This is a genomic window from Enterococcus sp. C46 (genome assembly GCF_040887565.1).
Lineage (GTDB): Bacteria > Bacillota > Bacilli > Lactobacillales > Enterococcaceae > Enterococcus_B > Enterococcus_B lactis.
The window spans coordinates 1-56,228 of the sequence record NZ_JBFOGA010000005.1 but is presented as its reverse complement, the minus strand read 5'-3'; the positions used below and the strand labels follow the sequence as shown (position 1 = coordinate 56,228).

Sequence of the window (56,228 nt, the reverse complement as noted above, 5' to 3'; positions counted from 1 at the left end):
CAGGAGCAATACCACCATTTTCGATTTTTCGTGTCATTATCGGTTCTTCCTGTCCTTTTGAATGAACAGTTGCTTCAACGGTCACTCCCTTGATATTGATTGGTTGAGGATTTTCTAGCACAGCAACCACACCAGCATTGTTGGTGATCACTTCGGAACGTACCTCATTCAACTTCAGATCCGGCACAACTTCCTTGTCATTTGCGCTCATCATCAACCCAACCACATAAGCGTATTCGCTAAAAAAAGGCTGATTACTTTCTTCTTTTTCAGCTGAAAAATCTTTTTTCACTTGGATCCCGCCTAATAAGATTCCATCAAAGGAAGTATCAGGTGCTTGTACTTCTAAAGTAACGACTCCTGCTTTATTCCCTGGGATCACTGCTTCTTTTGGATAATCGACCAATGTGCAGATGGGTTGCTGAACGATTGACTCCTCTGGTAATTCATTTTGTCCGTAGTCAATCACTATGTTTCCGTTTGTCTGAGCTGTATTGACATTGATAAAATACGTTTGCTCCTGATCAGAAAAATTATTGATCTGGATCTGTAATGTCTGTTTTGTTCCAGGTTCTACTCGTAAATCAAAGAATGAACGTCCTTCTCGCTGATTGTCCGGTAAAATAGGATGGACACTATAGTCTGCTCCATGATTTTCATCAGCAAAAACGACGATTCCAGGAAAAACTAGCTGTATTAATAAAGTTATCAAAACCAATACTAAATGTCGTCTCACTTTTCATCCCTCCATTTTATGTAAAAAGGATGGAGTTAGCTTATCCGCTCCATCCTTTTGCGGTTGTTTACAAGTAAAACAAATTATTTTACTTGAAATACTGCTGTTAGATCGAATCCACTGCTGTGTAAGTAACTGTACCAGTATACTCTCCAACCGGTGTATTCGCTTTGACTGTTAGTGTTGGCGCTTCTGATGTGAGCTCATTTATATGATCAAATGTACCGGAAACATAAGATATCGGAAGAGTTGTTGCAGATTCTAATACATTTTCTCCATTGATCGTAAGAGCAGAAGCAATATCATCTGTTAAGTTTGTTGCACTGACTGTCAATACCCAGTCTCCCGCAACTACAGCATTCTCCCAAGCTGCTGTCAGCTCTGTTGTATCTTCAACACCAGTGTATTCGCTGATCAATTCTAAAGCTTCTGTTTTGCTGGCTTCTAGCGGACGAAAATCGGAAGCTTGCAATGCGCCATCAAAAGTACCATTGACAGTTGTATTTGCGCTGATTTGCGCCACCGTATGTTCACCAAAATCGATATCAGGAACATCATCGAGTGTAAAAATCCCTGGGTAAGTTGGAAGATCATCCACTACTAAAAAGTCAGTAATCTCCACTCTAGTCGTTCCATCCATTGGTTCACCAAATTCTGCTGCCATGACTGTTGGTGCAAAACATGTAAATAACATCGCACTTGTACTTAAAACCCCTACTAATTTTTTCATTTTTTGTCCTCCTTTTTTTCTCATCAAAATTCTGCATTCACAAATCGCCAATAATGTTTCGAGTAGTAATGACCACTAGATGTCCCCTCAGGAAAAGTGAGTGTTGACTGCTCGCCAGGAATCGTATATGTAACGATTCCACGTTCTTTGTTTCCTGTTGACTGGATGATCGTACGATACTCTTTTCCTGCATCTTGGTGATCATATTCGAAAGCTTCCAATCCTTTGACAGCTTCTTCGTTCTTTCCGCTGAACATTCCTCTGCCTAATTGATAATCGGCAGTCAAAAGATGGCCATCTTTTTTACAACGGAAGTCTTCTGTTTTCAGTTGTAGTTGCCATTCTGTGCTCTCTTTTCGAGAATCAAGAAAGGTAATCGATAAATCGTTGCTCTCTCGATGGATTTGATTGTGTTCATCTGTATAGCGCGATACGAACAGTAAATCATCAATGTATAACATCCGTGGAAATTGTTCATTCAAAGGAACGATTTTCAGAGAAGTCGCACCCTCGGTCTGTCCGTGAACAGCAGAAGAACAGCTAAACATTCCTATGAATAATGCACTCCATAACGCTAGCGAAAATCTATTTTTCATGTTTTTCGCCTCCACGTATTTGATGACGATAGACTAAAATAACGCCGATAATCAACAGCGTTCCAACAAATGAAATCAATCCTGCCTTTGCTTCATTTGCCTCTGGAAAACTGCTTTTCTGTTTTTCTTCTCCCTTTTCAGTCTGCTTTCCTATCTCCCGTTCATTGATTTCTATGACTGCATGCGTTTCACCAGCTTGGGTAGCAGCATTCACCACTGGCATCGATAACGAGAACAGGAGTAGAAGAAGAACAGAAATCATCCAGTATCGGTTTTTTGATTTCATTGTTTTCTCCTTTCCACTTTTTTTCTAGTATCTAGCCAGCCATACGATCCCCCCCTTTCAAAGCTAGCTTCTTGCTATAACACATCTTCAATTTTCCACGTGATCGTTCCAGAATATACTCCTGTTCTATCTTGACTGTTTAGGCGCAGTAACAAGCCTTCTTCTTGTGAAAATTCATAAACCTTATCAATTTCCAGTGTTAAAGCAGAAAGTGCGATTTCTCCCATTTCATTTTTGAACACAAGATACCCTTCACTAATCGCATGTTGCATATCCACATGATTTAGTTCTTCAGCAGATACGGTTACTTTATATGAATCCGATGTATTCAATGTGTTTCTAGTAACAACACGCATCCTTTCTTCACGTGCTTGTGCTTGTCTGTTCATTGGCAATTGTGATCGAGCATACTTCCAGCTGTATTCTTCTGTCACGAATTCAAATCCCAGATAACCTTCCACCTGAAAACTCTCTTCCAAAATAAGCGGTTCATCAATACGATTATCAGTGAGCGTTACAGTAATCGTATTTTCACCTCGTTGAAAGACCCCCTCTAGATCTTTTATGTCGATCGTGAATGCTGCTGATCTAAGTGTTTGAAGTTCTTCTCGTGCATTGAGGAGCATTTGATTTTCGGTAAGAACTTCTCCATTGATCCACACACTATAATACAAACGGTCCAAATCACCGTCACCATAATCAAAAGCAAAACGAAATCGCTCTTTGAAATCAGTAAACGTAGTTTTCTCAGCCATTTTTCTCAGCCATTTGTCCATCTACCGTTCTTAGATTCGCTAATTCCGGTGGGGTATTGGGCTCACGCTGGATCGCATATTGAACGGCTTGTTCCACCTGTGTATCATAGTAACTGCCTGTTGGAGAAAGACTTCTTCCCCTGAAGGATACTCGTTCATAGACATCATGATCCTCATACCCAGGGAATTCTGCTTTTACTTTTGTTTTATAATTCAACTTCAATACTGTACCTACTTCTATCTCGATAGTTTCTATTGGATAAAAGCGTTGTAGAGAGTCATCATACATCGCATTTACTCGATGCTCTATGATCTCGTCATTATTACTTATAGTTTGATAAGTAAAATAAGGCTGATACTCACTTATCGGGACCATATCCGTAAATTTGAAAGGGTTCGATTTACTTTCTTCCAGATCAGAAGTTAAAATCGAGAGACCATTATCATTACTAGGAGTAAGGAATATACTACCGTCTCCCTCTTCGTTGTAAAAAGTAACCGTATGTTCCAACTCTGTATCCGCAGCAACTGTCTGACCACTCACATTTTCTGCTCCCCCTTGTCCTTGCATCGTTATCTCATGGACTAGTTCACCTTGAATATCAAAATTTGGCTCTGTCATAAACAATGTCGTGTAATTATCTTTAGTATAAGTTGCCGTCGCAGTAAATCCCCAATAAAGATTTTTTGATTGGAGATTGGAAAAATAGTCATTGATATTGATCTCGCCTGTTGTTGTTCCATATCCGCCGTCTCGTAAATCTGTCATCAAAAAGCGAAGGATCCCTGTTGGAGTAATGTTGACATCCAATTGCCACCAACTACCTGTCACAAAGGCATTATTTGTTTCAAAATCTTTTATAAGAGTTTTGGTAGCAGGACTATCGGAAGGAGCCACTGCAATATGTGCACCAGAAAGACCTTGATCTCCAAATTTATCTCGATTTCCTAATGGACCTGTAGATACTTGATTATCGAACTCAAGGACCATTGCATTTGCCATGTGCCGATCAATGTCAAATAGACCAATAGGATCTTTATGTTTATAGGCACCCAGTGCTTTTGCGTCATGGTTCATAACCACAGTGGGATCATATTTGTTGTGGATTCCTCGTCGGCTGTATAACAAACTCGTAGGATTCCCATCATGTAAGAAAAAGGAGATCCCTTCTGTGTCCGTATCAAAATACATATAGCTAGTGAACCGGATATCTCTTGTCAAGTTTGAAAATCTGATCGTATTTTGACTCTTTGAAACCATATGTCCTCGATTGTAAAGTGCAGTTAAAATATGATTTGGCGTCATCTGGATACTTTTGTTATTGTCCACAAAATTTGGAACATTTCGTACAATCGTTAAATAGTCAGGGATCGTAAACAAACTATTTAGCGGAATCGCATCATCGTAGGCCCCATTTAGAGTAGGATCTGACATATTAGGAGCTGCATAGACTCCGACTTCTTCCGCTTCTGCTTTTGATTCTTCTATTGAATCGTCTATTGGGATTTCTGCTGATTCTACTTCTTTAGAAATCTCTGGAGAAGGCTCACTTGTTTCTTGTGTTTCAGATGCTGTGATATTTTCTGGTAAAGTTACCACGACAGTATATTCTTCTTGGTCTCCGATCAAGACTTCTACTAATTCATCCTCTGTTTGTTTCATTAGCCTTGGCGTGATTTTTAGATGATATTGATTATACTCTTCTACTATGTGGCTTTTAAAAACGATTTCAATTCTCTCATTCTCCGAAGAAAAATCACCTGCGTAGTACCATTCCTCATCAACTGGTCCTACTTTTCCAAAGGTACGTTCGATTTCCTGAATGCTTTCTCTAAGTAATAATCCTTCGTGTTCAACTATTTCCAGCTTAAATTGCATTTGATATTCAGCTTCATCTTTTGCATGCTTCTCATATGTCATACTCCATTGTATCTGCTTCAGTTCCTCATCCATTTCGTAATCGATCACAATATTCGCATGTTCATCAGCTACTACTTTTTCAGACTCAGTCTTGGCAAAAGTGATCTGCGACAGTCCCGCAAGTTGCGATAAAAATAGGACAGCAACCATAAAAACTACACTGCCATAATGCGAGACAGTTTTCGTTTTTTTCATTTCCTCTCTTCCCCTTCTTGAATATTAGTGAGATTTTTTCAAAAAGCTCCGATATAGTCGTTCTCATCTTTTATCCGATAACTAAAATTTAACTTAATTAAAATAAGATTGCAAAAACATTAGAAAGAGGGTGCTAAAAAATATAATAACAAAAAAAATACCGTAAACATCCATTAAATACATAATAAAAGGTAGCAATCAGCTTAATAAAAAAACATTAATCTATAAACAACGGAAGTGTTTTCTCAAATAAATTGTATTTATCGTTCAAATTCGAGACAATAAAAAGGAAATAAAACCAAAAAAAATGAGAAAAATATAATTTAAGCGGATATAAAGAAAAATGAAGAGGTATCTAGAAATGATCTGGAGTTGAATAATAGTTTATAAAATATTTGTATTTTTAATTAATTAAAGAAATAAGCAATCAAAAAGGAGGTCCTATGTTTTTCAATATTGTGTTTACCCAGAAAGAACGCCGCAAGTTAGCAATTTTTCATCTATTGGAGGAGCAACATGAATTAACTATCAAAGAAATCAGTAAAAAACTTGATTTATCTTCTAGTGTCGTAAAAAATATATTGAATGAAATGGAGAATGAATTTGATGACTTTTGCTTTTCTGGATTCAAATTATTGTCAAAAAACAAGATCAACCAGAACCTGCCAACTGATTTAAACTATGATTATTATTATTCCTATCTTATCCAGCAGAGCCTCCCTTATCGCGCAATCAAATCTTCTCTTTTCTATCCAGAGAAAAATCTGATGGAATTCTGCCAAGAAAATTTCATTAGTCGTGCTTCTGCTATGCGGCATCTGCAGTCATTATCCGATTATGTACAGGAATTCGATGTCATTTTTAATCGCAGTCAATTATCTTTCAAAGGAGACGAACGCTTGATTCGCTTGATATTATTCAATATTCTTTGGGCAGCTTCTCGTGGAAATGAAGATTATGCTTTTTACGTCTCAAAATCTGAGTTATTAAAAAAATTGGCTGAACTTACTAAGCATACATCTTTAAATTGGAGTTTCGTAGGAAAAAAAGAAGTTTGTCTTTTTGCTGGGATTACCACTCAGCGGATTGCACAAGGTCACTATGTAGAGGATGACCCTCGCTATAGCGAAGCAGTTTTTAGTAATGATCATCGAATAAAATGCCTTTTTGGTGAACATTTTTCTATTCCCTCCTCTCATCAAGATAGTGAATTTCGTTTTGCACAATTTATGGTGTTTTATGCACCGACCTTTCAATATGAGAATCCTACTCTTAATGAAGCTTTAGACATATTCGACAAAAAAGGACAGTTGCTTTCTTCATTATTGAAAGAACTTGACAATTATTGGCAAATTGAGATTTTTCCTGATGACCGTGTTTTTCAACACAATCAAATTGTTCACCTTCATTTATTTAATATTCTTTTTTGTTATTATTTTTTTCCAAAGCGTGTTCCGACACTCTTCTTTCTAATGAATTATTTTCATAAAAAGAAGTCATCAAGTTATTACTATTTAAAAGAGCATTTTACCTTCTTCTTGAATAAGATGGGGCGGCGACATAATTATCAATGGCTTTCTATTTGCTGCAACGATTTAGCTGAAATATTTGCATGGCTGACTTTGCAATGTTGCGAGGACAATGAAAATTCAACTAAGTTACAAGTTTCTTTAGTGATGGAAACGAATTATTTTTTTACCCAAGATATCAAGAATTTTTTAAAAGACTTGTCCTTTATCGAACTGAAGGAATTATCCTATGAAGAAAGACAACCCATTGATTTTCTGATTGTCTCTTCTGTACATCTTATGCCCAAAGAAACGGATAGAAGTTATTATGTAGTGAATTTTTTGGAAGGAAAGACAGATTATGTCAAGTTGTACCTTGAATTGAAAAAAGCTCATGAAAATAAGAAGTTTCACTTGCTTTTAAAAAAAACTGAAAGAAAAAAGCTGCCGTCAATTAAACCACAATTGTTCGTATAATTGGATTGCAAAAAAGGGCTGCGACAAAAGTCTGTCACAGTCCCTTTTCCCAAATAAACGGTGTTCTCCTGCCAACTCCTCGGTATTAGCTCAACAAACGGCACAATATGAGGAACTATTTTTCCGTTTGTTTCTCTAATACACAGGTCAAAACGCTGTTTTCACAACCTCTTCCTTAAACGGTGCTCAAAAGCTTGCATCTGTGGTAATAAGCCCAACCAAACAAAAAATATGACGAACTATTTTTGTTTGGCTGTTCTTATTACTTGATGCAGAACAGCTTTTTCGCAACCTCTTTTTTACTGTATACATCATAAAGATGGAGCGATTTAGCATAAAGATGATTAGTCGTTAGGACATCAATCCATCGTATTTTTTTGTTCAACAACTACAATATCTTTATTTGGACGTTTGAATTGTATTCCGGCACGTTCCAGCTCCTGTTTCACTCCTATATGGACTTTGACATCTTCCCGTGTCATTTTTAAAACGTGATGAATCGCATAGTCGATTTCTTGCCTTGTGATTTTTTTCTTCGTATTGATCATCACAACTTGCTTTTTGTCATATGTGTCCACTAGCAGCAACTGTGTCCGATCTAACGAAAATAATTTGTAATAATTAATGGCCGTATTCCCAAAAAAGAATTCTACTACTTTAGGATAAAATGTCTTAATATTTAAATTACTATTCACAGGTGTTTCGATTAGCTTCATCTCATTCCTCTTTTCTATATAGTCGATTTAGATTCAATCCCATATATTCCCCGTTGTTCCCAACATTAAGGAATCGGTTACAATTGAACCTTTAAAAACAAAAGGATTTACCTTTTATCACTTAATAGTATAACATAATTTTATGAGAAAAAAATACACTTTTTTCTTGACCTTCTCGTTACGTAAAGGATTATGCTTACATTTGTCAGGAGGAAAAATAATGGAATACACGATAAAGAAAATGTCAGAGATATCAGGAGTCAGTCCGAGAACCTTGCGCTTTTATGATGAGATTGGACTGCTAAAGCCAGCTAGGATCAATTCCTCAGGTTATCGGATTTATGGCAAAAAAGAAGTCGATCGTCTGCAACATATCTTATTTTATCGAATGTTGGCATTCAAGTTGGAGGATATTCAAGAAATCTTAGATAATCCGCATTTTGACCACCAGAAAGCTTTAATCGAACATCAGCAGATGCTTCTAGAAAAACGGGCACAAATCGACATCCTCTTGGCAACTGTCCAACAAACACTTGATAGATACGAAGGAGGAAGAAAAATGAGTGATAAAGAAAAATTTGAAGGGTTCAAACAACAAAAATTGAAAGAAAATGAAGAAACTTATGGACAAGAGATTCGACAAAAATACGGGGAAGAAAAGGTTACAGCATCCAACGAAAAATGGATGAATATGGATAAAGAAACGTATGAAGAAATGCAAACTGTTGAAAAGCAGATTTTAGCTGATCTCACTCTTTATTTACAAGCTCCTACAGATGAAAACTTAGCAGATCGCATCTTTCAAGCTCATAAGAAGTGGTTATCTTACAGCTGGTCTGAATATCAGCCGGAAGCGCATAAAGGATTAGGGATGATGTACGAAGCCGATGAACGATTCACTGCATATTATGACGAACGAAGTGGTCATGGTGCAGCAAAAGCATTAAATGAAATCATCCAAAAAAAGGCATAACAGTTTACATGATCCGACAAAAACGACCGAACAACAAAACATCAGACACCAAAGTTAGATTTTTTATACTAACATTTGGTGTCTGATTCATTTTTTACAAGTGTTTTGCCAAAATTCAGCGCTGAATAAACGTGTAAGGTATTTTCACTTTATCCTTTTTTTCTGTAAGAAACAATTGAAAAGCCATTTCTCCGCAAGCTTCCAGATGGTGATCAATCGTTGGAAAGCCAAGAAGCTCGCTGATCAGCAAATTATCGCGTCCAATCACCACTGGTACCTTATCTTGCAGATAGCTTTGCAAGATGCCTGCTGCGACCATATCCGAATTTGTAAAGACCCCATCAACTCTATGGTCTTTAAAAAAGATACCTGCTTGTTTTCCTTTCTCTGCATCTATGCAATCCCAAAAAACAAGTGACTCATCAAAAAACGGAAAAAGTCGACGACATAGTTGCAAAGTAATCTTTGAATTATAACTCAGCCTGCCACTTCGCCCCAATGTGATGCCCAATCGTTTTACCCCTTGCTGCTTCAAATAAGAAAGACCTTCTGTAATCGATTGTTCTCGATCAATAAAGACGCAACTTGCCTGTTTTTCCTTGATTTCTTCACAAAAAACTAGAGGACCATATTTTTGATAATCTAGCAAATCTTCTAGTGTATTGGCACGAGATGTGATGATCAATCCATCAAACGCTTTAGCTGCAAATTCTTCAAGATAGCTTCGCTCTTTTTCTTTCTGATAACCCGTCGGTAAAAGCGTCACTTTGTAATCATAGTCAAACGCCTCTTCAATGATCCCACTGATCAGCTGATCAAAGTACGGATGGTTGGTATAAGGCAAGATTACTCCGATACTTTTCGTTTTTCCATAACTCAACTGTCTGGCTTTTGCATTAGGGATATAATCGACTTCTTTCATGACCGCAAGTATTTCTTTCCTTTTTTCCTCATCTACATATGGATGTCCATTGATCACACGTGAAATAGTAGAAACTGAATAACCTGTGAGCTTTGCGATATCTCGAATATTTGCCACTGCTGCTTCGCCACCTATACAAAAAGATTTTCTTGTAAATAGTCTACCACAGCTGGACCGCATTCAAAAAACTGATACATTTTTCCATCATGAGAAAAACTGATCCGCTGTCCACCCCAATATATATCTTTTGTCAACGTTTCGATTTCATTCATTGGTATTTCTTTTACTATATTCTTATTCAGCCCTTGAAAACTGTACAACGTTAATATGGATCCCTTAAACTCGACAAACGCATAAAAATATTTGTTCGTTGTGCCATCTGTTATCTCTACATAGGTATTCATTGCAAGCCCTCCTTTTGATACTTTGAGTATAGTGTATGAAACGCGTCTCATATCAAGGAGTTTGTTTTGCAATAGAAAAATTCTATTCCTCTGGTTCACCTAAATTTGGATCTAAGCGGTTTGCTGCTAAAATAAATGGCGCCCAGATTAAAGCAGCTACTATTAAATTAACGATTGTTAAAACGATGGCTCGCCAATCTCCCGCAGTAGCTAAAAATCCACTGATAATCGTTGGCATGACCCAAATCACATTTACTACAACCGGACGAACAAGCCCGGCCATCGTGGCAAAATAGGCGATCGTTGCAGTCGCAAGAGGTGCCAAGATGAACGGAATCATCAACAGCGGATTCAACACAACAGGAAGACCAAACATCACTGGTTCATTGATATTGAAGATTCCTGGTGCAATCCCTAACTTTCCTACCGTTTTATAATCTGCCCGTTTAGATAAAAATAAAATCATAACTATCAACACCAGCGTGACTCCAGCTCCTCCCGGCCAGACAAAAGCTTCAAAAGAACCTGCCACCCATTTGAAAGGGATGGGCTCATTATTTTGAAAGGCATTCGTGTTTTCGACCATCGCGGTACCATATAAGGTCTGCAAAACAGGTGACATGATATTTGTGCCGTGAAGACCAAAAAACCAAAGAACATGCACAAGAAGAACAATGATAAAGACCGCTCCATAACCTTGTGACAAGTTCATCAAAGGAGATTGTATGGCTTCAGAAATCCAGTCAATCAGCGGCTCACCAGCTGTTTGTCTAAAGATATAATTAATCACACCAACGACGTATAAAGAAACTAATGCAGGAATAATCGCCGCAAAAGCTCTTGCTACAGCAGGTGGCACAGCATCCGGCATCCGTATGATGATCTTTTTCTTGATCAGAATCGCAAAAATAATGACAGAAATAAATCCAAAGATCATAGCAGTGAACAAACCAGACCCACCCATATATTTACCAAAATTAAAATAGCCCCATGCGCCTACTGATAACGTTTGTCCTCCGTCTGGCGTTCCAGCAATCACACCACCTGCAGAAGTAATCAAATCTGCTGCGTCTTGCGAAAGCTTCTCGGGCAATGTCAACACCGCTGTTGCTGCATCGGGTAAGCCAATAATAAACGCAACCAGAGAAACAATACTTCCTGAGACAGGATCGACCTCATAGGCTTTCGCTAGATTCGCTCCTAGTGATAAGGCAAAGACCACTGCCATAATAGCTAAAGTACCATTCCAGATCAATCCATTTACGCCAATGACTGGGGTAAAAAATGCCGTGATCGCATTCCCTTCACCTAGATACGTATTCGGAAAATCCCGCATAAATGCGTTCAGTAAAACAGCAATTGCTCCTGCCATCGTAGCTGGCATCGTACCAATAAAAGCATCCCTCAATGCAACCAAGTGTTTCTCCGACCCGATTTTCGTTGCAACTGGCAAAATATACTTCTCCATCCAACTCATTAATCCATTCATTTTTTCTCCTCCTGTTTTTATTGTTACCGAAGCCCCGTTTTGAATACGCATACATTATAATGATATTATAAATATAGCATAGTTATTCCTATCTGGCTATCTGTTTTTAGCAGATAAAATAAATAACTATGCAAATTCAAAAAATATGCATGATCCTTTATAAATAGTATAGTTTCCAACTACTCGCAAAAGCAAATGATACCCTTTAAATAACAATTATTATGAATGGATATACAAAAAAAGTAGAAAAGGAAATATTTTGCTTCCTTTTCTACTTTTTTATCTATCTTCCTCAAATAATGGGCTACGCTAGATAAGCAAGGTGCTTTTCTTACATCATACCGCCCATCATTGATGGATCCATTGCAGGAGCTGCTGGTGCTGCTGGTTCTGGTTTATCTGCAACGACTGCTTCTGTTGTTAATAACAAGGCAGAAACGGAAGCGGCATTTTGCAAGGCAGAACGTGTTACTTTAGTTGGGTCTACGATACCTGCTTCAACCATGTTTACCCATTCTCCAGTAGCAGCGTTGAATCCAGTACCTAGTTCTACGTTCTTCAATTTATCAACAATCACTGATCCTTCATAACCAGCGTTTTCAGCGATTTGACGAATTGGTTCTTCCAAGGCACGAACAACAATCTTGATACCTGTTGCCACGTCTCCTTCTGCTTCTACAGCAGAAACTTTGCTGATAACATTCACTAGAGCTGTACCACCGCCTGAGACCATTCCTTCTTCTACTGCGGCACGTGTAGCATTCAATGCATCTTCAATACGTAATTTCAATTCTTTTAATTCTGTTTCAGTAGCTGCACCGACTTTAACAACAGCTACACCGCCTGCTAATTTAGCTAAGCGTTCTTGTAATTTTTCGCGATCAAAATCAGAAGTTGTTTCAGCAATTTGGTTTTTGATTAATTGCACACGCGCTTCGATGGCTTCTTTTTCTCCTGAACCTTCTACGATCGTTGTATTGTCTTTATCTACAACAACTTTAGACGCATTTCCTAAGTTTTCGATTGTTGCATCTTTTAATTCTAGACCTAGATCGTCAGTAATTACTGTACCACCTGTCAAAATAGCGATATCTTCAAGCATTGCTTTACGACGATCACCGAAGCCAGGAGCTTTTACAGCTACTACATTGAATGTTCCGCGGATCTTGTTCAAAACAAGCGTTGGTAATGCTTCGCCATCTACATCGTCAGCAATGATCAATAATGGACGTGATTGTTGCAAGATTTGTTCTAACAATGGCAGAATGTCTTGGATGTTAGAGATTTTTTTGTCTGTAATCAAGATATATGGGTTTTCTAGAACAGCTTCCATTTTGTCGTTATCTGTTACCATATATTGTGATAAGTAACCACGATCAAATTGCATACCTTCTACAACATCTAGTTCTGTTTCGATTCCTTTTGATTCTTCAATTGTGATGACACCGTCGTTTCCAACTTTTTCCATTGCATCAGCAATCAAATGTCCAACTTTATCAGAACCTGAAGAAACAGCTGCTACTTGTGCAATGGCTTCTTTTGAATCAACAACAGTTGAGATATTATGCAACTCTTCCACTGCGGCTTTTGTTGCCAATTCGATCCCGCGGCGAATGCCTAGAGGATTAGCACCTGCAGTTACATTTTTTAAACCTTCGCGAACGATTGCTTGTGTCAAAACAGTTGCTGTCGTTGTTCCGTCACCGGCAATATCATTTGTTTTTGATGCTACTTCTGATACAAGTTTTGCACCCATGTTTTCAAAATGATCTTCTAACTCGATTTCTTTTGCGATCGTCACACCATCATTTGTGATCAATGGAGAGCCGTAAGATTTTTCTAGTACGACATTTCGGCCTTTAGGTCCTAATGTTACTTTCACTGTATCTGCTAATTTATCTACCCCGCGTAACATAGCTGCGCGTGCGTCTTCTGCAAATTTTAATTCTTTTGCCATGATTGATTCACCTCATCGATTATTTTTGATTATTTTTTCTATCTTCAAAATTTACTCAACAATCGCCATGATATCTTTTCCTGCGACGATCAGATATTCTTTTCCTTCGTATTTTACTTCTGTACCGGCGTATTTTTCGAACATAACTTGGTCGCCTGCTTTCACAGCGGCAGGAACTTTTTCACCGTTTTCCAACAAACGGCCCTCACCGACTGCAACAACTGTCCCAGTTTGGGGTTTCTCTTTAGCTGCAGAAGCTAAAACGATTCCTCCGACAGTTTTTTCTTCTTCTTTTGCGACTTCGATAATGACGCGATCACCTAATGGTTTTAACACGATAAATCCCTCCGATAACTCTTTTTTTAATCCGTTAGCACTCTTAACCTTCGAGTGCTAACCTACATTTTTAATAATACTCATTCTCCCTCTTTTTTGCAAGCTTTTAAATCAAAGAAAAGAAATTTTATTCTGACAGTTGTTTATTGAAATTATGATATAATTAAAATCAACCGATAAAAGCTTGCCTTGCATGCTTGTTATCCCTTAAAGGAGGAATTACATGTCTTTAAAAAAATATAGTTTCCTCAGCATTTTTTGCTATGGTCTAATTTTTATCTCACCCTTGATCTTAGCTTCGATAGGACTTGTAAAATCTACGTCTGAATTGATCACAGCAACTGCAGTCATGTATATACTGGGCGCAGTTATCCTAGCTATTTTTTATTTTAAGCAACGTGAACCGTTAGCAATCGAATCAGCAGTAAAAAAAGCTTCTGTTCCAAAGATCGTTATTTATGGATTAGTTGGAATCTTTGTCGCATTGATTCTGCAAAGCATCGCTGTCATGTTGGAATCTATATTGTTTGGCGAAGCAACCCCTTCTGAGAATACACAAAATATCATCCAGATGATCATGGAAGCACCTGCTTTTATTTTGGCGACAACTGTTGCCGGACCAATCATGGAAGAATTCGTATTCCGCCGCAGCATACTAGGGATCATCAGTCGGTATTCAAATTTTTGGGTTGGGGCAGTGGTCAGCTCTTTGCTGTTTGCGTTTGCTCATAATGACGGTCATTTGCTAATTTACTTTTTCTTAGGTTTCTTCTTCAGCCTAGAGTACAAAGCGACTGGTCGGATCTGGACATCGATGATCACACACGTAGGAATGAACACATTAGTTGTTCTTGTTCAATTAGCTGTCCAAAAAGGACTGGTATAAACATGATTAGAAATACTCTTGTCATCCTAGATTGGTGATTTTTCCAATCTAAAGCGACAGGAGTATTTTTGTTTTTTTAGTCGATAATCTTTTCTGCTGTTCCATCATTTTTTGTCTGTCTTTCCTTTTTGAAGTTTGCAGAATCTATTTTTTTCAAAAATGGGAAATAAATGAAAAAACTAATTGCCAGCACGATACCTTGTAAAATCGCTGCAGGCACTCCGCCTACTAAAAAACCCGAGAGGATCGGCGGTGTTGTCCAAGGAACTTGGACCGCTGTAAATAAAGGAACGAATCCAAAATATAAAGCGGAATAGGTAATCAATCCTGAGAGGATCGGCGCGAAAATAAAAGGAGCAGCCATCATCGGGTTCATCACGATCGGTGTGGAAAAAATAATCGATTCATTGATATTGAAAAAGGCTGGTAAAAGTGAAAGTTTTCCTAATTCTCGGTATTTCCTGGATTTCGCAAAAAACGTCATAAAAAATACAGCCCCTAACGTCAAACCTGCTCCGGTAACAGTCATGAATTGATCAAGAAATTGCTGAGTAACGATATGCCCGCCATTTGCCACAGTCAATTCTTTTCCAGAGGCTAAGATTTCTGCATTTGCTAATGAGTTTGCTTGTAAGATCGGACTAACCAACCCATTGACCATCGCAGATCCATGAAGACCAAATAGCCATAAAAACGGGACAAAAAAACCTAATAAAAGCACACCGACTAACGTGTCTATCAACGATTGGATCGGAAGTTGGACGTACGTCCATATTCCTTGAATGACAGTCATCCCGAACAACTGTTGAAAAACCGCTGAACCTATAAGCGTAAAAGTGACTATAGCAAGTATTGGAATCAATGAAGTAAAAGACTGCCAAACATTTTCAGGAATCTTCCCATTTTGCCTCCACCCTTTCGCAAATCTTGCTAAACGTGCATAGCCCCATCCAATGAGGAGCCCAGTAGCAACTGCTCCTAGTATCCCTTCACCGCCTGTCCAAATATTATCTATCTCTACCTGAACATTAAGTGGCTGAATAAGTAGTAGGTAAGCAGACAAGGCTGTCATCCCGACTGGCAAGCGATCGATGTTTTCTTCTTTTGCATAAGCATACGCAATAGCAAAAACGATCCAAAAGGCTATCACGTCAAATGTAGCCTGGTATACTTGTGTAAAATACATAGAAAATCCTGTTTTATCTATCCACCGAGCGATGTAATCTACAGGAAAATGAGCAAATAAGAAAAACAGTGAGCCAACTATAATTATCGGGATCGTATAAGTCATTCCATTACGTAAAGCAGTTAAGGGTCTAAGATTCACAACAGATGTTACCATTGGTAAAAAGGCACGATCTAACCACTCTTTCATTTCTTATCTCCTTCATCTTCTATTTGATCAACTAGTTTTCTTAATTTAACTATACCCAATGATCACGAACCATGAAAGGAATGCGCACTAAGCTTTTCAAAAAACGGACGCTTTGACGAATATCCAGTAACCTCTTACAATGGACAGGAATAAAAAAGGAGGTTTTTTTATGAAAATCGCAATCATTGGCGCTACTGGTCATGCAGGTTCATTTATTTTAGACGAAGCATTATCCAGAGATTTAGATGTGACGGCAATTGTGCGTCATCCAGAAAAATTACCATCAGATGTTCCGTTTATACAAAAGGATTTATTTGAGTTGACAGCTACTGACCTTGCATCTTTTGATGTTGTCGTTGATGCTTTCAACGCTCCTAAAGGAAAAGAAGAAATGCATCAAACTTCTTTGTCCCATTTGATTGAGATACTTGAAGGAACCGATACACGCTTAATTGTCGTTGGGGGTGCCTCTTCGTTATTCTTAGATACAGAAAAGACGACTCGTATGATTGACCAAGTACCTAAAAATGCACCCTTCTATCCAACAGCTTTCAATATGTACGAAGGATTGTTAAAATTGAAACAATCTAAAAATCTACAGTGGACTTATATCAGTCCAGCTTCTTTATTTGATCCACACGGCAAGCGTACAGGCACTTATTTATTAAGTGATGATTATTTAAAAAGAAACGCTGCTGGCGACAGTACGATCAGCATGGCAGATTACGCGATTGCATTAGTAGATGAGATACTGGATAAACAACATGAAAAACAGCACATCAGTGTAGTCAGCCGATAATACGATTGTTTTGTCAATGATCTGAAAAAATAAAAACAGAAGATAAAACCAACACTGATTGATTTTATCTTCTGTTTTTATTTTTTATTGACTACACTGTTTAAATCGAAAATAGCTCAGTTGCTTCATCTGGATCTGTATCATAGATTTCAAAATCATGTCCAACACCAAAATCTTTTTCTTTCAAAACAGTTTCCATCGTTAAATGAGCAAGTTCTTTCATATTGTTTTCCTTGCTAAGATGACCAAGATAGATTCGTTTGGTCCGATTACCGATCACATCAGTCATGACAAGTGCACCATCTTCGTTGGAAAGATGCCCTCTATCTCCTAAAATACGCTGTTTTAGATTCCACGGATAAGGTCCCATGCGTAACATCTCAAGATCATGGTTACTTTCCATCAAATAACCATCGGCATTTTCAATGACACCTCGCATGTAATCACTGCAGTATCCGGTATCCGTCAACATGACGAATGAATGGTTTTCTTTATGGAAACGATAAAATTGCGGAGCTGCTGCGTCATGGGAGACGCCGAAACTCTCAATATCGATATCGCCGAATGTTCTTACTTTTCCCATCTCAAATAGATGTTTTTGTTCCACTGGTACATTCCCAATCAGTGGCTCCATCGCTTCCCAAGTCTGCTGATTGGCAAAAACATCCAAATGATACTTACGAGCTAAGACACCTACACCATGTATATGGTCTCGATGTTCATGCGTCACAAGTATTCCATCTAATTGGTCCGGTGTCCGATCAATTTGAGCCATCAAGGAAGTGATTTTTTTACCGCTAAGTCCTGCATCGACCAAAAGCCGTTTTTTTTCACTTTCGATATAAAGTGAATTACCCGAACTTCCACTTGCTAGGATACTGATTTTAAAAGCTGGTTTTTCTTCAGCCATTTGACTCCTACTTCCCTTCTTACTTTGTAAACTTTTTTCATTATACTCGCTTTTTTATTGATCTTCCACTTTTGGTACAGTGTTGTTTGTCACGATCGTATTGCTGAAAGCGTTGACGCTCTCGATTTGAACCACTTTATCACTTGTTTCAATCGCTACATGCCAAACAGGAACATACACATTTTTTTCCCGGACTTTCAGAATACAGGAATAAGCTAGTTGACGCCATAAGATTTTTGATCCTCTTGGTATTTTGTTATTGATGTACAATGTATTGATTGCTTCCTCTTCTGTATACAGTTCCGTCTTTTCACGCAGCTGTTCGATATCAGATAAATGCGTCTGCATGTATTTCGTGATACTATAATCGTTATCGTTTTTTTCTAAAGAAAGAACGATTTTTGCTGTATCATCATTGAACGGAATACCTTCATACTCTTGGCTTGCTTGGATTTCTAGTGGTTCTTCTTCTAAATGAGAAAAGTTTTTCGTATACACATACTCATTACCGAACAAAATATTGTCTTTGTTAGCTAAAAAATCTTCCAAAGAACTGCGGATCTTATCTGGATCAATCACGTTCTTTTCAGCTTCTGAGCTGGATAAGGATTTTGTCAAAACATTGCCGTCTAAAAACACGCCACTTTCCAACAATCCGCTTTTACCAGCCTTGCGATAATTTGCTAATGAAGTGCTAAGATTGGTCTGTTCCGCGCTAAGATAATAGCCTTGCTTGCTCTCAGAAGAAATCTTCCCCGTATAAGTGATATCGTCACTAGCCAGACGTTTTTGGATTGATTCAGTCTGATCAGAACGAATAACATTGTTTTCTTGGTATACCGCATCATGATAACTGCTGAATAAAAACACATTCAACCCTAAAAAAGCGACGAAAAATATCCATTCGATTTTTTTAAAATCCAATTAATTCGCCTCCAATCCAGGTAATTTTTCCAGAAGGTCGTTAGCTGAATACCAGTTATCTTTATACTTCACATACCATTCAGGTAAGAGATCAACGACGCGATTCGTTTCTTTAACATTTTGCCATGTATAGCCAACGATTACTGAACCAATCTTGTTGCTATCTGCTCCCTTAGCTTCCAGCTGCTGGATGATTTCATTCGTACTTGCAAGTTCTACTTCTTCATCTGAAGGTATCGGTACTTGAATCGTATTCAAACTGGTTTGGATATTCACTTGCACCGAACCGTTCGTTTCACCGCCAACTTCCACACCAATTTGTCCTCTGCTGTCCGTCCCAAAAACCGGGAAGCCTTCCACGAAGATCCGGTAATCGATGGTATTGTCACTGCGGTCAAAATATCTGAGATTCCCTAAAGAACTGCCTAATTTGCTAATATAGGGAAAACTTTCAGAAAATACACTAGCATTTTCTTTTTTCTCTGGCAGCTCTCCTCGAAAATCAACTACTTGCGTTTCCGAATGGATAGACATCGTTTCATTCCCACCGTAAAAAATCAATTCATTGCTTTCATCATTATTCTTCACGCTATCTGGTTTCTGGAAAAAAGCATTTCTAAAAAGTGTATAGGGTTGCTGCGAAAGGATATAGCTATACTTTTTCAACTTGATTGAATGTTTCGTAGCATATTGGGTGTCGATCGTCGACGGTTCTGTTGACATTTCTGTCCATTTCGTGTCGTTTGCTGTTAATTCTTTGTTGATATCCTCCCAATTCAATGAAATATTCGCTTCATATACAAGGTGGTTCGAATAATTCAAAAATCGGATTTTTTTGTTTCCTTGATCGAATTGTATTCTAGTAAAATACATATTTTCGCTTTCTTTTGCCAAATTCGAGACGTCTACATCTAAATCAAATGCTTCCTTATATTCTCTTAGCAAAAAAGGCGCATTATAGGCCAACTCGAAACCAGATGACAGATTTTTCACTTGTTCGAATTGTGATTCATCTCCCGAAACGACTTCAGAAAGCTTCCCGAATCTTGCTTTATCGATGATCAATTGCAATCGGTACACGAGATTTTCACTGTTGGTTTCTTGAATCATTCCCGAATGGTGCCATGTGACATGAAGCGGAAGAAAAACTTCAGAAGTTTTCCGATTGCTTTGAGACTCGATCATTTGAGTGTTTGTCTCATCGACGCTGATCGAACTTTTCCCTGCTGGACTCAGCCAGATGGCATAAGAGAAATATAAACTTAATGCAACCATCAAAATAAGTCCTACGCGAACGACTTTTTCAGAAATTCTCATTCCCACCATTCCTCCTCATAAGGTTCGTATGGCAGCGAGATATAAAAAGTCGATCCTTTTCCTTCCTTGCTCTCTGCCCAAATAGCGCCTCGGTGCGCCTTGATTACTTCTCTAGAAATAGCTAATCCAAGTCCTGTCCCACCTTGTGCTCTTGCACGTGCTTTATCTACTCGATAAAATCGTTCGAACACACGGTTCAGATCTTTTTTAGGAATCCCCAATCCTTGGTCGGTAATACTTAAAATCACGTTATTATGCGTTTCTAATAAGCGACAAGTGATTGTTCCCCCATCTGGTGAATACTTGATCGCGTTATTCATGATATTATCGACTACTTGGATGATTTTATCTGTATCTACTTCGACCCAAAGATCTCTTTGCGTGAATTCACGACGGATCTTATAATTTTTTTCTTGGTTTCCCACCATCATATCAAAACGGTCAAGAACAAAATTCACTAACTCGTTAAAATTGACATACTCTAATTGAAGCTGGGTATTTCCTGTATCCATGCGAGATAGATTCAGGAGATCATTGATCATTCGAATCATCCGATCTGTTTCATCCAATGTTACTTTCAAAAAATTTGGCGCTACTTCTTCATCTTTCCATGCACCTTCGCTCAATGCTTCGATATAACTGCGCATGCTTGTCAGTGGTGTACGAAGCTCATGGGAAACATTAGAAACGAATTCACGGCGTTCCCGTTCTGTTTTTTCTTGTTCTGTCACATCATGCAAGACAGCTACTAATCCGCTGATAAAACCTGATTCACGACGGATCATGGAAAAGTCTACTCGTAAGATCATCTGATCGCTCTCCAATGTACTGGTTGAACGGTCAAGTACCATTTCGTTTGGATCTTCTAATAATTTACGCAAGGTATATTCTTCTTCGATATCCAAAAGTGTCAAAATCGATTGTCCAATTGCTTCCTCATTTTTGACATCTAGCAAGGAAACAGCCATATCATTAATTGTAATGACTTTCCCCCTGCGATCTGTCGCGATGACGCCGTCTGTCATATGAGACAGCACACTATCCAACCGATTGCGTTCAGCCTCCATTGTATCTTGAGCTTCTTCGATACGTTCAGCTAACTGATTGAAGGTATCAGCCAACTGCCCTAGTTCATCTTGTCCATGCACTTTGACTTTCCGGCTGTAGTCTCCTCTAGCGATTCGAATGGCTTGTTCTCTCATTTCACCGATTGGCTGAGTAATCGAACGAGCCACTAAAACGGAGACGATCATTGAAATAAACGCAGCAATCAGTGAGGCAGTAAAGAAAATGACTGCTGTATTATTGATTTCCGAATATTTTTGTTCGATATTACTTTTGACGTAAAGAGCCCCGATAACGGCATCGCCGGTCGGGGACAGGATCGGTTGAACATTGATATTCACCCGTTTATCGTCGTTATCTAAAGCAACATACCGTTTAGTTGTGAAATCATTGATATCGACATAATCATTTTTCTTTCCCACAGCGCTTTGTTCATTGACATCGGTTGTTCCTCGGATGATCCCTTTTTCGTCAACGACCCGTATTTCGATGATATCGCTAGTCGCACTGTTTTCAATAAATCTCTTGATATTCGCATTTACCTCTTCATCATCTGCATTATCTTTTCGATTCAATTCCGGACTGATTGTTGTTGCTAATGATTCCACCGTTTGATTCATATCTTTAATAAATGTATTGATCGTGGAACGTTCTAAACCACGTATAAAGTAGGCACCAATAATTTCGATCGAGATCAATAAAATCAGAATAAAGGTAATAGCAATCTTAAAATTGACTGATCGAAAAAAGCGGACTTTTCTTTTCATCCAATTACTCCTGTTCTGGGTTACGCAAATAGTAACCGACACCACGACGTGTCACTAAATAATTTGGATGGCTTGGATTATCTTCGATCTTTTCACGTAAACGACGTACAGTTACATCCACTGTTCGTACATCTCCAAAATAATCATAACCCCAAACCGTTTGTAATAAATGTTCTCTTGTCATCACTTGTCCAAGGTGCTTCGCCAAGTAAAAGAGTAGTTCGAATTCGCGATGTGTTAACTCGATTGTTTCTCCTCGTTTCGTCACCATGTAAGCTTCTGGATGGATCGTCAAATCACCAATCGTCAATTCAGCAGGTGCTGCCTCTTCTGGTTCCTTCGCAGCCGTGGCACCACGACGAAGATTTGCTTTGACACGTGCAACTAATTCTCGGTTGGAAAATGGCTTGGTCACGTAATCATCGGCGCCTAACTCTAAGCCTAGGACTTTATCAATTTCAGAATCTTTGGCTGTTACCATAATGATCGGCATATCATAAGTTTTGCGTACCTCACGAGCCACTTCTAAGCCGTCCATTTTAGGTAGCATCAAATCAAGTAAAATCAAATCAGGTTCTACCTCAGCAACTTTTTCCAAGGCTTCTTCCCCATCATATGCAGTATAAACATCATAGCCTTCTTTGGCTAAATTGAATTTGACGATATCCGAAATCGGCTTCTCATCATCGACAACTAAAACTTTTTTCATAAAGAGCCACCTCTTATATATTATTGTCACACCTTTTCATTATACCGTATTTCTGGTTTTGTTTCATCTTTGCCTATAAAACAAAAGAGAAAATTAACATGGGCGTGCAAAATACTTTCTTTTTTTGTTCTAACTTCAATAAAAAAAGGAAAACACTGATTTTCACCTCACTGTTTTCCTTTTTTGATTTATCCTTCTAAAACTTGTACGCCGACACCTAATAATCCCGGACCAGTATGGACTACTAATGCCGGAGAAATTTGACCAAAGTAGATTTGGTTTGCTTGCGGGAACTCTCTTTTGAGCCTCGCTTCCATTTCAATCGCTTCTTCTTTCGCATCACCGTGGGCAACGGCTAAGTTAAAAACCTTGGCATTGCCGATTTTTTCTTTGACGTAAGCAACCGTCTTATCCAAACTTTTTTTACGTCCTCTAGCTTTTCCTACTGTGTAATAGATTCCTTCATCATTACAGGAGATGATTGGGTTAAGCTTTAAAGCGGTTCCTAAAATAGAAGCAACCAAACCAATCCGTCCACCTTTTTGGAGATATTCCAATGTCGCAACATTAAAGAAAACTTTTGTTCTTTCGACTAATTCATTCAAATTACTGATCAGCTGATTCCACTCGACACCGTCTTCTAACCATTTCGCTGCTTGTATTGCAGAAAAACCCGCACCAATACCGATATTTTTCGTATCTAGTACATACGCTTCCAATTCTTCTTGCTGTTCTGCAATCAAACGAACTACGTTATACGTCCCGCTCAATCCGCTGGAAATCGTTACCGCAAGTACTTTTTCATAACCATCTTTTTTGATTTGCTCAAAGATTTCTGCGATCGACTCGCCGTCAGGCAAAGATGTACCTGGAATTTCCTCTGGCAAACGTTGATAGATTTCTTCAGGTGTAATATCTATTTTATCTGTATATACCTGATCTTTATATATAATTTTCAAAGGAATCATGTACATCTCATATTTTTTTATCAATTCTTCTGGCACGTCCGTACCAGAATCTACTAAAATCGCGATTTTATCATTTTTCATTTGTTTTCTCCTCTTTTAAGTATTCGGATTCTAGAACAATCGTTTTTTCCGCAAGAAGTTTCATTGCAAACGATAAAGTTGCTGCTCTTACAGCAATATATTCTACAGGGGTCGCTTGGTCGAATTTTTTGGGATGGGATTTGCCTTGTGCTAATTGGCTGACCATCCATACAGCTGCTTCTTGTTCATCACAGAATAGATTATAAGCTTCACGAATCCCCACTGTTTTTCCTTGGAACAATATTCCTTCTTTGATTTCAGGAATAGTCAATACTTGTTTCAATGTAGTGATTGCAAGTAAAAATGCTACATGTTCTTTGTTGTATCTTTTTTTAACTGGTGCTGGTATCAATCCCAGTTTAACGTAGTTGTTTACCATAGAGGAGGTCAGCAATGGATGCTTTTCTCCTTGTATCACAGGTGAAAGATAACGATCAACTAACGTTCTGACTTGATCCATATAAAGTTCTAGGTCGGGGAGCTCTTCCCAGTGAGGCAGACGGAATGTTTCCAGTTCTTTTCCCCACTCCATTAATTGCTGACGCATTTTTTCCATCGTAACCGCTCCTTTTTCATTTCATTAACATGATACCAGAGTTATCATAAACATTCAATCTAGTTGTTTTAACTAGATGATTTAATTAATGGAATTTTATAAAAGCAAAAAAACAAGAAGGCCAAGCCTTCTTGTCTTTTATCGTTAAGAACAGGAGACCCGCCGGGGAGACGGCGGGAAAGGAGTAAAAAATGAAAAAAGTGTTAGGGTTTGTTCTCTTGCAAGAACTTTGTTTGTTGGTATGCTTATATAGTAACGAGCAAATGTGAATAATCTATGAATGATTTCCTATAAGGAAGTAAAGATTTTTCTGATTTTCTTTAAATGTAGTCTTGCATTTTAAAATTCTTAGTGCTACTATTATTAAGTACTTTTTGTATGGGCCGTTAGCTCAGTTGGTAGAGCAGCTGACTCTTAATCAGCGGGTCGCGGGTTCGAGCCCCTCACGGCCCATTGGGTGCCAAACCCACGTCATCAGTACATTCTTGGCTACTTCGGTAGTTTCGAAAAGAATGTACGTGATGACATTTTTTGTTTTTCGGGTATGAAATTCGGGTATGTATCTTAATATTTTATTTTTTAATAACATCCTAATCAGTCAATAAACCTGTAGATTATCACAGTATGTACTTCCCCTCCATTTTGAGGGGAGATATCATTGTAGAATATTCAAATAAAAATTATTTAGCAACAAAATACTATTTTGTTAAAGAAATTTAAACTAAAAAATGCATCTATTTTCCTGTATGTTCAGTCACGATTTCTTGTGATCTGTTTGCTGTGTCTTCTACATCGCTTTTGGCTTTTTCCAGTTTTTCAATATAATTATTCAAATTACTGTTTTCTGATTGCGCTTTTTCTAGTTTTTGTTCAGTACTTTGCAATTGGTTTTTAATAGTATTTTTTTCATTTGACAATTGATTAATTTGTTGATTTAAACTATTAACAGTATTTTGAGCATCATTAAATTTATTTTGTTCTGTTTGTAAACGATTATTCCAATCAGTGTTTAATTGATTTATTTCAGCTATTTTTTGATTTATTTCATCAATTTTAGCATTGATTTCATTTTGTTTACCTTGCAATTCAGCATTTTTTCCTGATAATTGATTCTCTAAATTTGTTTTCTCTATAGTTAATTGATTTTTATCATTTTCCAAAGTCAACACTTTTTGTTTATATTCTTCAACGTTAGCCTTTGCTTGCTCAAGTTCTTGATTATTTGAAGATAATCGTGAATTTAAACTACTAATATTTTGCTCTTTATTTTCTAGTGCTTTATCTAATGACTCCAAATTATGATTGATTTGTTCAATATTATCTTCTCCACCCCATAACAAAATGTCATCGGCAAAGTTTTTCCCTGCGATCCCTGCTAACACTAATCCACCTATAATTAATCCACTTACTACAATTTTCTTATTCATATCATCATTCTCCTTAACATAAACTGAACTAATTATAGTTAATGATTTCACAATAAGTCAATTTAAATATATATTTTTTTATTTTATTTTTATAAATCTTTTCCTTAATTCGAATAAAGTCAGATGTAACTGCATACAAACATTTGAGAGTATAAAATATTTTGTGTAAATAGAAAAAAGGAAGTCCCTTCTGTAGAATAAAGTTACCACACCCATTCACAGAAAAGAGGACTTCCCTATGAACGATTTTATTACAGAACTCCTGCAGACTCTAGCCACCAAAGGTGATTTGAACGAGTTATTCCGCTCCCATCTGGAGCTGGCCGTAAACACGCTACTGCGGACGGAGCTGACGGCCTTCCTGGATTACGAGAAGTACGACCGGACGGTTATGAGCCGTCTGCTCTAACCAACTGAGCTAAGGGTACGAGAAGCCATCACAACTACTGCAAACAAAAAGAATGGACCTGAGAAAAGATAAATTATTTTTTTCATTCTTCATGTTGTGATGGCATATTTATTATTACACATTTAATAGCAAAAAACTAGATTGTACTTATTCTTTGTAAAATATATTATTTTATGTTACTATTTCCAAGTTATAAAAAGAAAAAAGCTTCAGATACTTATCTTTTTGGGGAAAGACTCTAGGGTGAGGTGGTATCTGAAGCTTTTTTTCTATGTTCATTATCTCACATGGTTATTTTTTAGTCTATTATTTGATTAGATTTTTCAGAAAAAAATGAAAAAACCTCAGCCAAGGATGATTGGTTGAGGTCTTTTATTCTAATAAAACTTTTATATGCTCTTTACATATGTAGCAATACTTACTATAAGTTCTGTTCCTTACTTGTTGTGCACTAAGTCCGTTATGTCCAGCTGTAATACATAGATGATAAACATCACAAAAAATCAATTGATATTCAGTCTCTTCACTGTTAAGCGCCTCTATCTTTAGATAAATCCTAAAAGGATTTTCTTTAATATTTTTTTCATAATGAGCTACACCATCAACTTTAAATAATGAAACATTCTCAGCACTTAATGTTTCATTATATCCATACTCTTTTAAAACTTCTCTTAAAGTAGATGTATTGGTTCTAGAAAAATCTACTTGTTCATTATTCATACATATATAACTGATATCTCGTGTAATTTTCTCAATTGTTTTTTTTGTTGTGATAGGAACTTCATTTTTATTTATAAAGTTAGTGAATTTTATCTTAGGTAAATGTTTGGATACCAAAAATTTCTCTGATATATTAATATGACGTTTTCTCTCTGGCTCTTCCAATAGAATTTCTCCGCCATTTTTAAGTTTTGCTTTTACATCAATAATATTTTGAGGTTTTAATTTATTTTTTATTTTTTCTTCGTTTGTTTGAGAACTAGATTTATTAGATACAGAAAAATTAAATGACTTCGAGTTTGTATTCATCAATTATTTTATCCTTATCCATCTCTTTTTGTCCCTGATCAAATGCGTTCTTCCACTCTTCGTCTTCATGACTTCTTTCAACAAGAGTAAAATCACCCATTTCATCTGTTTGCTTAATTACTTGCTCGATTAATTCATTAATTGACTCTTCTTTTTCATTTGATGGATTCCAATCAGGAGCTTCATCAATACATTGTGAGTTATATTTATTGGCTTGGTAAATAGAACGAAGTACAGGACCATATTGCCATGCTTCAAAATTTTCTTTAAACAAATATTTAGGGTAGTCCGAGCTTCCTTCAAATTTGCTATCTCCTTCATTTTCTGAATTCAGTTGTCCAAGCGTCGCTCCATAAAAAGCAAAAATAAAATATAAAGTTTTTTGTAATCTAAGAGGAGTCATTTCTCTTCGAGACTTACTTTTCACTAATTTTGCCAAAGTTAAAATATTATCAAAAACAACTTTAGTTTGTTTTTCAGACATTAAATTCTTCCTCCTTTTAGTAATACATAAAAACCATTTTACTGTTAATATTTTTATATATAAATTATCCGATACCTATAATGTAAAGTCAATATATATGAGCTAATTTATTAGCTAATTTTATGAGCTCATTAGATAGCAGATTTAATAGTAATGCAATATTAGAAATCCCAGTATACTAAGAACAATCATATTTTTTACTATATAAAATAGTATACAGTTTTACTAACAAAATTAGCTAACAATATTAGCAACTATATTGAAAACTATATGTACTACCCCTCAGCGAGGGGCTATTTTTTATCGTTGCGGAATATTCAAATACCAACGCTTGTCATGAAAATCTTGTGCTCCGCCTTTAGTGTTTCCCTCTGGATCATTCGTTGCCCGCATCATTACATAGACTTTCTTATTAGGAAAATTACGCATATTGAAAGATACATGATAACCAACATTTCCAGAAGTATTATAAGCTTGGTTTACATCTGGTCTATAAATTCCGTCAGCTCTTACTCGAGCTAATTCTTTCCCAGTATTGTAATCCATAATGAAAATATATTCGTATTGATAGTTAGCAATGTGCCATCCAGCTACATGCAAGTTTGCGTTTTCAATTTCTCCGAACTGATCAATGTGGGCGTAATTTGTTCCATCTGTTAGTGTAGGATTTGCAGCACCTGCTCGAGTTGGATCAATTACTGGTTTATCATCTGAAGTAGTTGGATTTTCATCGGTAAATCCATGAGCCAAATCATAGGCTAATTTTTCTTTACTTACGCCCATTTGCGATAAGTAACCATATGGATCGGTGTGATTCCCCCAAATATAATTTGTTACCCACAAATGAGAAATGATTCCTTTTGTAAATAAAGAAGTTCCTTGATCAAGAGTCGATGGAATTCCATATTTTTTTGCACTATCTCTTGTATATTCAATATAAGCTCGATAGTTTTTCTCAAACAATGCTTTATCATATGTGCGCTGTAATTCAATCTGTACAGGCGCATAAGGGTTGGCGTTACCAGCACCCCACGAAACATATCCTTGCTCACCCACACGGTAAACAATCCCACCGTCACCAATAACATCTGTAGTATAAGGATTACTTCCGTTATAATTATTTTTCATGTTGGCGGCTACGTTTCTTGCAGGTGCATCTATCCCAGTTTCATGTAAAATAATTTTGTTGGGGATTGCTAATCTTGAATCCCCTTGATTTGGAGCTAGATTATATTCATCGTTAATAGTATAGGCAAATCCATTAATTGGCAATAAAAAAAGAGCCGTTAATAGGCTCATCGCAGTAATAGTAATTTTCTTTTTCATTTGTTTCCTCCTATTTTTTCAAATTATAAGCCGACACACCAGTGATAACGCCTAAAAATGTTGCTACTGCATTAATAGTGAGTACTGTCATGTCTGTTCCATTCCATCCATACGCTTTTCCTAACGTGGCTACTAAAACAGATGCAGCTGGTAAAACTGTTAAAACCGTCCATTTAATGACTTGATAATATTTGTCTGGTAAAATCATTTCTTCTTAACTCCTTTACAATTTAGTCAAGAAATAGCCAATGATCGTAATGCCTAAACCGATCATGTAACCCCACGACCATTTATTATTGGCTTTCATTTCTTTGATATCTTCTGCGTTGTTTAGCGCTACTGAGTAGGCTTTGTCTGCCAAATCTTTTGCACTATCAGCTTTTTCTCTAAGTGATTCGTAGTTGTCTAATTTTGTTTCAATTCTTACTAGCCTTTCTACAACGTCTTGAAGTGCTTCTTCTTTCATGTTTCACCAACTTTCCAACAAAAAAGCACATCACTTAAGATGCGCTCTCTTCTTTGCTAATAATTTTATCTGCTTCTTCGTCTGTAATGCATAGTGGAACGAATAGACGAACTTGATCGTCAGTAAAACAGCCCCAATCATACATCATTTTCACATCGCTAAAACTAAACATACTACTCACCTCCCTTTGAAGCTGGATTTAGTTGCTCTTTAATTTCTGAAATGTCTTTGCTATTTTGTAACGAAGCAAGCATCATTTTTGAATTGATTTGTGCTAAACTGTCAGCTTTTTCTTTCAATGCAGTATTTTCCTGTTTAATCGCTACATCGCTTAGCATGAGTTTGGCATTGAGCTGTTTTAAATCGCCATTCTCATTTTCTAACGATTCATACATTGCTTTGAGATTGTTTAAATCGTTGTGATCCAGTGTGTTCGCTAAAACAATCCATTGGTTCAGTTTAGGATCAAACATCTGATCAGCAATCGTTAGTGGTTCCCCATCAGCACGTACCCCTTCAAGTGGTGGCTGATCCGTGTAAGGAACGGATACAAGCATGTCGTCCAATACTTTTCCTGCGTACTCTCCGCCAGTACGTCCATATTTCCAAATGTTTTTCATTTATTTCCCTCCCAGTAATTGAATTTCGGTTTCCAATTTGGAATCGGTGGTTCGACTTCTGTGCATTCTTCCGGTAAATGTTCTTCATCATTCACAATGATTTGCTCGAATCCGTAAGGTTCAATTGGTCTATATGCTGCCTTCATATCGATTCACGCTTTTCTAAATCGTGTAAGTAATTGCAAAGGTATAATCCGATCCATAACTTGAGTTTCTTCGCCATTTAATGGCTCCATCTGCACCAATAGATAACTGAGCACTGTTCAAAGTAGAACGGTCTATCGAGCCAACCAGTTGCTCAAAACTAATTGGTGGCCGATAGCCTTCTGGAATTGTTAGTATCGTTGAATCATTTCCACCACTGCTTTTTCCGTTTAAAGCCACAAAATATATAGAAACTGTTTTTCCTTCACGATAAAGCTTTGCTGATCCGGTATTCCCGTTTGTAACTGTTAAGGTTACGACTTCATATTTGTTGTCGTCTGATGTCAATACAGATTTTCCTTTTGATTGAATACCATCTTCGAAATTTTTCAATCCTTCGATGGATTGCGGTTCGGTCAAACTAACCGTATCATTCAAGCCTTTTTCAGTATATTCAGGCGTGATGTCCCAGCTGTAGTCGTTCGGATTGTTGCTGTCTTTCAAGCCTTCACCAAAGTATTTAAACTGACTAATATTCGGTGTTCGTGTGTCGCCTTTTTCGATTTTCAACCATTTTATGGTACATGAACCTAAAGAAGTATTTGGCGTTTGAGAAAGATATACCCATTTTGCGTTTTCCCCTAGCCGAGTTATTGACACAGTGGTAACCCATGTATCAACCAATCCTTCAACTGGTTTAAAGACACCGAATTGTTTTTGAGCTAAATAAACCCGAATAGTTTGTGAGGCAGGCTTAGTCGCTCCTATCGTCACAGTATAAGTTTCACCTAAAACAAAATCCTCTGATGCATTTTTTGCATAGATTGCCTCGCTACTAGTTGTGATTGGAAATTTAACTGTTGGGTCAGCAATATTCTCACCCAAAGCCACCTTACTCAAATAATACGGCGCATCTAGTAAGTTTGGCTGATACGGAGTGGCAGTTGAGCCTTCTTCAATCTTAATGTCATACAACTTAAGTCCGCCATTTATTTTACCGTTTTGAGAAAAGCTAACACTAATGTAAAAACGATCTAAATTTGTGATTTCATATGCAACGTTGGCTGTACCTTTGATTGTTATTTCTTTTCCTACGTCATCTATTATCATGCTTGTATTATTTGCTTCTAATAGTACACTTCCCCCAGGTGTTTTACGATATGCCAACCTTAATTTATTAATGTCTCCTGTAGTTCCTTCATCAAATCGCAATTTTGCACTTAGAGTATATGTTTTGCCACTACCAACAGATGGCATATTAGCACTTGTTAACATATCAATGTCGCCTGTACCGTCAGACGTAAAATGTAATATTCCGTTATCATCAGTTAGTGACCCATGATTACCCTTAATAAAATCGCTAGATTCCAATTTATTTACAAATAAGTTAGGATTCCCACTATAATCATAGTCACCGAAATCGATGCTGTTACTGTACATCTTTTTCAGCTTGCCGAGGTCGCCGATTTGCTGCTTGGTTTGATCAATACGATCATTTGCCTTATCAATACGATCATTTACATGCTTATCTGATTCATTTATCAATCTTACTAATTCGTTATATTTCGAGTAGATTTGATCGTATTGGACCTGTTTATCACTAATGAACTGATTGAAAGTGGTTTGCATTTCACTCTGTAATTTTTCCAATGAAGAAATATAGTATTTCGCTTGCTCCGAATTAATATCTACTCGTTCTAACACGTCTATGATGAAGTTCTGAAAAGTTACTTTTTTGCCGTTAGGATCTACATATTCAAAATATGCTTGTTTGAATTGATGACTCGTGCTGAAATTTGACTTAGTGAACGTGTAACTAATTAACCCATTAGTCGAATCGATTATTTCTGGTTCTCCCTCGGTATAGTTACCGTTTGAAACTTCGCCCACAAATTTCAAAGTACCGTTTAGATTAATTACAAAAGGTGTAATTTCATCTTCCTCAAGGAGTTGTACATTGATTGTTGTGAGCCCCCCATCACCAACTCTACCAACAACACGGTGACGTAGATAAGGCTGTCTCTTATTTGCAGATAACTTAATTTCTAAATTTGCCACTCTTCCATACCTCCTAACTAAAAAGAAACTATATACCTAAGCACCATATTTGCGTTATCTCCACTTGCATTGCTTGCTGCACCTGTAAATATATTAGTATTCGAATTATAGTTTATTCGTTTACTAAACCACTTTTTGTGATAGTCATCAAATCCTGAAACAATTTCTCCTAAAACATTAGTAACAGTTACACGTTCCTTATAAAAAGGTGTGGTTACATATCTATCCTCAATTGCTTGCCCGTTTTCGTACGGGAGCCATACTAATAAAAAACCTGAAACTGTCTGCCAAATTTTTTTTGAAGGTTGGACAGTTTGAGTATCATGCATTAACGCAGTCCCCCTCCACAAAATTTCTCCTTTAGAGAGAGTCAGCTCGTAACTATCCGATATCTTTGAGATTGAAACAGTTGATCCAGTAGAAGTAACTGAGCATAGTGGTAAATTATAGACCTTATCACCATTGTTTAAATTACCTTCTATAACTTTTGTTATAAATTCTAGCTTGACTTGATTATTAGTCCATTCATATTCTTCCGATTCTGGAAGAATAGATCCAGGTATAACTTCTTGTGTCAAATCCACTGTTAATGCTATATAGCCACTTGAGTTTGCTGGAACTGTTATACTTTCTTCTTGTCGAACAACGACCATACGACCTTGAATAATCGCTGCTCCTGCAGCAACTTTTACTGTTAATCCGCTTGAAGATAAATTCATAGACTGATCGTAACCATCAATAACCTGATTTTTCCGATTATATAAAACGTGATAAAGTCTAGCATCATTTTCTGCGCTTACTTTCACGTTTTCAAATTGATATCCATCCACATTGCTAACCATTCTTTATCCCCCCATTATCTTCAAAATAATCCATAAAACGACTTCTTATGTTTCCGAAAGTCAATTCCACAAACTCCTTATCACTTGATATTCGCCAAGCTGTCAAAACCGACTTGTATATCTTTCCTTTATAAGAAATCGTGGCAAACATCCCTGTTTCAATCGTTTCGACATTCAAATTTTTTGCATTTCTTACAACGTTCACTTTGATTTCATGCGAATACGTATTGCCTTTCAACTCTGATTTTGCCACATCTTCGTAGGATGCTTTATCTTCTGCGGTTTGATCGTAGATATTAACCAAATTGACAGTTGGTTTCGTGATATTTTCTTTCGATCCATCTTGTGTCAAATTGTTTTCTTCGTCCAAATACCATGTTGACAGTATTATCGGTTTCTCTATATCTTTCATTGCTTTATCAACGATTAATAGCTTGTTCTCGTTTCCAGCGCCAGGCGCCTGAACAAACACATCCCAATCGCTAAATTCAGAAGAATTGTCTTTAATGTAAATTGATTCATTTACAGCACGTATGCCTGTATAGATTTTTCTGTTTTGAATTCCCTTGAAATACCATTTTACGTTGTATTTTTTGAAACCATTGAGAATATACGCACTTAACTTGTGTTTATTCGTATCGGTAGCTTGATACGAATGAGAGGTCGCACTTTCTGCTTTGACGTCTAAAATATCTTTTAGTTGTTTCGTTGGATCATTCAGCAAATAGTATTCAATCAACCGCCGGATATGCTCTTCGTAGTTATCTCCTGACACACGTGCAGTCGGTATCTCACTATCAGCTAAACTAAGTAAGCTTTTACAACTGATTTTTTCGTCTTCCTGCGACGTAATTACACCAAAATATGCAAATTTTCCACTAGGAATATATTTTGCTAGTAGAAAATCGCCTGTTTTTACAGGAACGTACTTATCCATCGTAAAGCTACTAGCCTCTTCGTGGATCTCGTCCGCACCAAATTCAAAACTGTTAGAGAATAAATGTTCGTTATAAAGCATTAAATCACGATGAAAAAGCGTGACTGCTAAAATCAAAACAGATCACGCTCCTCGTATAACTCAATCTCTACGTCTGCCCCCCCAACATGAAACACAATGCTGAATTCTCCAGTCGGGGCCTGAACAAAATTAGTTTTTGTATAATCCTGTTGTTGGTAGACAGAAGATTCTACCCCTGCAATATCTTTTAGAATCGCCGTTGTATCTTCAAAAAGGCTTGATACTTCTAGAGTCTGTGTTTCAGTCATATCTATGAAGTATCCATCCGTTGCGATGATTTGTGAGTTTTGGATTACTTGCCAATACGGATTTGAACACTTCCCAATCACACGAATTTTTAGCGGGGACATCCGTTCCTTGCTATTCGTTAGGTATACAGAATTATTATTGAATTTGAATACACCTTTTTTCTCCCACAAGTTTTGAGTGTAGATATAAGATCTTTTATACGGAAAAACCTTACCACGTGTTTTCACTACATTCGGTCGCTGAATTAATTTTTCGCGTTTTACGGAATACCAGTTTGATGTGAAATATAGTTCTAAAGTGTCTGTTAGTAACGATGTTTTCGGATCGATTTCAGTCTTACTTAAAGATTTTAGACTGCATCTTCTTACCATTGTTTCGCCGTCAAAAGCAAATTCCAGTTCAAACGGACCTTCCGATAGGAACTGCACAAGTGAATTGTACAGTTCTTTTTCTCGAAACCCATGCACAGAAATGATTACAGATGACTGAAATTCAGATATTTCAACGCTCTCACTGCTTTCTCTGAAATTCCCCCACTGTCCCACATGTTCTTTTTTTACTTCAAACCCCATATTACTCAACCCAGTAGCAAAATAGTCTTCTGTGGACAAATCAATTTCTTCGTTTATTCTATTTCTCAGTAATACAGTTCGCATCTACATCCTCCTAACCAAGATCTTCTGAATATCTAAAGCTAAATCTCTATCAGTTCGGCTATTTCCTTTGAAAAATGCCAGCAATAACGATAACAGCTGATTCGTTGTTGCCGCCTGTTTTTCAATGGCTTCTAGGATTTCGTAATCACTGGAAACAGTTGTCGCATTTCCATAAGTTTTAGGAGAAACTCCTAGTTTGTCCATTGCGATAGACAATAATTGCATCGCTCTTGATCGTTTAGCCTTATCTAACGGAATAATAATTTCTGGCTTGTTTCCTTCTGCGATTTCCGCAATTTGATGTTGGTTTACAATTCCACCGTTTGCGTAACCATGACCACGCCCAATCACACCTAACATATCCGAACCATAGCGTTTTTTAGCGTAGTTGATAGCTGCTAAGATATTATCGAAACCGCTCATTATATTGCCATATCCTGGAAAAGCATTCGCAGCAAATGTTCCCGGTTTTGTTTGGAGCAATCCAGTAGCATTACCGTCTGCTAAGCCGTCATTCCCACCAATGGCAAGCGGATTGCCACCTGATTCTGTTTGGATTTGTCGCATCCACGCATCAACATAAGCGGATGAGGTTGGTAAGTTATTCATTTTCAAAGCACGTTTTACATATGGCCGCCAGCGTTCTACGCCACTCCCACCAACGCTATCGCCACCGCTAACAAGTCCGCCCTGCGGATCTCTTACACCGTTTAAATGCACGTGGTCGTAGTGGTCACCATCAGGCCATGTCCGCCAATCATCATGCACACCTGTACCTGATTGTCCTGAACGGTCACGAACCTTACCATTTGTGATAACATAGCCGATTTTGTTTGCAAACTTCTCAAATGCGTAATTGGCTGCTTCTGTATATCTAGGGGAACCATTCACGACTCCCGGTAGCGCAATATCAATTGCGTTGTGCTTTCCGTGTGAGTATGGATCGCCTTCACGATAACCTGATGTTACTTGAAAGCCTGGAAACTTCTTCATTACTGCAACTGCAACGTCCGCCAAGTATTTGTAAACGCCTTGCATGCCCATTGAAGTGTCTAAACTGCCACTGCTGAATAGTTCTGTGATTTTGTTCGTCAATGCTTCGGTAGCCTTGCTTAGAATACCTTTACCAACATCTAAAGGATATTTGACAAGCCCTTCCAGTACGCCAAGACCATTTAACACTTTCCTAGCCAACGCTCCCGGGTCTGAAATAAAGTCCCATACATCGCCGACTACATCTTTCAGCTTGTTTCCAACATCTCCAGCAAATCCTTTGACGTTGTTCCATAGATTTCCGAAAAAGCCTGTACCTTTGGCGTATCTATATCTTGGTGCTTTGTTTCCAGTCATATAAGCTGTTTCTTCAGCTGTTAGAACGTGTGTGCCTTTTGGTGCATTCAATACTACGTTACGTCCTTTAGGTATGAATGCTCTACCATCTGGTGTGATAACTGTTTCTGCTCCACGTCCATCATTGACCATCATTGGTCCATTAATTGGGTGTCCACCGGCTGGTGTACCTTTTGCGTATTGTGGTACTTCCCATTCTTTGAGTTTGTCAGCACCCAGTTTTTCTAGTACCCATGAAGCTCCATTGATGATCGCGTTAACTGGTTTACCTATCGCTTTAAGTGCTGCGTTGAAAATACTTTTGAACGCATCAACAAGGGCATCTTTACCACCAATAATGGCATCCTTCATCTTCGTCGGTAGTTCTGAAAACCAATTGAATACTGTATCAATACCGCTACGGAAGCTGTCTTTGATACCGTTCCACAGGTTACCGATTACATCAGAAACATTGTTCTTCAATTCAGTTGCTTTGTTGAAAATGTTTTTTACCCAGCCAACTACCTTATTCCAAGTGTCTCCAACGCCATTGCTGAAGAAGTTTTTCACGCTGTTCCACATGTTTTTGATGAAATCACCAAACGTGGTTTTCAGGTTGCCAGCTTTGCTCAACAGATTCATTACCCAATTGACTAGCTTATCCCAAGTGTTGGAAATACCTTCAGTAAAGAAAGTTTTAGTGCTTTCCCATAGCCCTTTTATTGAGCCTGAAAAACCAGTCCACAAACCTTTTACTCCTTCTAAAATCCGTTTGAAGAATAGTATTTGAATCCAGTTCCATACTGCTTGGATAGAACCCCAAAACAATTGTTTTACTCCTTCCCACATCTTAGAAAAATCGCCTGTAAATAAACCAGTGAAGATTTTGATAGCACCTTGAATGACGTTCATAATCCCTTCGACTAAACCTATTATATTGTCAATGAACCCCATGACTAAATCCATAACGATTTTTACAACGGGTTGTATAAACGTAAAAAAGTTCTTGATTGCTTCAATAATCTGTTTACCATTTTCATTCCAAAATGTGGTCATCGATTTTCCAATTTTAGAAAAAGCTCCGCCTATCTTTTCTATAATGGGCATTATATATGGCGACAAAGTATCGAAAATTCCTTTTGCAATTTGCCATGCAACTTCTATACCGTTTTTAATGTTTGACATAGCACCATCAAAGTATGTTTTGATATTGTCGAAAACATACTTTATCTTAGAAATTGTTTCTGGGGAAAAACCTAGTTTAGCCAGAACGTCTCCCATATCCGCTTTGCCTTTGAATACGTCAAACAATGTCTTAACCGCGTTCTTTATTTTTTGTATGGTATCTTGTGCGAAAGTAACCATTTCTGGTGGGAAAATTTTAGTTAGAATATCAAAGCCTTGCTTTGCTTGATCTCCATCTAACGTTCCAAACAGCGTTCCAAAAGCAAGTGTTGCTATGTCAGCCCCTTTTTTCAACATGTCAAATACAGGTTGAGCAACGTTTTTTATGCTTTCCATTGCTGGCTTGATTTTGGTTGTTAAGTCGTCAATTCCTTTGCCTATGTCACTGATCAAAGAAGTGATATTGCCTTTGCCGAAAGCATTAATTATTTCATTAATCATATTTACGGCGCTGGCTTGCAGATTTCCGACCGCCCCCTCAATCGTAGCTGTGGAACCTGCTGCCTTTTTAGCTACATCAGTCATACCTAATTGCATGAATGCTTCATTCAATTCTTCGGCAGAGATTTCTCCGTTTGCCATAGCCTCGCGGAAGTCTCCGTCAGTATAAGCGCCCATTTGTTTCAATGCTTGTTGAATTTTCCCTGAAGCGCCCGGAATGGCATCCGCAATCTGATTAAAGTTTTCAGTTGTTAATTTGCCAGCACCGACAGTTTGTGTCATTGCCATTGCTACCGATTTGAACGTGTCTGAGTTACCACCTGAAACGGCATTGACATTACCGATTGCCTGCGTTAGACCATCAAAGTCTTTCACACCGTTGGCTGCCAACTGTGCAGTCGTATTCATTACGTCGCCTAGTTCATAAACCGTTTGGTCGGCGTAATCTTTCATCACTGTTTTAGATTCTTCAATTTTTGAATTATCTATACCAGCAAATTGCATTGTTTGAACAAACTTGTCCATTGAATCGGAAGCCTCTACTGCTTCATCTGTCAACCCCATGAAACTGTTAACAACACCGCTAACTGCTTGTGAAGCTAATCCAGCAACTGCACCAAACGAAAATGCGCTTTTTAGCGAGCCTAATTTGTCTTTTAGTCCATCCAGTTTCCTAGCTGACCTTGTGGACTTGTCGCCAAAATCTTCTATTTTTTTTCCTGATTGATCGCTGGAGCTTTTGAGTGCTTCTAATTGCCTGCTAGATATTTGGCTTTGTCGTTCTAACTTTTCTAATGCCCTTTTTGCATCTTCGGTTTCATTTGCTGAATCGCCAAACTCATCAGCCATCAGTTTCACAACTTTGCGCTGTTCTTCGATAGCTTTCTCGGATAATTCCGTTTGTTTGGCTAGCCCTTTTTGTTTTGCTTCAAAAGCTCCTGCTTCGTTACCTGCAGACTTCAACGCTTTTACTTCGGCGTTCATTTGTCGTTCATTTTCTTTGATTTCATTAGATAAATCATTGACGGCTGTTTTGGAATACACCAATTCTTTTTTTGTGTCGTTCAACTGGCGACTGTAAGCATTATATTTTGCGGTAGCATTGTTTATCTGTGTGTTAAGGTTAGCAACTTGTTTCGATTCCTCACCATACTTGCTAATCGCTTCATCACGGCGCTTTGTTAATTCTTTTACTTTGGCGTTTTGCCCTTCCATAACCGTAGACAAGTCTTTCGTCTTTTGACTAAGTGCTTCATATGAACGTCCTGCTGAATCATAAGCCTTTAGATTGGCACGCATATTCGACTCAGCTTGTTTGACTTTCGCATTGATTTCGTCCAGCGTGTTACCAAAACTAGTGCTATCTAAACTAATCCCTAGCTTGATATTTCCTGCCGGTTGTCCTTTTCCTGCCATTATTTACCTCCTTCCTCAAGTTTTACTAAGTCTTCAGCCGATAAAAATTGTTTGATGAAATCAGCACCATCTACATATTCTTCGCCACTCTCCACTTCTCCAAAAAGGTGTAACAAATAATGATAGTCGGCTTCGTCCACATCTCTCATCGTCCAACCTGCTTCGATTAAATCTTTGTAGATTTGATCCATTGCTTTCCTAGCTTCAGAAAAACTTATCTCTTTTTGCTCGCTATCTGCTTTTTTTCATTGTTTCCCAGTTCATTGATTTGTTCAAAAACACTTTCTAATGCCGGTACTAACTCGCTCGCAGTCAAACCGTCTAAAATAGCATCAAATGTAACTGCTGGATCTTGGAAAATATCTGCTGTAATTGCAATCATTGAATCAATTGCTTCTAAATCAGTTAGGTCTGCTTTTTCCGCTTTCTCGTAAAATTTGATACACTCACGCATTGCGCGTGCGGAAATATCTTGTTGTTTGAATGTTTTTTTCTTTCCGTCAAGTTTCAATTGCAATTCAATCATTTGTTTTCCTCCTTGTTTTTACAAAAAATAAGGCTAGCCAAAAATGGCTAACCTTGTGTATCAATTTTTGGTTCTGGTTCTTTTGGTGTCCCTGTATCTGTCGTTGGTGTAGATTCAGGGTTAACTACTCCCCCGCTTTGTTATTTACTAAGTTCTTGAATGCATCCAAAGTCATTGTTTCAGACTCTACGGCTGTTAAGTATACATAGCCACGTTCATCAGAAATGAATTCCCCTTCGATAGAATCGGTTTGCAATTCTACCCCTTTGTCTTCAGCTGTTTTCATGTCGATGTCTGGATGACTGAATTTTCCTTTTGTCAATCCCATGAATAAGCGTTTTCCTTCTTTGTTCGCTGTAACCATGACTACCGACACGTAAGGCGCTTCAGTTTCTGAACCAATTACATTTGCACCTTCCACGGTTTTAGCACCAATGATTTCGCTGTAAATGCCGTTATCCATTAAGTCTGCCACGTCAAGCGTAACTTTTGGCGACGAAACCCCTTTACTTGCAATGAAGAATGGTACGTTTGAAGCGTATGTTGTGTTAGAAGTTGCGCCTAATCCAGTAATTTTAGCTTCGATCGCTCCGCCTTTCGACTTATCTGCTACTAATTCTTTTAGAGTGCCGTCTGCACCTGTTTTTACGCCAAAAATGACGCTCTCAAATCCTACTGTTGCCATCTATTTTCTCTCCTTTTAATTTAGTGAAATATTTGCTACATATCGTTTGATAATCCGCTTTGCACCTTCCAAGTCCTCGTCATCTGTTTGTTCCGTGTATGCGCATTGCCAACCATTCCCCCTCATAACCTCATCAAGGGCAAAATAAAAGGCATCAACCTCTTTCATGGTTGACACCCATACATCTACCTGTACGTTAAATTGAATGGTCAAAGGATTGTTGCTTGCAAAATCTTCATAGTTGCCGGATATCTCTGTAATTCTGCCAACTGGAAGGCTAGGTACTGTTTGAGCTGATTCCGGAACACTATTGGTGTAAAAATCAATGTTCTTTGTTTTTTCATTGCTATTCAGAATTGAATAGACTTGTGATACTGCCGTTTTCAAAGTCCTAGCCTCCTTTTTACTTCGTCAGCAATGATTTGTGTTACTTGTTTTTCGATTTGCTTTTGTGTTTTTTGTACGAAACCTTTTGGATCTTGTTTGATTGTTCCGAACTCGATAAAGTGCATCCGCCAAGAAACATCTTTGTCATAACCAATATCAATCGTGCCGTTTTTCACTGAACCAGTGACAACGTGATCCTTTGCATGTTCTTGCATATACGAACCACGTTTACCGTTTGACTTCTTTCCATCCCAGTAAGGTGTGTTTTGTCGTAACTTTTCTTGAGCGTACTCCCCAGCTTTTCTAAGTGCTGGGCTTTCCACTCGTTGAACGTTTGCTTTTACTTCCCTAAGCGCTTTGTACACTTCGGTTGCATCGACTTCTACACTCATTTTGAAACCTCTTTTGCAATGACAGTGGTGAAATCTTTGGCAAACTCGCCCTTGGTGATGGTGATAATCTCAAAAGTTTTGCCTTTCCAACGCACTTTCATATCATTGGTTAGCTCTGATTTTTGTTGGTAGCGGATAATGAACGTCAGTGTTCCTTCCAAAGCCGTACCAATCGACGCCTTAACGTCACTCAAGCGTTGTGTTTGAACACAAGCCCAACATGAAAAAACAGTCTCAGGTGTGGTGACCAGCTGGCCGTCCTCGTCCTTGACTGTCGTATTCTTTATAAAGTCAATACGTTGACTTAGGTCACTCGTCTGTATTAACGCCATGATCTAGCCCCCTCAACTGATGAATCAAAGCAGTTACGCCGAACGGAATTTCATTCAGCGCCTGCGTAGAAGTACCTACTCTGTTTTCGTACCAGTTAGAAACAAGCAACGTCACAGCGTAATCAAAGCGTTTATCAGCAGTCATTTCTACCTCAATCGAGCCTAAAATGAATTCTTCTGCTGTTTTTTGGAGCATTGCGAGCAAATCATCATCCAAGTCATGATCCACTCGCAAAAAGTTTTTCAACTCGCTTAATTCCATTCAATCACCGCCTATTCAGCAGTTACGGTAACTTCACACACCGCAGTTTTTCCGTTTGCAGTTGTTGCAGTGATTGTTGCTGTACCAGCTGCAATACCTGTGATTTTGCCTTGAACCGGCGTTACTGTGGCAATTGCCTCATCGCTAGAACTGTATTTAACCGATTTGTCCGTTGCGTCAGCTGGCAAGACAGTCGCTGACAGTGTTTCTGATGCCCCCACCGCAAGCGTAGTCGTTGTTTTGTTTAACGTTACGCCGGATGGGTCTATGCTTTTGGGCCCAGTGTTACGTAAAAGCCTGCAGCAGTGTCGGCTACTTCAACATCGAAACGAACAAAGCCAGCTAATAGTTGACCATATACATCGTTATCTACCCAACGCACTGAAGTTTGTTGACGGTCAAAGTATTTAACAAAAAGTGAAGGGTCGCCCACGAATGCTACTTTGTCGCCTGCTTTTGTTCCAATTACATCATCTGCCATTATGACAACTTCACGCCCTAATAGTTTGTGTCCTGAAGCAACTGTAACGTCTTGCTGTAACAACCAACGTCCTTCATTGTCTTTCATTTTGTCCAACTCGTTAAAGAAGCTTTGAGAAGCAATGAATTTCACGTTGTAAGCTGGGTCAATCGTTACATTTACAATATCTTTCAAACCATCAATATCAGTCACTGCTTTCGCAGGTGCTGTTTGTAATTTTTTAGCGATTTCAGCGTTTGATGTATTCAAAGATTGGCGTTGAATGGATTCAGCAACCAATCCGCCTAGATCGATATCAGAATCGTCTAATGATTCTTGAGAAACTGGAATGTATCCACGGTAAGTTTCAATTTCGTAGTTTACTTTTGTAAATTCAGGGTTAGCTAACGCTGGGTTTTTAGCCAATTCAGCCACAGAGATCATTTTATTTTTGTTAGCTCTCAAAATTGGATATGATCCTGTACCTGTTGTTACTGGCACACGTCCTACGTGTTGACGTAAGTCGACAACTGTTTCGGGTTGTTTTTCTGGTTTAGTGATACGGTCAACTGGAATAACTGCTTCTGCTCCGACTGTTGTCAATCCGTCGCGTTTTTCTCCTTTTGTACGAATGAATTGATTGATTGAGCGTGTGTATGTTTCTTTTTTGTCGTTTAGGATAACTTCCATTGATCTTTTCTCCTCTTTGTCTTTTTTGTCGATCGGATTTGTGTTGCTTGTTGGTTCTGCACTTTCTTGTTTTTCTGGTTGTGCTTGTTGCTCTTTAGGTTTAGCTTCTTGAATTTCAGTTGCTTTTGTTTCTTCGTCCAACTCTTTCAATTCATCAGCTAAATCTTTTTTCAATTGGTCGTCTGTTTCTTTCGATTCTTTTGCTTCTTTGATTTTTGCTAATAAGTCCTTAGCTGTCTCTAAATCGCCTGAATCCAGCGCCTGTTGCGCTTGTTCTTTCAATTTCTCAATATCCAATGTGTTCACTCCTTATTTTTTTGTATAAAAAAAGAACCTCTAGTAATTTAGAAGTTCTAGCTCTATCTGTAGTTTTCGTTTTTCTTTTTCATTGATTACTCGTTTCAATGATCGTTGCGCTAAGACTGCATCCGTTCCTTCGTAAGCCGGAATCGAAACAATCGATATTTCGAATAATTCATCGATCTTATTTAGATTGCGGATATACATCCCATCTTGGTTTTCCCACGTTTGAGAATCATCTTTTACGGCAAAACCGAACGAACATTCGTTGATATCACCACGTTTTATGGATTCGTACAAATCGTTGGCGTAAGAAGTATTTGGCAGTTGACATCTGAAATGAAGTCCTACGTCATCCACTTCCAACTCTAGCGTTTGCGATGACGTTCTTCCTAAAACCATACTTGAATCATGATCGACAAAACAGCGAACATCTGATAAATCGGTCGTATCCAACGCTTGTGGCGAAATTATTTCTTTGAACCCGCCAAGGTCTCTGCTCAACGAATTGAATTTCATTGCGTAGCCCTCAATCGTTCGATTGTCCGTTGACTGGATTTCCGCTAAACTCCGAATTTCCATTTCCACTATTCCCACCCCCCTTCGCTGTGGTTTTCGTGTACAAAACATCTCCATTAGGAATGCTTGGCAATCCGTAATAATCTCTGACCTCATTAATCAGTAGATAACCGTCTCCGCCGTTGCCATCTTCCATTGCTTTATTCATCCTAGAAGCCTTGTCTTGCCCTGTAAGCGTAGAGAAGTCAAGTTCTACATTAATACCTAACTTGATTGCTAACTCGTCTGTAATCATCTGTGAGAGTGCCCTAAGCGTACTAGAAACGTAGGAATCGTTAGCCGAATCGTCTTTGGTATTGACTAACTCCATACCAAAACGTGACAAAGGAATGCCGAACGCTTTAGCAATTTGTTTTGTCGAGTACACGTTGTTTTGAATCATCTTCAAAATATCCGTATTTAGCTCAAACTGTTTGAATTCCTGTGTATCGTCCAAAACAATTACGCTATTAGCGTTTGAAGCACCGCTGTTTACTTCTTCAAAGTCTTGCTTAATTTGCTTTTTAGACTTGTTATTCAGCGTACCTTTATTGAGCTTCAAAACTCCGCCTGCTTGAATCCCCTTCTTGAAGAAGGAGCTTAGCATTTTGTTCCCATTATCGAGCATGGAAAGTTCTGTTTTGAGTGCATCCAATGGACTGATACCGGTTTTTCCGTTTACAGTTATATATTTGAAGTGCAACATCTCGCTAGAATCAACACGGTACGAATTTCCTGCTTTGTTTGTGTATTCATACCGCAACGCACCTGTCTCTAAATCTTCGTAAACGACGACTTGTGACGGTTTAGCAAACTCTAAGCTATTTTCATGAATGATCGCAAAAGCATTCCCTGACAAAAGCATTTGAGCCGTGATAGCAAACATGAAAGAATATGGTGTCATACTTGCGTTTGGGTACTTGTTCAACATGTCTAACTTTCGAATGTCTGCTTGCTTATTATCGGAAAACTTGAACTTGCTGGCGGCAATATCTCCAGCCAATATCTTTACCGCTGTAAACACATCAGACTGTTCTAGTGCCGTTTCTCCGTCAAAGTTGATGGTCGTGTTCCCATCTACAGTTGAAATGAAGTCGAGCATTGTACTCGAACGACTGGACAAGCTACGTTTTTCCGTTTGGAAAAATAAACCCATTTATCCCACCTCCTTTCAGCTATAATTCTGATTCTCGAACCAAAATAAAAACGGTAAGCATTAAACTAATGCCCACCGTCAGGAATCCGATAATCTGATTAAACAAAAAAGCTGCGGCTATGAATGAAACTAGCCCTAAAACATACAAAATAATCACGATTAGTCTTAACTTGTTACCATCCAAAGCCATACTCGCCCCTTTCTATCAATTCATTGATATCTTCTTCATCAAAATCATGGTACATTGCCTGCGTGTAAGCATTAATCAACGCATCTAAAGGATCAATCTTATTTCGATTCATTGCCTTATCAATCATGATTGTATCGTTGTTTTCTTTGGTGATTGCATTTCTTATCGCCCGGTTGAGTAGAGGGTTGTTCGAATGCAATGTCTTACCTTGAATGATATCCGTCCGCAGCTGTTTCGTTGGTGCGTTCAAAGTTATCAGCCCTTGTCGCACTTCGATTAATTCTTTTTCATAGAACTTAGCTAAATCAGTAATCACGTTCCCTGCGTTATACGGATCGTAAAAGATACCTTTTAGCTCAAAGTTATTACTTTCGATGAAATCAGTAAGCCAATTGACTAAATCGTGATAGTCAATCAATCCGTCTGGACTACTACTAATCGTGCAATAGCCTGCTTGCTCATATTGTCGGTATGGTGTTTTGTCTTCTTTTTCTTTTGCTTCAATTCCGCCCCGATTGGCTACAAAGGAATAGCTATCAACAAAAAACTTACTTTCTTCTCTGATTGGAATGACCCACGAAATAGAAGTTAAGTCGTTTACTCGTGATAAATCGACACCGATGTAAATTTCTCGACCAGTTAAGTCCGTTTGTTTGATGTAATCAGGAGCAACGGCAGAAGTCCACTCTTCTTCATTCATGTAGCTTTCTTGGGATGACTGTATCCATATATTAAAATGCTTGGTCAAAACGTTTGAAACGCTACCTTTGGCCTTGCCTTCATTAAGAAGTCTAGTTTTTTCTTGAACTTGCATTTCATGCTGTTCAGCAATTTCCATCAAAGGGCTTGATTTAATCCACATTTTAGTGTTAGCAACTTCTTTTGCATTATCCTGTTCCCAACACAAAGCTAAGTATTCGTCACCTACAACTTCACCTTTTAATAATTTTGTAACATACTGATATTCTATTGAATACATCGGATAATTCAATTTGCTAGAAGCTGTTGAGATAATAATAATAAGTGGTTCTTTCTGTTGACTCATTGACGTTTCAATGACATCCATCATTTCCGCAGTCTTAGACAATGCGTATTCGTCAAATACAGATAGCATTGTATCGAGACCATCTAATGTATCAGCGTCAGATGATAGTGGCTTCATTATCGAATCATCTGTGGTTTTTATTTCGTAGGTTAGCGGGCGCACGAAATTCTTGATTGTTTTGCTTTGACTTCTCAACGCTCTCAAATGTGATTTCACCATATCAAAAACAATTTTTGCTTGTTGACGCGTGTTCGCAGTCGTGTAGATTTGTCTAGCTTGATATGGGTTGCGTTCGTAAATCAGACAATACAAGGCAATCCCAGAAACAATCAAAGACTTACCCTGTTTACGTGCAAGCGATAAGTAAGCCTTTCTGAATCTTCGAGTATTGTCTTTCTTTCTTCGCCAGCCCCATAACATCCCTAGAATGAATTTCTGGAATAGTGCCAACTTATTAGGCTTGCCACTCTTAGGATCTGGAAGCATTGAAATGAATTTTACAATATTTTGAGTGTATTTTGGTTCGTAGTAGTAAGGAAAGTCATCTCGCTTTGACCTCTCGATATCCTTTTTGTGTCTATCAATTGCCATCTGTATCTTCTCACAGACTAAGATATTCCCATTTTCTACTTCATCAATGTATTTTTGAACGTGGTCAATCATCACTATCAACTTCGTTCATCATTTCAGCAAAAGGGTCGTCAGGCTCTTTCTCTAACTCTTGAGGATTAACGATCTTTAACCGAGAGTTGATTGTCAGCCCTAAATCATTAGTGGCTGTTTTTAGTTCTTTCGAGAATGAATTGACAGTATCGATTAAAGGATTTTTACGACCGTCGATCAAAAAGCCTTGTTCGTCTAACTCTTTGCTTGCTTTGTCGTACAGATACGAGTAGTTGCAGTAGCGAATCATTGTTTGTTGGTCTAGTTCTGAAATAGGCAAGTCCTGAATGTAGTGAGAGATTCTATCCCACTCCTTCTGTGCTTCTTTCAAAAGTCCGACCGGATAATTTGAAAAGTCCAGTCTTGGATAGTTGTATAGCTTTTCTTCTTCGGCTTTTTTAGCTTCAATTTCTTCTTTTGTGTAATTCTTTTTGCTTGCGTTAAGCAATTTCTTCGGCCTACCTTTGCTCATTTCATCACTCCTATCTATTTTACAAATTTTCTAAAGGGAATTTTTTTTCGAGAAGGGAGGGCATCGATTTTCTTCGTTCTAGCGACATAGGGCGGCTTATTTTTTATCAAAACTATTTTTTAGTATATTTATATACACTTTAGGTGAAACGCCTTAGAACGCAAATTAGAGCCTTTTAAGGTTATATGCCTTTTTATGCTCTTTGTTGTGGCACGACTGGCAAATACTTTCTAACGTATCGTAGTCTAACCTTTTATCCCAATCTTCTTTTACTTCCGTTTTGTGATGGACTATCGTAGCACTGGTTATTTTCCCATTTCTCAAACACTCCTCACATAGTGGTTGGTCTGCCAGCTTGCTACGTCTTAGCTTCTTCCATTGGCTTGAAGCATAGAAGCGAGCATACCTTATGTTGTCTTTGTTATATCTCACTTCTCTGTTGTATGTCTTATCTGCATTGCCTTTGTGCTTAGCGCAATAACGGTTGGGTAACTCAACGTATTCGCGACAGATAGACACAGCGCATTTGATTTTAGGCATTGTTTACACATCTCTCTTGTGCTCGATGATCTTCTTATCAAGGTTCTTACCATTCAGTGTTGGATAGTATTCTATGTTAATATCGTTAGCACCGCGATCATCATCAGTAAAGCCATCAGTCTTCCAACGATACGAGATGTCTACTAGACCTTTAGGCAACTCGTCTAGCCTCTCACCCTCGTAGTAAACTTCTGGTACTGAGTCAGTATCTCTTAGTTTGATTTCTAGTAGGTTCGCATTACTTCTATCATCTAACTTGATCTGTTGCAGTACTTTTCTTCTTGCCTCTCCTGTCATTGGTACTACCGTCTCATATCCAGTAAACTCGCAAGTAAAGCGTTCAATAGCATAAGCGTTTTGAAGTGGCTTAGCACTAAGAACAGCTGGATTATTGCTATAAAAATGATCTACTAATAACTTCCCTATAGGAATGCCATCTAAAACTCTACCAGTAAACACTAAAGCATCGGGATAATCTTCTTGGATTTTATAAGCTAGATTTGGCGTAGTTACAATGTTATACCCTTCCCTGATATAATCTTTTAATTTCATAGTTTTCCTTCTAAAAACATCTAATAATTACTTGCTAACAACTTGATGCAATCATAGTTATCATTCATTTGATGTACCTCTCTATGTTGTATTGGATATACTCGTCTTTCCAATAGCCATGACCGCAATATATCAGCTTGCATTTATCCACTTCGTTTGGTGTAGCTTCTCTTAGCATTTCGACAATAGAGTACTTCCCTTTGATTTGTACAGAACGCACAACACGCACTGAACAATCATCAATGGTTCGAGGATATTCATTAGTTAGCGATACATACCAGTAGTTTCTCATGGTGTTAGTCCTTTCTTATTGGAGGTCCCGGTTTTTCATCACGCTTCTTCAATATGCTTCGTTCATACTCAAGACATTCTTCGTCTCGATCCCAAGGTTCGTTGCGTTTTTTTATATAAAAGGGTTTCCCAAATTCGCTGTGTTGCGTACTAGACTCTACAACAAATCGCTCGATGTATTTTGATAGTGCAGGTTTAGTAATAATCAGAGTACCGTTAGGCAAAGTGTACATAAATGAATCCTTTTCGCTCACAACTTTCTCGCTTGCATAAAGTACAGATTCACCGTACTGGCTGTCTACTTCAAGGCGGAACTTAGGATAGTATAAATTGTTGACCATATCCTCAAAAGTCATCTTTTGAATATCTTCTAATTCGAATCCTTTTTCTTTCAACTCTTTCACTACATCGTTTTGTAAAAAGTCTAATGAATCCATTCTCGCACCACTCCTCATGCAAAATAAAAAGACCACTCAATGAGTGATCTAATATGTAATGCACAGGCAGGGACGTTTCCGATCCTGTGCTTGAGTCATTTGACGATTCATTTTTACCGAATCCCAAATCTCAATCTAACCTAACCATTTATGTAATAGCAACCTACACACAGACAAGTCTAATACTTCCTGCACCTCACCACTGCCACATCCCTCGGTTGCTAATTGACAGGTGCATCAGTTGAGGTTTCCAGCTCTGATACTCAATTCGACAATAGGACATCTCTGTCAGGTATAGTCCGTTCGAATCGCTTTACATTAACAACTTTCCTGTCAGCAGTTGCTATGCACCAGACATCTTTGTGTTTTTACTAACTGGTAGTTTGGGATTAACACAAACCCAAAGTCACTGGCAATGAATCGAACATTGCATGGTTGCCGAAGCATTGACCTAGCACACATGCTTAGCGTCTACCCTTTCCGCCACAGTGACACTATAAAATTATTCTTGGCTGCTACTATTTTTTATTTTGCCCATTTTTAAATCCAATCATATAGACATTAAGACAGAGCGCAAAAATTGAAATTATTAACGCCATCATTTCTCTTCACCCACCTTTAGTTATCGTGTGAATAATTAAAAAAAACAATAGACAACAACGGATGATAGATAATAAGAACAATTTAGAAGGAGTTGAAATTCACATCCTTATTCTTAATATTTCCGCTGCTGTCTATCGAAGCTTAATTGTGAAACAATAATAAAACGATGTTCCTTTTATTATTATTTTGTCTCAGACCTATCACTAATCTTTCGACACTACCATAATATCACTGGTAAATAGCTAAAAACCGCCATCATTCCGCCAAAAAACCGCCAAATTATTTATAAGCAATTATTCTTCCGTGTTTATATGCTTCTGCAAACTCTATTAGAGCTTCCGACTTCATCCGTTGTATACTTCTTTCTGAATAACCCACTTCACGGCTAATTCTGTAGTTTGAGAAGCTATCTGGCACACAAAAGCTATAGTAGAGTATCTGACGACTAATCAGACTAAGAGCCATCAAAGCCGCTAAAATCGCGTCTCTCTCCGCTTCTATATCCATCATCTGAATGATCGCGTCTTCTGCCTTATTGCCGTGCTTCGGTGCCTTCGGCATATCCGTAATAATCGGCGACTTAATATCTATCAAAGAGCGACCTGCCATCCGCTCCAAACGCCGAAAGTTCTTCAGCACATCTCTCGCATTACATCTCGTCTGTTTGAAATCTACCTCTCGTAACAATTGCATCAAGTCAAACCGCTCCTTTATGTGATATAATAAACTTGTCTGTTTTATTATGTTAGTCGGAGCGATCCGGCTTTTTTTATTTGCTCTTGATTACTTCCATGTCAACTAATCTCGCTACAGCTAAATTCTCTTTGCTTTTCGCTAACCACTTATCACATTCCATCGTGTTTTCAATACGAATGATTGCTGAGTGATTATAGAGATGCTCTACATATCCACGAAATGGATAGATGAATCCTTCTGCTTCGCAGCGAACCATGTCACCGACTTTGAATTTTGGTTTCTTACGTGTTTTAGGGTTCTTTGTCGGCATATCTAGCATTAAACCGCCGATACCATGACTACTAGCGTAGAATCCGTCTTTTAGTTTCATTATGCTTCCTCCTCAATCGTCCAAGCATCTGTAAATTTCTCTAAGCTTATTAGTTCATCTTCATTTAAATATCCGTAACCATATAAGGATTCTAAAAGGTCTTCTTTTGAATATCCTCTAAAATCAAGCCTGAGACCGCTTAGGATGTATACATAGGTTTTATTTCCATAAAACTTGATTGTGTATGCTTTCATTTCCATTCCTCTTGTTCTAATCCCCATTGAGCGAATGCTGCTAGGACTTCAAATTGCTTTTTGTCTGTTAATTCCATCAAAGGATCCCTTAATTCGTCTAAATGCCCCCATGCTGCATTATTCATCATCCAAAATACAACTTGCATTGGCTTTCCTGTTGGCGCAGTTAGTTTCAACCACTCCAACACGATTTTCTGGTTGTCGTTGAGCGCTTGTCCATGAGTGAGAACTTTACCCGATTCCCAATCTCCTGTTTTTCTAGCATATTCATATTGTTCTGCTGTTAAGTAATCGCTCATCTTTCTACCACCTCTTCCACTGTTCCATTCACCAACAATGCTGCAGCATCCGCTGTTGCTTTATCAGTGAAAAGCAATCGATGAGATGGATTGCATTCAAAACTATAATTTACTCCATCTTTTCCCCATAAAGCACATTTAGTAAGATAGTTTCCATCGGCATTCTTTATTGCCCATAACGGCTCTTTCTCGACCTCGTAGCCGTCTTTCATGCGGACAAGGGTTTCGATTGAATTGTTTTCGGGTTGTCGAATCCAATTCAACATCCCTTGCTCAGCAGAACAATAAGAATCTACACACAATTCCCAAATGGCAAATTCTAAATCATCTTTATTATCTTCAAACCACTCCGCCACAAACTTCGGTACCACTGGCTTTTGCGGTTCGTCTAGTTGTTTTAAATCTTCTAGGATTTCTTTATAAAGATCATATTTAAGTTGTTCGCTAATTAAATATCTATTGGGGCAATAAGGTCTTAATCTAGATATTTCTGCAGTATATTTATCAATCAATTCCTGTTTATTCATCACTCTTCCTCCAAAAACTCGCTATTCTCCCAAATATTTCCGATGACTTCATACGTGTATTCTTCAAACAGCTCTGTGTTAAAAATTTGATACTCTAAATCTTCATCAACAGTGGCACACACTAATCCCGAATGTCCTATTGAATTTTTGACAACACAAACTTTATTATCTAAATAATCGAATCCATTTCGCACGCTGACTGATACAATATCCCACTCGAAAATCTCAATGCCATTCTTATCTTTCAGCCCTGTTGATTGCATGAGCTCGTATTTGTCTATCATTCCCCACATGCCACCGCCTAAATTTACAAGCGGAGCAATAAAGCCTGTTTCATCGTCTATTGTCCAATCCACATTTTTATCATTATGCGGATAGTACATTTCATTTTCTTCTTTTGAATATGCTCTAAACTTCGGTATCATTTGCTGTCCTCCATACTCTCAAAAATAGCAATAGCTTTCTCTATGCCTTTTCTTTCTTCGCCAGTAGCATATACATTTAGATAGAGTCTTAAGTGACTAATAGCTTTCCTGATCGATATTCGTTTCATTTGCTGTCCTCCATGTATTCGTCTAATATCTCTTTATATTTTTCTACAAATTTGAAACGATCTTGATGAAGTTTCTTGCTCCAATTTGTTTGCCGATCCAGCTCACGCATCTGATCGAACCCTTTTTGAATTTCGTTGTAATAAAATTCAATGTTTGCTGCTGCTTTCCAATGCCTGCTACTTCGCACTCCTGCTCCTGTTTCAGCCATTTCCAACTTAACTAATTCCGCTCGTTCTTTTGATTTTTTGTCTTTCTGAATCTTCATCATGATTTTCTTGAGGATGATATCACTGTATTGTGTAATGAGATCCATTATTTCTCCTCCACATACCTAAACTGTCGTCCCTTTGAATCAATCCATAAGCTCCTAGCTCTATCCCAAATAATGTTTTTGCTTAATCCAGTAATTTCAGATAACTGTTCAGCAGTACCCGTTACTAGAATTCGATCACCATGCCAGATTGCAATCTTTCTCGGCGTTTTCCGTTTGGTTTTTTCAGTCCACATTGATTTGCCGATCTTTTGAACTTCTGCAACTATTTCTTTGTCTTCTTGCCAATTCTCAGAATGTGTCAGTTCGATGATTCGTTTCATTGCTGCTTTCTTATCCACGTTTACCCCTCCAATCTACGAATTTCCCTTCTTAAATTCTCTATGTGCAAATCGATTGCCTTTCTCGCCGTTTCATTGACCATTACTGCCTTTGTCCGCTCCAGTTCGTCAATTTCACGTTGAAGGCTTCGAATATGCATTTGAATCACTTCTTCTTTTGTCATGATAGTCCACCTCTTTAAAAACGCTCTTCCTTGAACGTATTCCGATATTTTTTGGCTAATATCAACGGCACTTGATATTGATGACAAAACAGCTTTGCCTTGATCTTAAAGTCTTTTGTCTGCATTCCTTTGACATCTACGACTTTGACTAGTTTGCCGTTTTTATAAAATGTGAAGTCGGGAATATACTCGATCTTGCGATACTTCTTTCCGTCTAGTTCAAATTTCGGCATCAGCTCAAATCGTTCCTGAAGTTTTACTTTCCAGCCATTTGCTTCAGCTTGCCATAAGGCTAGATCGTAGTACTCTGCTTCTGCGATAGAATCAAACTTGATACCTCGATGAACAGTTTTCTTATTACGGTATTTATTCATGCGATACTACCTTTCACTGGTTTTATGCGCTTATCTGCTGTTTGTTGGAATTTCAGCGCATAACCTTCTGAATTCTTAAATATCCTAGAAACAATTCTTTCGCCGTAGGCTTCTCTTAGTTCAGGACCAGATAAGTTTGTGGTGATGATCGTTGCCTTGTTCTGTCTGGCTTCTAAGAGCGTGTTTAACGTATTGTTTGTAAACTGCCTACTATTTGATACCCCACTACCTAATTCAGCTCCAATATCGTCAAAAACCACCAAATCAGTTGTTTTAATATCGGCTATAAGCGATCCTTCAATTTCTTTTCTCAGTTCAGCATTGTTATAAGAAAACTTTATTTGCTCTAATAACTCTTGATAGCTTATAAAAAGTATTTTCTTGTCATAATTTGAGCGCTCAAGTATTTCCCAAGCTGTGGCCATTGACAAGTGGCTTTTTCCGCTTCCTGATTTCCCTGATAGAATGAAATGTGAAGGATGATTCAGTAGGACATCATTTACATAGCTTTTAGCTCTTTCTAAAGCAATTTTCGTTTCTTGGTCCACTACGTGATAATTCTCCATTTTGCATTTAAACAAAGTTTTATCTGTTAATACCGAACCATTTTGAAAAAAACTCAACGCTCGTGCTTTTAAACTGTCGTTATATATCCGTTCGGTCTGTATATCCTCTTTCACACGTAACGCTTTATAACCACAACTCATGCATGTTGGTTTACAACGTTCTGAACCATCCTTATTTTTAGCTCGCCAACTATACAAAGGTTCGCTACATTCTGGACATTTTCCGCTTTGCACTAATACTCTTCTTATTAGTTTCTCCATAGCATTTGCTAGGCTTTCCATGTGGTGCATCTCCTTTTTAAATTGGCAAGTCGTCATATTCACTAGGATTGCTGTACTGTAGTTTTTGACTTTGCTTTTTATGATTCTTCTTATCTGCTTTGATTTCGAATTTGAGCTTCTCAAATTTTTCTCTCAATTTCTTAGCACTTCTAATATTTCCAAACCAAAATTCATTTGTAGGTAGCCAATTGATCACATACTCAATCGCTTCTATAGACGCTTTATCTTTTTCTTCCATCAACCTGATTGTGTCTGCCCATTTTTCGATATCTACTTTATTCATTTCTTTTGGAAAATCTTCAGTTAAATTACTTTGCAACTTTTTAGCAAGGCGTAAGTGTTCGTCAGAATACTTACCTTTCTTTTCTTCTTTATCTATATCTTTATCTTCTTCTATATCTTTATCTGTACCGTCACGTGACGTCACGCTAACGTCATTTTCCAATTTGAGACGTTCCTGTCTCTTTCTTTCCCTGTATTTACGGTTTCTTTCAGCATTTTTTAGCCTTACTTTATCCATACCCTCGATATTTTGATGTTTTTCCCAATTACTGATGGCAATTAGTCCATCACTGCTTAGATCAATCATGTTGAAATTTGCCAATGTAGTTAGCGCTAAGCGAACCGTATTTACGTTTTTGCCAAACAATGTAGCAAGCATTTCTTCGGTATAAGGCATGTTCCTCTGGATATATATCAGACCATCGTCGTTAGTCTTTCCTGCTAAAACTAGTAATCGAATCCATATAACGATGATGGCATCCGACTCAGGAACAGCTTGAATTAATCGTATTTTTTCATCGTCAAACATAGTAGTTTTAAGTTTGATCCAACTTATCTCAGCCAAATTTATCCTCCTATTCTTAACTTTTTAATCGTTTCATGACTTAACTTGATTCCTTTGATTTGATATTTATTTTTGAAATTGATCACACCTATTTTGTGTTTCTCTGTGTGATGGATTCTGCAGAGTGCTGCAAATGTGTACTCTGAATGATCAACTTCTTTGCGCTTTCGTCTTCCCAGCGCTTTGTCAAAGTGATCGATGTCAGCTCCTGTTTTGCCACAGATGCAACAAACTCTTTTTGTGATGCATTTGTAGAAGTAATACTCTTGATTCGCTGGTAAAATCTCATAACCTTCTTTGAAAGGAATATGATGTTCAAAGATAAAATCTAGGATGATATTCGCTAAGATATTGGCATCACTCACGGTTGTGCTCGATTCGTCTTTGAGGCTTATTTTGCGCCCTGTGACACCTTCGAAACGGAAGTAGAAGAATTCCTTCCAGAAGTCCGTTGGCATGCCTGTATCGATGAAAATATCGCCTATGAGCGCATAGATGAAGTTTCGTTGCTGTACAGTGAAACGTCTAGGATCAATAAAACGAATTTCAATGACTCGATCGCCATCGTAGCCGTCATACATCGTCTTTAGTCGATCAATGTTCACTTCTTCATTGATCGTTGCACCTATGTCTTTTCCTTTGAACTTTTTCAGAACCGCTGAATATGAATCGATTAATGGTTTAAACACTCATATCACTTCTTATCTAATTCTTTTCTCTTAGCTGCTATTGCTCGCTCCATCAA

General features: G+C 38.0%; 69 protein-coding genes, 1 tRNA gene and 1 pseudogene (1 of these 71 running past the window's edge). 6 read left to right on the top strand and 65 right to left on the bottom strand.

Features of this window, described 5'->3' with window-relative positions; translation table 11 throughout:
• The 6 genes from AB3I27_RS09015 to AB3I27_RS08990 all read right to left on the bottom strand — a co-directional run.
• Positions 1-736: the 5' portion of a DUF916 and DUF3324 domain-containing protein gene (locus tag AB3I27_RS09015; RefSeq protein WP_002310054.1), read on the bottom strand. The gene continues 293 nt to the left of window position 1, outside the view; only the first 736 of its 1,029 coding nucleotides appear in the window; the start codon lies at positions 734-736; its stop codon lies beyond the left edge, outside the window.
• Positions 737-842: 106 nt separating this feature from the next.
• On the bottom strand, positions 843-1,466 hold the full coding sequence (locus AB3I27_RS09010) for a hypothetical protein (RefSeq protein WP_002320369.1): 624 nt from the start codon (positions 1,464-1,466) through the stop codon (positions 843-845).
• A gap of 23 nt (positions 1,467-1,489) precedes the next feature.
• Complete coding sequence (locus tag AB3I27_RS09005) at positions 1,490-2,062, bottom strand: hypothetical protein (RefSeq protein ID WP_002316807.1); 573 nt, start codon at positions 2,060-2,062, stop codon at positions 1,490-1,492.
• Positions 2,052-2,348, bottom strand: coding sequence for a hypothetical protein (locus AB3I27_RS09000; protein WP_002310050.1), 297 nt, complete (start codon positions 2,346-2,348; stop codon positions 2,052-2,054). The genes AB3I27_RS09005 and AB3I27_RS09000 overlap by 11 nt, the downstream gene beginning before the upstream one ends.
• 74 nt (positions 2,349-2,422) lie before the next feature.
• Positions 2,423-3,103 (bottom strand): hypothetical protein, encoded by a 681-nt coding sequence (locus AB3I27_RS08995; RefSeq protein ID WP_235688727.1) that lies wholly within the window; start codon positions 3,101-3,103, stop codon positions 2,423-2,425.
• Entirely contained in the window at positions 3,096-5,219 is a 2,124-nt protein-coding gene (locus tag AB3I27_RS08990; RefSeq protein ID WP_235688728.1) for a hypothetical protein, read from the bottom strand. The genes AB3I27_RS08995 and AB3I27_RS08990 overlap by 8 nt, the downstream gene beginning before the upstream one ends.
• A 443-nt stretch (positions 5,220-5,662) precedes the next feature.
• Here AB3I27_RS08990 and AB3I27_RS08985 point away from each other — a divergent pair, with 443 nt between their 5' ends.
• Positions 5,663-7,204, top strand: coding sequence for a helix-turn-helix domain-containing protein (locus AB3I27_RS08985; protein ID WP_368022979.1), 1,542 nt, complete (start codon positions 5,663-5,665; stop codon positions 7,202-7,204).
• Positions 7,205-7,563: 359 nt separating this feature from the next.
• Here the strand turns inward: AB3I27_RS08985 and AB3I27_RS08980 are convergent, their stop codons facing one another.
• Positions 7,564-7,920, bottom strand: coding sequence for a DUF1827 family protein (locus AB3I27_RS08980; protein WP_002310047.1), 357 nt, complete (start codon positions 7,918-7,920; stop codon positions 7,564-7,566).
• A gap of 220 nt (positions 7,921-8,140) precedes the next feature.
• Between AB3I27_RS08980 and AB3I27_RS08975 the strand changes: the two genes are divergently transcribed.
• Positions 8,141-8,893 carry a MerR family transcriptional regulator gene (locus AB3I27_RS08975; protein WP_002345535.1) on the top strand — a complete coding sequence of 251 codons (753 nt, stop codon included), beginning with the start codon at positions 8,141-8,143 and terminating at the stop codon, positions 8,891-8,893.
• Positions 8,894-9,008: 115 nt separating this feature from the next.
• On the opposite strand, the gene AB3I27_RS08970 is transcribed toward AB3I27_RS08975, so the two are convergent.
• The 5 genes from AB3I27_RS08970 to groES form a co-directional block, all read right to left on the bottom strand.
• Positions 9,009-9,932 carry a LacI family DNA-binding transcriptional regulator gene (locus AB3I27_RS08970; protein ID WP_002316811.1) on the bottom strand — a complete coding sequence of 308 codons (924 nt, stop codon included), beginning with the start codon at positions 9,930-9,932 and terminating at the stop codon, positions 9,009-9,011.
• 14 nt (positions 9,933-9,946) lie between these two features.
• On the bottom strand, positions 9,947-10,219 hold the full coding sequence (locus tag AB3I27_RS08965) for a hypothetical protein (RefSeq protein WP_002310043.1): 273 nt from the start codon (positions 10,217-10,219) through the stop codon (positions 9,947-9,949).
• A gap of 82 nt (positions 10,220-10,301) precedes the next feature.
• Positions 10,302-11,708 carry a PTS sugar transporter subunit IIC gene (locus tag AB3I27_RS08960; protein WP_104760282.1) on the bottom strand — a complete coding sequence of 469 codons (1,407 nt, stop codon included), beginning with the start codon at positions 11,706-11,708 and terminating at the stop codon, positions 10,302-10,304.
• 331 nt (positions 11,709-12,039) lie between these two features.
• A complete protein-coding gene (gene groL / locus AB3I27_RS08955) occupies positions 12,040-13,665 on the bottom strand; it encodes a chaperonin GroEL (RefSeq protein ID WP_002290607.1) in 1,626 nt (541 codons plus the stop codon).
• A gap of 51 nt (positions 13,666-13,716) precedes the next feature.
• Complete coding sequence (gene groES, locus AB3I27_RS08950; protein ID WP_002288862.1) at positions 13,717-14,001, bottom strand: co-chaperone GroES; 285 nt, start codon at positions 13,999-14,001, stop codon at positions 13,717-13,719.
• Between the two features lie 223 nt (positions 14,002-14,224).
• Between groES and AB3I27_RS08945 the strand changes: the two genes are divergently transcribed.
• Positions 14,225-14,887, top strand: coding sequence for a CPBP family intramembrane glutamic endopeptidase (locus AB3I27_RS08945; RefSeq protein WP_002310041.1), 663 nt, complete (start codon positions 14,225-14,227; stop codon positions 14,885-14,887).
• A 76-nt stretch (positions 14,888-14,963) separates the two neighbouring features.
• Here the strand turns inward: AB3I27_RS08945 and AB3I27_RS08940 are convergent, their stop codons facing one another.
• Positions 14,964-16,262 (bottom strand): PTS sugar transporter subunit IIC, encoded by a 1,299-nt coding sequence (locus AB3I27_RS08940; protein WP_002314120.1) that lies wholly within the window; start codon positions 16,260-16,262, stop codon positions 14,964-14,966.
• A gap of 169 nt (positions 16,263-16,431) precedes the next feature.
• Between AB3I27_RS08940 and AB3I27_RS08935 the strand changes: the two genes are divergently transcribed.
• On the top strand, positions 16,432-17,061 hold the full coding sequence (locus AB3I27_RS08935) for an NAD(P)-dependent oxidoreductase (protein WP_002310039.1): 630 nt from the start codon (positions 16,432-16,434) through the stop codon (positions 17,059-17,061).
• A 100-nt stretch (positions 17,062-17,161) separates the two neighbouring features.
• On the opposite strand, the gene AB3I27_RS08930 is transcribed toward AB3I27_RS08935, so the two are convergent.
• From AB3I27_RS08930 to AB3I27_RS08900, 7 genes are all read right to left on the bottom strand, one after another.
• Positions 17,162-17,971 carry an MBL fold metallo-hydrolase gene (locus tag AB3I27_RS08930; RefSeq protein ID WP_002310037.1) on the bottom strand — a complete coding sequence of 270 codons (810 nt, stop codon included), beginning with the start codon at positions 17,969-17,971 and terminating at the stop codon, positions 17,162-17,164.
• A gap of 54 nt (positions 17,972-18,025) precedes the next feature.
• On the bottom strand, positions 18,026-18,895 hold the full coding sequence (locus AB3I27_RS08925; protein WP_104760031.1) for a two-component system regulatory protein YycI: 870 nt from the start codon (positions 18,893-18,895) through the stop codon (positions 18,026-18,028).
• The gene (gene yycH, locus AB3I27_RS08920) at positions 18,896-20,212 is read right to left on the bottom strand and encodes a YycH family regulatory protein (protein ID WP_002310035.1); all 1,317 of its coding nucleotides are present in this window, start codon (positions 20,210-20,212) and stop codon (positions 18,896-18,898) included.
• Complete coding sequence (gene walK / locus AB3I27_RS08915; RefSeq protein ID WP_002310033.1) at positions 20,209-22,044, bottom strand: cell wall metabolism sensor histidine kinase WalK; 1,836 nt, start codon at positions 22,042-22,044, stop codon at positions 20,209-20,211. Before walK ends, yycH begins: the two co-directional genes overlap by 4 nt.
• Before the next feature lie 4 nt (positions 22,045-22,048).
• Entirely contained in the window at positions 22,049-22,753 is a 705-nt protein-coding gene (gene yycF / locus AB3I27_RS08910; RefSeq protein WP_002288850.1) for a response regulator YycF, read from the bottom strand.
• A gap of 188 nt (positions 22,754-22,941) precedes the next feature.
• On the bottom strand, positions 22,942-23,802 hold the full coding sequence (locus AB3I27_RS08905) for a DegV family protein (RefSeq protein WP_002343969.1): 861 nt from the start codon (positions 23,800-23,802) through the stop codon (positions 22,942-22,944).
• A complete protein-coding gene (locus AB3I27_RS08900) occupies positions 23,792-24,358 on the bottom strand; it encodes a DUF1836 domain-containing protein (RefSeq protein ID WP_002310031.1) in 567 nt (188 codons plus the stop codon). Before AB3I27_RS08900 ends, AB3I27_RS08905 begins: the two co-directional genes overlap by 11 nt.
• Positions 24,359-24,738: 380 nt before the next feature.
• Between AB3I27_RS08900 and AB3I27_RS08895 the strand changes: the two genes are divergently transcribed.
• Positions 24,739-24,811: transfer RNA gene (locus tag AB3I27_RS08895), tRNA-Lys, on the top strand.
• A gap of 281 nt (positions 24,812-25,092) precedes the next feature.
• Here AB3I27_RS08895 and AB3I27_RS08890 read toward each other — a convergent pair.
• On the bottom strand, positions 25,093-25,785 hold the full coding sequence (locus tag AB3I27_RS08890; RefSeq protein WP_156264871.1) for a DNA-directed RNA polymerase subunit omega: 693 nt from the start codon (positions 25,783-25,785) through the stop codon (positions 25,093-25,095).
• 238 nt (positions 25,786-26,023) lie between these two features.
• Here AB3I27_RS08890 and AB3I27_RS08885 point away from each other — a divergent pair.
• Positions 26,024-26,170 (top strand): annotated as a pseudogene (locus AB3I27_RS08885) (IS256 family transposase); the annotation flags it as partial.
• 396 nt (positions 26,171-26,566) lie between these two features.
• Here AB3I27_RS08885 and AB3I27_RS08880 read toward each other — a convergent pair.
• From AB3I27_RS08880 to AB3I27_RS08665, 44 genes are all read right to left on the bottom strand, one after another.
• Positions 26,567-27,223, bottom strand: coding sequence for a hypothetical protein (locus AB3I27_RS08880; RefSeq protein ID WP_081156616.1), 657 nt, complete (start codon positions 27,221-27,223; stop codon positions 26,567-26,569).
• Positions 27,198-27,707: a Panacea domain-containing protein gene (locus tag AB3I27_RS08875; protein WP_081156615.1), complete on the bottom strand. Its 510-nt coding sequence runs from the start codon at positions 27,705-27,707 to the stop codon at positions 27,198-27,200. The genes AB3I27_RS08880 and AB3I27_RS08875 overlap by 26 nt, the downstream gene beginning before the upstream one ends.
• 300 nt (positions 27,708-28,007) lie before the next feature.
• Positions 28,008-29,033, bottom strand: a complete 1,026-nt coding sequence (locus AB3I27_RS08870) for a peptidoglycan recognition family protein (protein WP_368022977.1) — start codon at positions 29,031-29,033, stop codon at positions 28,008-28,010.
• Positions 29,034-29,043: 10 nt separating this feature from the next.
• Positions 29,044-29,241 carry a phage holin gene (locus tag AB3I27_RS08865; protein ID WP_002302122.1) on the bottom strand — a complete coding sequence of 66 codons (198 nt, stop codon included), beginning with the start codon at positions 29,239-29,241 and terminating at the stop codon, positions 29,044-29,046.
• Between the two features lie 15 nt (positions 29,242-29,256).
• On the bottom strand, positions 29,257-29,499 hold the full coding sequence (locus tag AB3I27_RS08860) for a hemolysin XhlA family protein (protein WP_002332427.1): 243 nt from the start codon (positions 29,497-29,499) through the stop codon (positions 29,257-29,259).
• Between the two features lie 34 nt (positions 29,500-29,533).
• Positions 29,534-29,671, bottom strand: coding sequence for an XkdX family protein (locus AB3I27_RS08855; protein ID WP_002290625.1), 138 nt, complete (start codon positions 29,669-29,671; stop codon positions 29,534-29,536).
• Position 29,672: 1 nt separating this feature from the next.
• Entirely contained in the window at positions 29,673-30,119 is a 447-nt protein-coding gene (locus AB3I27_RS08850; protein WP_108144930.1) for a hypothetical protein, read from the bottom strand.
• On the bottom strand, positions 30,116-30,265 hold the full coding sequence (locus AB3I27_RS08845) for a hypothetical protein (protein WP_002290627.1): 150 nt from the start codon (positions 30,263-30,265) through the stop codon (positions 30,116-30,118). Before AB3I27_RS08845 ends, AB3I27_RS08850 begins: the two co-directional genes overlap by 4 nt.
• Before the next feature lie 16 nt (positions 30,266-30,281).
• Entirely contained in the window at positions 30,282-32,321 is a 2,040-nt protein-coding gene (locus tag AB3I27_RS08840) for a BppU family phage baseplate upper protein (protein WP_368022975.1), read from the bottom strand.
• A 17-nt stretch (positions 32,322-32,338) separates the two neighbouring features.
• The gene (locus tag AB3I27_RS08835; RefSeq protein WP_278014537.1) at positions 32,339-33,163 is read right to left on the bottom strand and encodes a hypothetical protein; all 825 of its coding nucleotides are present in this window, start codon (positions 33,161-33,163) and stop codon (positions 32,339-32,341) included.
• Positions 33,156-34,217, bottom strand: coding sequence for a hypothetical protein (locus tag AB3I27_RS08830; protein ID WP_277904405.1), 1,062 nt, complete (start codon positions 34,215-34,217; stop codon positions 33,156-33,158). Before AB3I27_RS08830 ends, AB3I27_RS08835 begins: the two co-directional genes overlap by 8 nt.
• Positions 34,214-35,086 (bottom strand): phage distal tail protein domain-containing protein, encoded by an 873-nt coding sequence (locus AB3I27_RS08825; protein ID WP_278014538.1) that lies wholly within the window; start codon positions 35,084-35,086, stop codon positions 34,214-34,216. Before AB3I27_RS08825 ends, AB3I27_RS08830 begins: the two co-directional genes overlap by 4 nt.
• Entirely contained in the window at positions 35,087-39,457 is a 4,371-nt protein-coding gene (locus AB3I27_RS08820) for a tape measure protein (RefSeq protein ID WP_278014539.1), read from the bottom strand. It abuts the gene before it with no gap.
• Positions 39,457-39,648 (bottom strand): hypothetical protein, encoded by a 192-nt coding sequence (locus AB3I27_RS08815; RefSeq protein WP_002290636.1) that lies wholly within the window; start codon positions 39,646-39,648, stop codon positions 39,457-39,459. The genes AB3I27_RS08820 and AB3I27_RS08815 overlap by 1 nt, the downstream gene beginning before the upstream one ends.
• A gap of 23 nt (positions 39,649-39,671) precedes the next feature.
• Positions 39,672-39,983 carry a hypothetical protein gene (locus AB3I27_RS08810; RefSeq protein WP_038809483.1) on the bottom strand — a complete coding sequence of 104 codons (312 nt, stop codon included), beginning with the start codon at positions 39,981-39,983 and terminating at the stop codon, positions 39,672-39,674.
• Between the two features lie 124 nt (positions 39,984-40,107).
• Entirely contained in the window at positions 40,108-40,668 is a 561-nt protein-coding gene (locus tag AB3I27_RS08805) for a major tail protein (RefSeq protein ID WP_278014540.1), read from the bottom strand.
• Positions 40,669-40,683: 15 nt separating this feature from the next.
• The gene (locus tag AB3I27_RS08800; protein ID WP_002329393.1) at positions 40,684-41,055 is read right to left on the bottom strand and encodes a hypothetical protein; all 372 of its coding nucleotides are present in this window, start codon (positions 41,053-41,055) and stop codon (positions 40,684-40,686) included.
• Positions 41,052-41,447 (bottom strand): HK97-gp10 family putative phage morphogenesis protein, encoded by a 396-nt coding sequence (locus AB3I27_RS08795; protein WP_047937738.1) that lies wholly within the window; start codon positions 41,445-41,447, stop codon positions 41,052-41,054. The genes AB3I27_RS08800 and AB3I27_RS08795 overlap by 4 nt, the downstream gene beginning before the upstream one ends.
• On the bottom strand, positions 41,444-41,779 hold the full coding sequence (locus AB3I27_RS08790) for a phage head closure protein (protein WP_278014541.1): 336 nt from the start codon (positions 41,777-41,779) through the stop codon (positions 41,444-41,446). Before AB3I27_RS08790 ends, AB3I27_RS08795 begins: the two co-directional genes overlap by 4 nt.
• On the bottom strand, positions 41,757-42,041 hold the full coding sequence (locus tag AB3I27_RS08785) for a head-tail connector protein (RefSeq protein ID WP_002333639.1): 285 nt from the start codon (positions 42,039-42,041) through the stop codon (positions 41,757-41,759). The genes AB3I27_RS08790 and AB3I27_RS08785 overlap by 23 nt, the downstream gene beginning before the upstream one ends.
• Before the next feature lie 11 nt (positions 42,042-42,052).
• Positions 42,053-42,310 (bottom strand): Ig-like domain-containing protein, encoded by a 258-nt coding sequence (locus AB3I27_RS08780; protein WP_080105918.1) that lies wholly within the window; start codon positions 42,308-42,310, stop codon positions 42,053-42,055.
• Positions 42,307-43,488: a phage major capsid protein gene (locus tag AB3I27_RS08775; RefSeq protein WP_340696475.1), complete on the bottom strand. Its 1,182-nt coding sequence runs from the start codon at positions 43,486-43,488 to the stop codon at positions 42,307-42,309. The genes AB3I27_RS08780 and AB3I27_RS08775 overlap by 4 nt, the downstream gene beginning before the upstream one ends.
• A gap of 39 nt (positions 43,489-43,527) precedes the next feature.
• Positions 43,528-44,073, bottom strand: coding sequence for an HK97 family phage prohead protease (locus AB3I27_RS08770; protein WP_073463482.1), 546 nt, complete (start codon positions 44,071-44,073; stop codon positions 43,528-43,530).
• Entirely contained in the window at positions 44,021-45,205 is a 1,185-nt protein-coding gene (locus tag AB3I27_RS08765) for a phage portal protein (RefSeq protein ID WP_278014543.1), read from the bottom strand. Before AB3I27_RS08765 ends, AB3I27_RS08770 begins: the two co-directional genes overlap by 53 nt.
• A gap of 173 nt (positions 45,206-45,378) precedes the next feature.
• Positions 45,379-47,103 carry a terminase large subunit gene (locus AB3I27_RS08760; protein ID WP_278014544.1) on the bottom strand — a complete coding sequence of 575 codons (1,725 nt, stop codon included), beginning with the start codon at positions 47,101-47,103 and terminating at the stop codon, positions 45,379-45,381.
• Positions 47,096-47,575 (bottom strand): phage terminase small subunit P27 family, encoded by a 480-nt coding sequence (locus tag AB3I27_RS08755; protein WP_002343508.1) that lies wholly within the window; start codon positions 47,573-47,575, stop codon positions 47,096-47,098. The genes AB3I27_RS08760 and AB3I27_RS08755 overlap by 8 nt, the downstream gene beginning before the upstream one ends.
• A 165-nt stretch (positions 47,576-47,740) precedes the next feature.
• Complete coding sequence (locus tag AB3I27_RS08750; protein ID WP_346802716.1) at positions 47,741-48,115, bottom strand: HNH endonuclease signature motif containing protein; 375 nt, start codon at positions 48,113-48,115, stop codon at positions 47,741-47,743.
• 3 nt (positions 48,116-48,118) lie between these two features.
• The gene (locus AB3I27_RS08745; protein ID WP_368022974.1) at positions 48,119-48,667 is read right to left on the bottom strand and encodes a hypothetical protein; all 549 of its coding nucleotides are present in this window, start codon (positions 48,665-48,667) and stop codon (positions 48,119-48,121) included.
• A 64-nt stretch (positions 48,668-48,731) separates the two neighbouring features.
• On the bottom strand, positions 48,732-48,959 hold the full coding sequence (locus tag AB3I27_RS08740) for a hypothetical protein (RefSeq protein ID WP_086314937.1): 228 nt from the start codon (positions 48,957-48,959) through the stop codon (positions 48,732-48,734).
• A gap of 4 nt (positions 48,960-48,963) precedes the next feature.
• Positions 48,964-49,395: a hypothetical protein gene (locus tag AB3I27_RS08735; protein WP_368022973.1), complete on the bottom strand. Its 432-nt coding sequence runs from the start codon at positions 49,393-49,395 to the stop codon at positions 48,964-48,966.
• Between the two features lie 882 nt (positions 49,396-50,277).
• Positions 50,278-50,691, bottom strand: coding sequence for an ArpU family phage packaging/lysis transcriptional regulator (locus tag AB3I27_RS08730; protein WP_002304479.1), 414 nt, complete (start codon positions 50,689-50,691; stop codon positions 50,278-50,280).
• A gap of 76 nt (positions 50,692-50,767) precedes the next feature.
• The gene (locus AB3I27_RS08725; RefSeq protein ID WP_174126859.1) at positions 50,768-51,064 is read right to left on the bottom strand and encodes a hypothetical protein; all 297 of its coding nucleotides are present in this window, start codon (positions 51,062-51,064) and stop codon (positions 50,768-50,770) included.
• Complete coding sequence (locus tag AB3I27_RS08720) at positions 51,064-51,258, bottom strand: hypothetical protein (RefSeq protein WP_113836330.1); 195 nt, start codon at positions 51,256-51,258, stop codon at positions 51,064-51,066. The genes AB3I27_RS08725 and AB3I27_RS08720 overlap by 1 nt, the downstream gene beginning before the upstream one ends.
• Positions 51,255-51,557 carry a hypothetical protein gene (locus AB3I27_RS08715; protein ID WP_141426721.1) on the bottom strand — a complete coding sequence of 101 codons (303 nt, stop codon included), beginning with the start codon at positions 51,555-51,557 and terminating at the stop codon, positions 51,255-51,257. The genes AB3I27_RS08720 and AB3I27_RS08715 overlap by 4 nt, the downstream gene beginning before the upstream one ends.
• The gene (locus tag AB3I27_RS08710; protein WP_368022972.1) at positions 51,554-52,084 is read right to left on the bottom strand and encodes a DUF1642 domain-containing protein; all 531 of its coding nucleotides are present in this window, start codon (positions 52,082-52,084) and stop codon (positions 51,554-51,556) included. The genes AB3I27_RS08715 and AB3I27_RS08710 overlap by 4 nt, the downstream gene beginning before the upstream one ends.
• On the bottom strand, positions 52,084-52,509 hold the full coding sequence (locus AB3I27_RS08705) for a YopX family protein (RefSeq protein ID WP_104853467.1): 426 nt from the start codon (positions 52,507-52,509) through the stop codon (positions 52,084-52,086). Before AB3I27_RS08705 ends, AB3I27_RS08710 begins: the two co-directional genes overlap by 1 nt.
• Entirely contained in the window at positions 52,506-52,637 is a 132-nt protein-coding gene (locus tag AB3I27_RS08700) for a hypothetical protein (protein WP_256624878.1), read from the bottom strand. Before AB3I27_RS08700 ends, AB3I27_RS08705 begins: the two co-directional genes overlap by 4 nt.
• The gene (locus AB3I27_RS08695; protein WP_226072362.1) at positions 52,634-52,951 is read right to left on the bottom strand and encodes a DUF1140 family protein; all 318 of its coding nucleotides are present in this window, start codon (positions 52,949-52,951) and stop codon (positions 52,634-52,636) included. Before AB3I27_RS08695 ends, AB3I27_RS08700 begins: the two co-directional genes overlap by 4 nt.
• Entirely contained in the window at positions 52,951-53,250 is a 300-nt protein-coding gene (locus AB3I27_RS08690) for a hypothetical protein (RefSeq protein ID WP_368022971.1), read from the bottom strand. The genes AB3I27_RS08695 and AB3I27_RS08690 overlap by 1 nt, the downstream gene beginning before the upstream one ends.
• A 2-nt stretch (positions 53,251-53,252) precedes the next feature.
• Entirely contained in the window at positions 53,253-53,414 is a 162-nt protein-coding gene (locus AB3I27_RS08685) for an antitoxin (RefSeq protein ID WP_368022970.1), read from the bottom strand.
• A gap of 14 nt (positions 53,415-53,428) precedes the next feature.
• Positions 53,429-53,788 (bottom strand): DUF1064 domain-containing protein, encoded by a 360-nt coding sequence (locus AB3I27_RS08680; protein ID WP_002321420.1) that lies wholly within the window; start codon positions 53,786-53,788, stop codon positions 53,429-53,431.
• Positions 53,785-54,636 (bottom strand): ATP-binding protein, encoded by an 852-nt coding sequence (locus AB3I27_RS08675; RefSeq protein ID WP_002323910.1) that lies wholly within the window; start codon positions 54,634-54,636, stop codon positions 53,785-53,787. The genes AB3I27_RS08680 and AB3I27_RS08675 overlap by 4 nt, the downstream gene beginning before the upstream one ends.
• A gap of 16 nt (positions 54,637-54,652) precedes the next feature.
• On the bottom strand, positions 54,653-55,483 hold the full coding sequence (locus AB3I27_RS08670; RefSeq protein WP_249473721.1) for a phage replisome organizer N-terminal domain-containing protein: 831 nt from the start codon (positions 55,481-55,483) through the stop codon (positions 54,653-54,655).
• Between the two features lie 2 nt (positions 55,484-55,485).
• Entirely contained in the window at positions 55,486-56,172 is a 687-nt protein-coding gene (locus AB3I27_RS08665; protein WP_241916606.1) for a putative HNHc nuclease, read from the bottom strand.
• Positions 56,173-56,228: the final 56 nt, after the last annotated feature.

Excerpts from the sequence above, each read along its gene's own strand:
- AB3I27_RS08880 (WP_081156616.1), bottom strand. The coding sequence starts at position 27,223 with ATGAATACAAACTCGAAGTCATTTAATTTTTCTGTATCTAATAAATCT.
- AB3I27_RS08745 (WP_368022974.1), bottom strand. The coding sequence starts at position 48,667 with ATGAAATTAAAAGATTATATCAGGGAAGGGTATAACATTGTAACTACG.
- AB3I27_RS08740 (WP_086314937.1), bottom strand. The coding sequence starts at position 48,959 with ATGAGAAACTACTGGTATGTATCGCTAACTAATGAATATCCTCGAACC.
- AB3I27_RS08730 (WP_002304479.1), bottom strand. The coding sequence starts at position 50,691 with ATGCAATTGTTACGAGAGGTAGATTTCAAACAGACGAGATGTAATGCG.
- AB3I27_RS08995 (WP_235688727.1), bottom strand. The coding sequence starts at position 3,103 with ATGGCTGAGAAAACTACGTTTACTGATTTCAAAGAGCGATTTCGTTTT.
- AB3I27_RS08930 (WP_002310037.1), bottom strand. The coding sequence starts at position 17,971 with ATGGCTGAAGAAAAACCAGCTTTTAAAATCAGTATCCTAGCAAGTGGA.
- AB3I27_RS08835 (WP_278014537.1), bottom strand. The coding sequence starts at position 33,163 with ATGGTTAGCAATGTGGATGGATATCAATTTGAAAACGTGAAAGTAAGC.
- AB3I27_RS08755 (WP_002343508.1), bottom strand. The coding sequence starts at position 47,575 with ATGAGCAAAGGTAGGCCGAAGAAATTGCTTAACGCAAGCAAAAAGAAT.
- AB3I27_RS08960 (WP_104760282.1), bottom strand. The coding sequence starts at position 11,708 with ATGAATGGATTAATGAGTTGGATGGAGAAGTATATTTTGCCAGTTGCA.
- AB3I27_RS08750 (WP_346802716.1), bottom strand. The coding sequence starts at position 48,115 with ATGCCTAAAATCAAATGCGCTGTGTCTATCTGTCGCGAATACGTTGAG.
- AB3I27_RS08980 (WP_002310047.1), bottom strand. The coding sequence starts at position 7,920 with ATGAAGCTAATCGAAACACCTGTGAATAGTAATTTAAATATTAAGACA.
- yycF (WP_002288850.1), bottom strand. The coding sequence starts at position 22,753 with ATGAAAAAAGTTTTAGTTGTCGATGATGAGAAGCCGATTTCGGATATC.
- AB3I27_RS08810 (WP_038809483.1), bottom strand. The coding sequence starts at position 39,983 with ATGATTGAATTGCAATTGAAACTTGACGGAAAGAAAAAAACATTCAAA.
- AB3I27_RS08770 (WP_073463482.1), bottom strand. The coding sequence starts at position 44,073 with ATGGAAATTCGGAGTTTAGCGGAAATCCAGTCAACGGACAATCGAACG.
- AB3I27_RS08990 (WP_235688728.1), bottom strand. The coding sequence starts at position 5,219 with ATGAAAAAAACGAAAACTGTCTCGCATTATGGCAGTGTAGTTTTTATG.
- AB3I27_RS08795 (WP_047937738.1), bottom strand. The coding sequence starts at position 41,447 with ATGAGTGTAGAAGTCGATGCAACCGAAGTGTACAAAGCGCTTAGGGAA.
- AB3I27_RS08715 (WP_141426721.1), bottom strand. The coding sequence starts at position 51,557 with ATGAGCGATTACTTAACAGCAGAACAATATGAATATGCTAGAAAAACA.
- AB3I27_RS08720 (WP_113836330.1), bottom strand. The coding sequence starts at position 51,258 with ATGAAAGCATACACAATCAAGTTTTATGGAAATAAAACCTATGTATAC.
- AB3I27_RS08820 (WP_278014539.1), bottom strand. The coding sequence starts at position 39,457 with ATGGCAGGAAAAGGACAACCGGCAGGAAATATCAAGCTAGGGATTAGT.
- AB3I27_RS08945 (WP_002310041.1), top strand. The coding sequence starts at position 14,225 with ATGTCTTTAAAAAAATATAGTTTCCTCAGCATTTTTTGCTATGGTCTA.
- AB3I27_RS08785 (WP_002333639.1), bottom strand. The coding sequence starts at position 42,041 with ATGGAATTAAGCGAGTTGAAAAACTTTTTGCGAGTGGATCATGACTTG.
- AB3I27_RS09000 (WP_002310050.1), bottom strand. The coding sequence starts at position 2,348 with ATGAAATCAAAAAACCGATACTGGATGATTTCTGTTCTTCTTCTACTC.
- AB3I27_RS08765 (WP_278014543.1), bottom strand. The coding sequence starts at position 45,205 with ATGGGTTTATTTTTCCAAACGGAAAAACGTAGCTTGTCCAGTCGTTCG.
- AB3I27_RS08975 (WP_002345535.1), top strand. The coding sequence starts at position 8,141 with ATGGAATACACGATAAAGAAAATGTCAGAGATATCAGGAGTCAGTCCG.
- AB3I27_RS08700 (WP_256624878.1), bottom strand. The coding sequence starts at position 52,637 with ATGAAACGAATATCGATCAGGAAAGCTATTAGTCACTTAAGACTCTAT.
- AB3I27_RS08890 (WP_156264871.1), bottom strand. The coding sequence starts at position 25,785 with ATGAATAAGAAAATTGTAGTAAGTGGATTAATTATAGGTGGATTAGTG.
- AB3I27_RS08805 (WP_278014540.1), bottom strand. The coding sequence starts at position 40,668 with ATGGCAACAGTAGGATTTGAGAGCGTCATTTTTGGCGTAAAAACAGGT.
- AB3I27_RS08735 (WP_368022973.1), bottom strand. The coding sequence starts at position 49,395 with ATGGATTCATTAGACTTTTTACAAAACGATGTAGTGAAAGAGTTGAAA.
- yycH (WP_002310035.1), bottom strand. The coding sequence starts at position 20,212 with ATGAGAATTTCTGAAAAAGTCGTTCGCGTAGGACTTATTTTGATGGTT.
- AB3I27_RS08705 (WP_104853467.1), bottom strand. The coding sequence starts at position 52,509 with ATGATACCGAAGTTTAGAGCATATTCAAAAGAAGAAAATGAAATGTAC.
- AB3I27_RS08870 (WP_368022977.1), bottom strand. The coding sequence starts at position 29,033 with ATGAAAAAGAAAATTACTATTACTGCGATGAGCCTATTAACGGCTCTT.
- walK (WP_002310033.1), bottom strand. The coding sequence starts at position 22,044 with ATGAAAAGAAAAGTCCGCTTTTTTCGATCAGTCAATTTTAAGATTGCT.
- AB3I27_RS08985 (WP_368022979.1), top strand. The coding sequence starts at position 5,663 with ATGTTTTTCAATATTGTGTTTACCCAGAAAGAACGCCGCAAGTTAGCA.
- AB3I27_RS08825 (WP_278014538.1), bottom strand. The coding sequence starts at position 35,086 with ATGCGAACTGTATTACTGAGAAATAGAATAAACGAAGAAATTGATTTG.
- AB3I27_RS08675 (WP_002323910.1), bottom strand. The coding sequence starts at position 54,636 with ATGGAAAGCCTAGCAAATGCTATGGAGAAACTAATAAGAAGAGTATTA.
- AB3I27_RS08845 (WP_002290627.1), bottom strand. The coding sequence starts at position 30,265 with ATGAAGGCAGCATATAGACCAATTGAACCTTACGGATTCGAGCAAATC.
- AB3I27_RS08680 (WP_002321420.1), bottom strand. The coding sequence starts at position 53,788 with ATGAATAAATACCGTAATAAGAAAACTGTTCATCGAGGTATCAAGTTT.
- AB3I27_RS08855 (WP_002290625.1), bottom strand. The coding sequence starts at position 29,671 with ATGTTTAGTTTTAGCGATGTGAAAATGATGTATGATTGGGGCTGTTTT.
- groL (WP_002290607.1), bottom strand. The coding sequence starts at position 13,665 with ATGGCAAAAGAATTAAAATTTGCAGAAGACGCACGCGCAGCTATGTTA.
- AB3I27_RS08710 (WP_368022972.1), bottom strand. The coding sequence starts at position 52,084 with ATGAATAAACAGGAATTGATTGATAAATATACTGCAGAAATATCTAGA.
- AB3I27_RS08965 (WP_002310043.1), bottom strand. The coding sequence starts at position 10,219 with ATGAATACCTATGTAGAGATAACAGATGGCACAACGAACAAATATTTT.
- AB3I27_RS08850 (WP_108144930.1), bottom strand. The coding sequence starts at position 30,119 with ATGAAAAACATTTGGAAATATGGACGTACTGGCGGAGAGTACGCAGGA.
- AB3I27_RS08790 (WP_278014541.1), bottom strand. The coding sequence starts at position 41,779 with ATGGCGTTAATACAGACGAGTGACCTAAGTCAACGTATTGACTTTATA.
- AB3I27_RS08685 (WP_368022970.1), bottom strand. The coding sequence starts at position 53,414 with ATGACAAAAGAAGAAGTGATTCAAATGCATATTCGAAGCCTTCAACGT.
- AB3I27_RS08695 (WP_226072362.1), bottom strand. The coding sequence starts at position 52,951 with ATGGATCTCATTACACAATACAGTGATATCATCCTCAAGAAAATCATG.
- AB3I27_RS08760 (WP_278014544.1), bottom strand. The coding sequence starts at position 47,103 with ATGATTGACCACGTTCAAAAATACATTGATGAAGTAGAAAATGGGAAT.
- AB3I27_RS08940 (WP_002314120.1), bottom strand. The coding sequence starts at position 16,262 with ATGAAAGAGTGGTTAGATCGTGCCTTTTTACCAATGGTAACATCTGTT.
- AB3I27_RS08815 (WP_002290636.1), bottom strand. The coding sequence starts at position 39,648 with ATGGATCAAATCTACAAAGATTTAATCGAAGCAGGTTGGACGATGAGA.
- AB3I27_RS08905 (WP_002343969.1), bottom strand. The coding sequence starts at position 23,802 with ATGAAAAATGATAAAATCGCGATTTTAGTAGATTCTGGTACGGACGTG.
- AB3I27_RS09005 (WP_002316807.1), bottom strand. The coding sequence starts at position 2,062 with ATGAAAAATAGATTTTCGCTAGCGTTATGGAGTGCATTATTCATAGGA.
- AB3I27_RS08725 (WP_174126859.1), bottom strand. The coding sequence starts at position 51,064 with ATGAAACTAAAAGACGGATTCTACGCTAGTAGTCATGGTATCGGCGGT.
- AB3I27_RS09010 (WP_002320369.1), bottom strand. The coding sequence starts at position 1,466 with ATGAAAAAATTAGTAGGGGTTTTAAGTACAAGTGCGATGTTATTTACA.
- AB3I27_RS08900 (WP_002310031.1), bottom strand. The coding sequence starts at position 24,358 with ATGGAAAAAATGCGTCAGCAATTAATGGAGTGGGGAAAAGAACTGGAA.
- AB3I27_RS08875 (WP_081156615.1), bottom strand. The coding sequence starts at position 27,707 with ATGTCTGAAAAACAAACTAAAGTTGTTTTTGATAATATTTTAACTTTG.
- AB3I27_RS08860 (WP_002332427.1), bottom strand. The coding sequence starts at position 29,499 with ATGAAAGAAGAAGCACTTCAAGACGTTGTAGAAAGGCTAGTAAGAATT.
- AB3I27_RS08865 (WP_002302122.1), bottom strand. The coding sequence starts at position 29,241 with ATGATTTTACCAGACAAATATTATCAAGTCATTAAATGGACGGTTTTA.
- AB3I27_RS08935 (WP_002310039.1), top strand. The coding sequence starts at position 16,432 with ATGAAAATCGCAATCATTGGCGCTACTGGTCATGCAGGTTCATTTATT.